Here is a 57671-nt window from a genome sequence, read left to right on the forward strand (position 1 = left end):
CGACGGTGTCAATGACGCACCGGCCCTGAAGGCCGCCGACATCGGTATTGCCATGGGTGTGGCAGGTACAGAAGTGACGAAGGAAGCTGCCCGCATGGTGCTGGCCGATGACAACTTTGCCACCATCGTGCGAGCGGTGCGCGAAGGGCGGGGTGTGCTGGACAACATCCGCAAATTCCTGCGCTACCTACTGTCGTCGAACATCGCAGAAGTGCTGACAGTCTTTCTGGGTGTGGTCGGTGCCGGGGTCATCGGCCTGACGGCTACGGCGACCAGCACGGGCGGGGCCGTAGTGCTGCCGCTGCTGGCCACGCAAATCCTGTGGATCAATCTGATCACCGACACCGGGCCGGCGCTGGCCATGGGTGTGGACCCCATCAGCGAGGACGTGATGGCCCGCAACCCAAGGCCGCGCAGCCAGCGTGTAATCGACGCCCGCATGGGCTTGGGTGCGGCCGAGCTTGGAGTCGTGATGGCGGTGCTGTCCCTGCTGGCTCTGGACCTGTTCCTGCCCGGCGGCGTGTTCGAGCCGATACCGGCCTGGGTAGGGACCGGCCCGCACAGCGTGGAACTCGCTCGCACGGCGGCCTTCACGGTGCTGGTGCTGACCCAGCTTTTCAACTGCTTCAATGCCCGCTCCGAAACTGCATCTGCGTTCAGCGCCGCGTTCTCCAACCGCTGGTTGTGGGGCGCTATTACCTTGTCGGCCTTGCTGCAGGTCGCGGTCGTGCATTTACCGTTTCTCAATCTCGCCTTCGGCACCGTGCCGCTGTCCGCTGGCCAGTGGGGAGTGTGCGTAGTGTTGGCCAGCGGGGTATTGTGGTTCGGTGAATTGCGAAAGCTAGGACGACGCCTCTGGGCTTAGCGGTCGAGCGCTGCGAGCAAGGTCGAACGCCGAGTTGCTGGGGCGCTGGGGACGTCTGCCACAAACTGTCGTCGGGCGTGGCCTCCCGAAAGCTAGCATGCATGAAGCTTTCAGTAATTCCAAGCGACAAGCTATTCGCGTTGCAACAATGCTAGAAAGAGCGAGGTTTAAGATTCCGCGACATATATAAGAGAGTAGTAACCGTCCTCGTCCGGCTGGACGTATTCCAATGAGTATCCGACGGATCGGAAGCAAGCTAAGCACCGCTTGTTGTCCTCTTCTATTCCGGCAAACCATTTATTGATCTGGCTCATTTCAGGCGATTCCATCGTCCTTTAGATGAGCGCTTTTCCGTATCCCCTTCCGCGCAATAACGGATCGACTAAAAGAGCAATGTTCCCGGTTAAATCTTCTTCAATTTCAACCATGACAACGCCGACAGGCTTACCTTCCTTTAACGCCGCCCATACCCGGTAGTTTTCATTCTCATCCGCAAAACGAAACCAATCGTCAAAAGGCATCATCCGTTCAAGACGCCTTTTCACCTCTGCATCTTCAAACCAGGTATGCAGCCATTCAATATCTTTTTTTTGAAACGTGCGAAGTTGTTCTGTATTGCTCATTGCCTTGTACATGTTCGATTATTAATTAGCTTTCCCTTTCTAGCACTCTTTAAAGATAGAGACTGGGCGTGCAAAAGTCTTGCGCACAGCGCTCATTGCGTTTCAAGTAACCGTCTCAGATCGGCGTTAGTAACAGCGAACACATCAAACACACCCAGGGCGCGCAAGCCCGGTAAGGCATCCCGAATGTCGCGCTCGGCGCTCTGGCGCTGCGCAGCGTCAGCCCCTGGATCACACCAAATCCTGGCGTTGGCCATGAAGGCCGCGACCGTTCCCTTGCGGATGACCACGCCACCACGTTCAAGCTGATCCTGATCGTCTGACAGGATGTCTTCGGCTCGCATTACTATCTCCTTGAAATTAACAGTCCCTCCATCATAGACACGCATATCCGGCCTAGGTACGGTATAAAAGACATTTAATAGTCGTTCAAGGCCAATCATGGCTATTTCTTTGATTTCGCCAACCCTGGCTAATTCCAACGAAGGGCCACCTCTACTGGCCGTAGCGCGGTCGTCAGGTTCGGTGCGCGTGACGCACAGCCACCGCCATGCGCGCGGGCAACTACTGGGTGCAGCACACGGACTACTATCGGTCGATACTGGCCGTAGCCGGTGGGTGGTGCCAGCCACGCACGCCGTCTGGATCCCACCTGATGTTCCGCATAGCATACGTTCGCATGGGCCTTTTTCAGGTTGGAGTTTGTACCTCGCCGTCTCTGCCTGCGCCGAGCTTCCTGAGAAACCCTGCATCCTCGCCGTATCGGGCCTGCTGCGCGAGGCGGTGATGCGAGCGGCGTCATGGCCGGGCCAGACTTTTAGCGCTGCCCAAACCCGGTTGGTCGCCGTCATTCTCGACGAAATTCGCACCTTGCCCCAAGTGCCCCTTGGCTTGCCCATGCCACAAGACGCTCGACTGCTGAAGATTGCTGAAGCGCTGTCGGATAGTCCCCATGACAGCCGCCACATGAAGGAATGGGCGCAGTGGGCAGGCGTCGCGCCGCGCACGCTGACACGGCGATTCGTCGCAGAGACGGGATTCAGCTTTACTGAATGGCGTCAGCGTGTGCGGCTGCTGAAGGCGTTGGAAATGCTGGCGGTCGGCAGGTCCGTGACAGCGATCGCGCTAGAACTGGGCTACGACAACGTCAGCGCCTTCATTGCCTTATTTAAACGGGTTTTTGGTGTGACACCTGGACGGTATAACGGCTTAATGCGTTGATCGAGGCTTGCTTAAGAGACGTGACAGCGATGCACCCATGGGCTCTGACCCTTATGATCTATTTAATTGGTCACGTTATCTCATCGATGGAGCCCACCGGAGATAAGGAGCCACAAAAAGAGCAGCCCTAAGGCTGCTCTTTTAAAACATCTGGCGCGCCCGACAGGAATCGAACCTGTATCTAGAGCTTCGGAGACTCTCATTCTATCCATTGAACTACGGGCGCAGGGTCGCTATTGTACCGTGTTTACAGAAAAGCATCGGGCGGTATCGTGTCGCGGCTGCGCTAACTCTGGCATCCGGAGCGCGGCTGTATACGCCCAAACATGCATCGATGCGGTACAGTCGCTATAATGCCTCATTCGGGGAATACTGAAACTTTGGATGCAGGCGACACCTGCGGCGTTTCTACCCGATCGTACGCCACATTCAACGTTCAGGCCTTGATGCCCCTCAAACAGGAACACGCAGGATTCGATTATGAATAATACGGAAGAGCACGTCGAAGAAACGCAATCTGAAGGCCTCATTAAAACGCCCAAACAGCTTATTGTTACCGTCATTCTGGCGTTCATCATACCGATTGCAGTAATCATTCTGCTGACACACCTCGTTGCTTCGACATCACGCGGCGGCGCAGGTTCCGACTCGCTAAGTGAAGAGGCCATTGCCAACCGCATCAAACCCGTGGCTGACTTTAGCCTGGTTGACGCCAACGCACCCAAAGAGTTCAAAACCGGTCAGCAAGTGTTCGAGTCCACCTGTACAGCCTGTCATACAGCCGGCGTAGCTGGCGCTCCCAAGTTGGGCGACAAAGAAGCCTGGGCACCCTTCATCAAAAAAGGGTACGAAGACCTTATCCATGCAGCCATTCATGGCATAAACGCCATGCCACCCAAGGGCGGCAACCCTTCGCTGGATGACTTCGAAGTCGAGCGCGCCGTTGTATACATGGTAAACAAGTCTGGCGCTTCGTTTGACGAGCCCAAAGAACCAGCGCCTGCTGGTGACAAGGCCGAAGAAAAAGCACCCGCAGCAGCCGCTGCTGCACCCGCGCCCGCAGCGCAGAAAACTGAAGCTAAAGCCGCAGCGCCTGCCGTCGCAGCCGCGCCTGCTAAGGAAACAGCTGCCGTTGATCCTGCCGGTGAAAAGCTGTACAAATCAGTGTGTTTTGCCTGTCACGACACGGGTGTTGCCGGTGCTCCTAAATTTGGCGATAAAGACGCTTGGTCCAAGTATCTTGATACTGGCGTAGACACCATGGTGGCCAATGCTATCAAGGGCGTAGGCGCCATGCCTCCGCGCGGTGGTTCACAAGCCACCGACGAACAAATGACCGCTGCCGTCCACTATATTGTTCACGCTGTCGACCCAAGCAAGCTTGCCGCCGCAGCTGCCCCTGCTGAAAAGCCTGCTGCGGAAAAGCCTGAAGCGAAAGCTGAAGCACCTGCCGCTGCAGCGGCACCCACCAAAGAAACTGCCGCCGTCGACCCTGCCGGTGAAAAGCTGTACAAATCGGTCTGCTTTGCCTGTCACGACACTGGCGTTGCAGGGGCCCCCAAGTTTGGCGACAAAGCCGTCTGGGCCAAGTACATTGAAACCGGCGTAGACACCATGGTAGCCAAGGCCATCAGCGGCGTGGGTGCTATGCCTCCACGTGGTGGCTCACAAGCCACCGACGAACAAATGTCCGCTGCCGTTCACTATATGGCTCAAGCTGCGCAGTAAACGCTTCGGCGGCTTACCACTACCTGCAATGCTGGCCTTGTAGTACCACCAAAGGCCCACACCACGACACACGGCGGCTCCTGTAGCCGCCGTTTAACTTTATCGTTATGCTCACAGACACTTTGACCGCTCCAGAGGCTGCTACCTTGCAGTTCGAAAAAGACACTTATTTTGGTTTTGAAGTTCCATTCATGCGCTATCTCGGCCTTCAGCCCGAGCATATAGAGCCGGGCTATGCCCGCGCACGGCTGCCCTTGAATGCAAACTTGACCAACAGCCGGGGCGATGTACATGGCGGCACCATGATGAGCGTGCTCGACTTCATTCTAAGTGCGGCCGCACGTTCACACGACCCACTCAGTTATGGAGTGGTGACTATCGACATGTCGACCCATTTTCTGAATGTGGCACGCACTGACCTCGTGTTCGAGGCGCGCCCATTGCGTCGCGGACGCAGTATTGTTTTCTGCGAAGGCAGCGTCAAAGACGCCAACGACGTAGAAGTATGTACTGCCCGAGCCGTCTTCAAGCTGGTCGCGCTCAATAAAGACTAAGGCTTTCTGCATCCAGAGCGCTTACGCCCTCTGGTTGCAGCGCCGCTCCAGATACCTTATCTGCCGAGCTGCAGCAACATTAGCGAGACCCTTGGGCTTGGTCTAACGCAGCATACGCTGCGCACGCAGCCCAGTGTCTTTAGCGTTCGCGCCCTAGCAAAGTCTGTATTTCTTCTGGCGGCAAACCAAGCCAGCCGCTCAACACCTGCTCTGTATGCTCGCCCAACAGCGGCGCGGCGTGACGGTACTCGACTGGGCTTTCAGAAAGCTTTAGCGGGCTGGCGCCAACTGGTGCCTTGCCAGCCAGCGGGTGTGGCAGATGGCGCAGCATTTCTCGCGCCTTTACCTGAGGGTTGTTGTAAACCTGCTCAATGGTATTGATTGGGCCAGCTGGCACTCCCGCGCGTTCCAGCGCCTCAAGCCAATAATCACGCGCCTGCAACTTCATGGCTTCGGTCAGCAGTGGAACCAGTGTTTCGCGATTGATCACTCGGTTAGAGTTGGTCGAAAATCGTACATCGTCGGCCAGGCCTGCGCGGCCAATGACCCCGCAATAAGCCCTGAACTGCGTGTCGTTGCCCACAGCCACGATCAAGTGCCCGTCAGCGGCCGCAAATACTTGATAAGGCACCAGGTTCTGATGGGCATTGCCTGCACGCTGTGGCGATACCCCTGAAGTCAGGTAGTTCAGGTTCTGGTTGGCCAGCATAGCCACCTGACAGTCGAGCAAGGCCATATCGACGTGTTGCCCCAAACCACTACGCCCGCGCTCATGCAACGCAGCCATAATGCCCACAGTGGCGTACATGCCGGTCATAAGGTCAGCCACAGCCACACCAGCCTTTTGAGGGCCACCGCCGGGCAGGTCATCGCGCTCACCGGTAATACTCATTAGCCCGCCCATGCCCTGGATCATAAAATCGTACCCGGGCCGGCTGGCATACGGGCCGGTTTGCCCAAAGCCCGTAATAGAACAATAGATAAGCGCGGGGTTGATGGCCTTAATGCTTTCGTAATCCAGACCGTATTTTTTCAGGCCTCCGACCTTGAAATTTTCAACCAGAATGTCGCACTGCAACGCAAGCTGGCGCACCAGCTCTGCACCTCGGGGGCTGGCGATGTCGAGCGCGACAGACAGCTTATTGCGATTGGCACAAGAATAGTAAGCCGCCTCTGAGGTATCGACACCTTGCGGGTCTTTCAGGTACGGGGGGCCCCACCCTCTGGTGTCGTCACCACTGCCGGGGCGCTCAATCTTGATGACCTCGGCGCCCAGATCTGCCAGATTCTGGGTACACCAGGGGCCAGCAAGAACGCGGGTGAGATCGAGTACTTTGATGCCAGTTAACGGGGCGGGGCGTGGAGACGACATAAATATATAGAAGTGAATAAAAGCTGCTATTTTGCCTGATTAGATCGTGCGGTGCAGCATTACGCGATTTGAGACTAGGCTAACAATGCGTGCCTTTCAGGCCACAGATCCGCTAAACCCCGTAATTACTAGGGTAAACCCTTGTGAGTATCTAGGGTATACCCTATACTTGTAAAGGTCAGCACACAACATTCAGTTGTGGCGACATCTTGTAAATTGGTGAGGTCCATAATGTCGGTTTCAACTCTTAACAACAGCATGCGTCTCAGCGATTCCATGGAACGCGATCTCATGATCAGCATGCTTAGTAATGGCGAGTCGACCTCCATCACCTCATTGGCAAAATCCGTAGTGGCAGTCCTGAAAAGCGGCATAGTAACTGTGTGGGAATACACAATTGAAGTCAGCGAAGCCATGAACGAAGCCCGTGCCAAAGACGCCCGTTTTACCGGTTCACAATGGTAAAAGCGGCATGACCAAAGTCGCACCGCGCGCGACGCAACGCCCAACACGGGCTGCACGCTAGACATAAGCGCGGTTTATTTGGTCAAAAGATGGAAAGCTCCAAGCCTGCCTTTTAGGTAGGCTTTATTTATTGGTGCATCCATCTCACAAATAATTGTCACCTCCTGATGCCACGCGTCGGGCAGGAGCAGGCCAAGTTATCTCGGATGAGTGTCCGCACATACTGCGGACCAATCACTCTTTTGTCAGCAAGGCCTTAAGCATGCCGAGCCGCTCTTTGGGGCTCATGGCCTTGGCCTTGGGGTCTTCAGTAACCACTGGCCCGCCCAGGCCCATTTCTTCGATAAACCGTGAAGGTTCACGCATGACATCTTCGCGGGCGCGGCGGCGTTTTTTGCACCAGCTTAAATGGAGCGTGCGGCGCGCGCGCGTAATGCCCACATACATTAAACGCCGCTCTTCCTGGATGCGTTGCGCCAGTTCGTCTGCTGCGGTTTCCGGGTTTACGTCTTCATCGCGGCCCTGATGCGGCAACAAGCCCTCTTCAACCCCCGCCAGATACACATGCGGGTACTCCAGCCCTTTTGAGGCGTGCAGCGTCGACAGTTTGACCGCGTCAGGGTCGTCGTCATCACTGCGTTCGAGCATGGTGACCAGTGCAACATGCTGGGCCAGCTCGACCAACGTCAGCCCATCTTCGTCAGCCTTGCGCTTTAACCAACCTGTGAGCTCGAGCACATTTTGCCAGCGAGATTGAGCCGGCCGCTCTTCGAGAAGATCGTAAAGATGCCGTTCGTACTGAATTGCGCCCAGCAAGTCATCGATGACCAGGCCGGAGCTGTCTTCTCGCGCGCCATCAAGCCCGGCAATGGCACCAATCAGCGCATCGTCGCCCTGCAGCGGCGCATCAAGCAGGCTGGCCTGTGCAATCGGTGCAGAAATCATGTTTTTGCGCCCGGCACGCGTCTGCAATTGCTGAATGAACCTGGCAAATGTCTCTAGCGACTGAAGCTGCCTTGCCGGGAGCCTGTCGGTATGCATAATTTCGAACACGGCAGCAAACAGCGACATCTGGCGCTCAGCAGCAAATAGGCCCAGAGCCTGCAATGTGGTCTGGCCAATGCCGCGACGCGGCGTAGTTGCCGCCCGAATAAAAGCCGGGTCATCATCATCATTGGCGATAAGGCGAATATAGGCCAGAATATCGCGGATTTCCGTTTTATCGAAGAAGCTCTGCCCGCCCGAAATGGTGTAGGGTATGCGCAGGGTGCGCAAAGTCTGCTCTAAAATACGTGCCTGGTGGTTACTGCGGTACAAAATAGCAAAGTCACGCCACTCCGCCTGCTTTTCAAAACGCGCAGCCGAAATTCGCATGGCAATAGACTCTGCCTCTGCCTGCTCGTTATCCATGGGCGTTACCTGAATAGGCTCACCCACACCCAGATCCGACCACAGCTTTTTGCCAAATAAATTTGGGTTCTTGCTGATCACCTGGTTGGCTGCCGACAAAATGCGCTGCACGGAGCGGTAGTTCTGCTCTAGCTTAATCACCTTCAGTGAGGGATAGTCAGTCGTAAGGTTAGCCAGGTTTTCAACCGTTGCGCCACGCCATGCGTAAATGGCCTGGTCGTCATCCCCCACTGCGGTAAACATGGCTCGCTGACCAGTCAGCGAGCGTACCAGCCGATACTGACAGACGTTTGTGTCCTGATACTCGTCGAGCAGCATGTAGTGCACCCGCGCCTGCCAGCGCAGGCGAACTTCTTCATCGGTCTCGAGCAACATTGCCGGCAGGCGGATCAAATCATCAAAGTCCACCGATTGGTAGGCCGCAAGCGTTGCACTGTAGCTGCGATACACTTTGGCCGCCTCTGCCTCGCTAGGTGAATTCGCACTACGCTCGGCGGCATCAGGCTCCATAAGCGCGTTCTTCCACAGCGAAATATTCTGCTGCACTGCCCGCAACCGAGCCTTGTCGGTGGTGGCAAGTAACTCCTGGATAATCGCCAGCCCGTCATTGGCGTCCAAAATCGAGAACGACGGCTTCAAATTGACATTCCGGGCTTCTTCACGCAAAAACCGCAAGCCCAGCGAGTGAAATGTACTCACTGTCAAACCCTTGGTCATTTTGGTGTCCACGAGCTGACGCACTCGCTCGCCCATCTCGCGCGCCGCTTTGTTGGTAAACGTGAGTGCAACCACCTGTCTGGCCTGATACCCGCACTCACGCAACAAATAGGCAATTTTTTGCGTTATAACGCGCGTCTTGCCACTGCCCGCCCCGGCCAGCACCAGACAGGGGCCGTCAAGATACAGCACGGCCTCGCGCTGCATGCTGTTCATGTCGGACGCTACCGTAGAACCGCGCGCAGCAGTCATATCGGCGCCACTCATATTTCGAGCGGGTCGACTTCGAGGTGATAACGCACCCGAAAGCCACGCGCAAACGCTGGCAGCACCGAACACCAGGCAGAAAGAAATTCTTGAAGAGCGCGACGGTGCGCGCTTTCAACCAGTAACTGGGCACGCTCAATGTGCGCAACGCGCACAACCCGTAACGGCACGGGGTCATAAACAGTGATGGCTGAGGCAGTAGAAAAACGCGCCGCATCTTGGTCTGGCAAGGAACGCGCCCCTTCCAGAAAGGCAAGTGCATCAGCCAGTGCCTTGCCTTCAGCGGTTAGCAAGGCCTGGTAAGCATAGGGGGGAAGCCCTACTGCCTTGCGCTCCTCAAGGCCATGACGGGCAAACCCGACATAATCATGACGTTGCAAGGCCTGGTAGACCGACTGCTCTGGGTAGTCAGTCTGGATGATGACCTCACCGCCCTTGGTGTGGCGCCCCGCCCTGCCCGCCACCTGCATAAGCTGGGAAAACAGACGTTCAGGCGCACGGAAATCTTGGGCAAACAGCATGGCATCGGCGTTAAGCACCCCCACCAGCCCAAGACGAGAGAAGTCATGCCCTTTTGCCACCATCTGCGTGCCCACCATCACATCGATCTCGCCTGCGTGCACCTTGTCAAAAAGCGCCTGCGCACTGCCCTTCAGGCGTGTGCTGTCAGCATCAATGCGGGCGATGCGCGCCTCTGGAAACAGCTCCACCAAATGCTCTTCGACCCGCTGTGTGCCGCGGCCCATGGGTTTGAGATCTTGATCACCGCAATCAGGGCACGCCACGGGTACACGCGCTTGATAACCACAATGATGGCATTGCAAAAAGTTACGTCGGGCACCACCACGGTGCAGTACGGTATACGCCGTGCAACGCGGGCACTGACTGACCCAGCCGCAGGACGCACAATTAAGCACCGGTGCGTAACCCCGACGGTTAAGGAATATGAGAACTTGTTCGCCCGCTTCGAGACGCAACCCTACTGCCTCGATCAATTGAGGAGAAAAGCCTTCACGCATGGCCAGGCGGCGGGTATCGACGAGCCGGACGGCAGGCAGGCCGACATCGCGCGCGCGCTCTGCCAGCGTGCAGCGCAGATAATGCCCGGTTTCGGCATGGTTCCAGCTTTCAAGCGATGGCGTCGCCGACCCCAGCACCACCGGTATGCCAAGATCATTGCCACGCCATACTGAAAGGTCGCGCGCCGAGTATCGCAAGCCCTCTTGCTGCTTGTAGGAGGTGTCGTGTTCCTCATCAACGATGATGAGCCCAAGCTCGGGCATAGGGGCAAATATAGCCATCCGGGTTCCGAGGAGCACCCTGGCCTCACCGCGTTGCACCCTGACCCAGGCCCGCAAACGTTCGCCGTCAGCCAGCCCACTGTGCATGACCGCAAGCGCATCGTCCCCGCCCAACCCCGCCAGACGCATGCGCAGCGATTGCTCGAGCTGTGGAGTAAGGTTGATTTCGGGCACCAGAAACAACACCTGCTTTCCACGCGCCAGCACATGCTGGGCCACGTGCATGTAAACCTCTGTTTTGCCGCTGCCGGTCACGCCGTACAGCAGCACAGTTTTATGGCCCTGCAGCGCAGCAATTTGTGCGACGGCATCAGACTGGTTGGCATTGAGCGGCGGCGGCACATCTGGCTGAACAGAATCTTTGCCTTTCCCGCCGGCACGCTTGTCCATGCGAGCCACAGGGCCGCCTGCCGATCGCTTGCCCTGATAGGCTCCTATGCGCCGCAAGGGGGCTGGCAGTGTCGGGAGCATGACCTCGCCCAGCGGGCGCTGGTAATACTGGGCAGCGAAAGACGCCAGCCGCAGCCAGTCAACAGGAAAAGGGGGAAGATCGTCCAGCACCTGGTCAACATCACGAACCATTGAAGCGTCGAGTGCAGGCTGATCTGGCGTATCGACAACCACACCGACCAGCTTGCGTTGGCCAAATGGAACAATAACGCGTGTGCCGATCTGAACAGGGCTTGAAGCCTTGTAGTCAAACAAGCCCTGCAGCGGAACATCGAGAGCTACACGTACCCAGCAACCCGACGCGCCATCTGTACCGGATCCGGGATGCCGCAGACTGGACGAAGAGATATCGGGCATGAAAACTTGAAGTAAATTCTGGATCGAGATTGAAAAAGCGCGTGGCTATGCGGTTCTTGAGAACAACCTAACAGCCTGTGGATAACTTTGGGGACAAGCCGGCCGACAACCCTGGAAAAGTCAATGATCAATATTGTAAAAAGCCGCAAAAATAATTAAAAACAAGCTTTATATCAATTAAAACAAGGCATTAGACAACACTGCAAGAAAGCAAATGAGGTTTAGTCTTTAATTGTGCACAGCAGTGAAAACTGTGCACAACCAGAGATTGAGAGCAGTGTTAATCAGGGATATCCAGCATTTTCAGGCGCTATGTGTGTGCCGACCGCGGCTATAGGTATGAACTTCATCAACCAGCGCTGACACTGCCTCTGGCGGGGTAAAACGCGAAATACCATGCCCAAAATTGAACACATGACCTCCTGCGCCCACATCACCGAAATCATCAATAACGCGACGCACCTGGGTGCGAATGGCTGCTTCCCCCCCAAACATGGACATGGGATCAAGGTTGCCCTGCAGCGCCACTGAGTCACCCGTACGACGACGGATCTTGGCCAGGCTGGCTGTCCAGTCAAGACCGACCGCATCACAGCCCGTACTGACGATGTCTTCGATCCATTGCGCACCGCCCTTGGTAAAGAGAATGACTGGCACCCGCCGGCCTTCATTTTCGCGAATCAGGCCCTGGATAACCTTGTTGCTATAGGCCAGTGAAAACTCTTGGAAGAGGCCATCGGCCAGTACGCCACCCCAACTGTCAAAGATCATGACAGCCTGCGCACCCGCCTGGATCTGGGCATTGAGATACTGCAGTGTGGCCTGAGCGTTGATTTCAAGGATTTTATGCAGAAGATCAGGCCGTGCATACAGCATGGTTTTGATAAGCTGATATTCTTTGGTGCCCTCGCCTTCAACCATGTAGCAGGCCACTGTCCAGGGGCTGCCGGCAAAGCCGATAAGCGGAACTTTGCCGTCCAGCTCTTTGCGGATGAGGCTAACTGCGTCAAACACGTAGCGCAGCGAGTTAAGATCAGGCACCTTCAACTTGCGCACATCGTCTTCGGTGCGCACAGGATGAGCAAACTTGGGTCCTTCGCCCGCAACAAAGTCTAACCCCAACCCCATGGCATGGGGAATGGTCAAGATATCGGAAAAAAGAATGGCGGCATCGAGATCAAACCGCTGCAGTGGCTGCAAGGTAACCTCGCAGGCGTATTCGCGATTCTGGGCCAGTGCCATAAATGACCCGGCCCGCGCACGCGTTTCGTTGTATTCGGGCAAATAGCGGCCTGCCTGGCGCATTAGCCAGACAGGCGTGTAGGGAACAGGCTCGCGCAGCAAGGCGCGCAGCAGGACGTCATTTTTAAGGGCTGGAGCAGTCACGTCTATCCTTATTAGCAAGACTAGTGATTTTACCGCCATGGGCGGGAAACGGCTTTGGTCCGTTACGAAAAGGCCGGGCATCAATGTCGTACTTGCGCATCAATGCCCAAAATGCCCGACGATGCTTCTGGACCGCGCGGGCCGCCATGGCGATGTTACCCGAGTGTCGGCTAAGCGCTGCGGCGATGTAAACTTTTTCAAAGCGCTCGATCACACGCGACTTGGCCTTGCGAAACGATTCTTTGGTTACCGAACAATAAGAAGCCGATGCACGGGCAAATGCATCAAGCTCAGCCCCGCCAAAGTGGTCTTCGCCTGCATCAGAATGGCCAGACGCCATACCCTGCCCAGCCCCGTTCGCGGTGGACGCAACCATATAGCTTAACGGATATTCGCGAACTGCGGAAACCGACTGGCCCATAGGCATAACCGGACGCCGGGCTTCAAGCAAACGCTCAACACGCACGCGTAGTTCTTCGAAGCAGTCAGACTGTTGTACAAAGTCGTTGGCACCCAGGCTGCATAAGTCATTAAGCGCCGCTGCGCGCAACCCACGCGCCATAATTACGACCGGTGTACGCAAAGAATTGCCCAGACCCGAAAGCATGGTGCGCGCCCACGCCAGATTGGTTTCAGTAACCGGGATAAGGCAGGCATCATAGCGATGCAGCCTTATGCGGCACGACTGAAGCAGACTAAGAGAGCTAGGATCCGCCGTATCAACACTGTCGCACAAACGATGTATGTGCACACGGCCACCGGCCTGCGGCCCTAGCCAAGAGTTGAACCAGCTGTCGGTGCACAGCGTGCCAAATACGGCACAATCAAGACGTTCACGCATATTATTTCCTCGTAATGAATGAAGGCGTCAAGATTACGCATAGGTGAGAATGAGAACAATTCGCAAAAACAACATATCGGAAAATACGCGTGTCTCGAGTAGCACGGAAAATAGTGTCAGCAACAATCAAGTCAATGGCTACAGGCATGCGTCTCGCTAGGTAGCCGGGCGCGGGATATGCCCTTGCGCTGCATCTTGCTCATACCGTGGCCCTTGCTGCGGCAATAATAAATGACGTGCGCAAGCCCAAAACGGGCAAAGGCATAGTGCCCGCCTTTGCCCAAAGCCCAACTACAAGCCTGCTACTGATTGCCTGCTGCTAACGGCTCGCTATTCACCACTTGCTGCCAATTGACTGTTGACTGTTGGGCCTTGGGCCTTGGGCTCTGGGCTCTGGGTTCTGGTTCCTGGGTCGTGGCTATAAACCTTACTCTCTCAGGGCCTAAAGGGTGCCTGGGTAGATACCTCCATCGAGCACCAGGTTCTGACCGGTAATGAATCCGGCCTGCCCACTACACAGATAAGCGCATGCGTCACCAAACTCCGGCGGCTGGCCGTATCGCCGGGCCGGGATGCCATCGAGCCTGGCCTTTAAAACCTCGTCGACGGTTTTGCCAGCCTTCTCAGCCTTAGTGGCGGCGGTCTGCCGCAGCCGGTCGGTTTCGAACGGACCCGGAAGCAGATTATTGATGGTGACATTGTGCTGTATGACTTGTCGCGCCAAACCCGCCACGAATCCGGTCAGCCCTGCGCGGGCGCCATTTGACAGCCCGAGGATATCAATAGGCATTTTGACGGCGGCTGAGGTAATGTTGATGATGCGGCCATGCCGCCGCTCTATCATCGTATCGATAACCGCCTGAATTAGTGCAATAGGCGTGTACATGTTGGCATTGAGCGCAGCCATCCAGTCATCCTGGCTCCAATCCCGAAAGTCGCCGGGCTGGGGGCCGCCGCTATTGGTCACAAGAATATCGGGCATGCCACATGCGGCCAGAGCCGCAGCACGCCCCTCGGGGGTGGTAATGTCAGCCGCCACAGCGGTCACGCTTGAGCCTGTGGCTTCACGTATAGCCTTGGCTGCCTCTTCGAGTACGTTGGCGTGCCGGGCCACGATCGTAACGGCTGCACCTTCGCGCGCCAGAGACATGGCACAGGCATAACCCAGCCCTTTGCTCGCACCGCAAACCAGCGCCGTCTTTCCTGCAAGCTGTAAATCCATTTCTTACTCCTTGTTCGAGGCGCACACACATTGCTTGCACCGATAGCCGATGATATCTCAGACTGGTTGCTGTCTCTTGGTAGACAGCTTCAGTCCCGGGAGCCTTACAACAACGCTGGACGCCCGCAGGGCGTCTTCGATATTCACAGCCAAGGGGTAGATGGCGTGAAGAGGCGCTCAACACTCACAGCCAGCCGTGCACAGCATGGGGATGTCTTCGAAACTCACGGCCATAGGTGCCTGGCGCGGGGATACTTCGACACTCACGGACGTCGGTGCGCAGCGGGGGGGATAGCTTCGACACTCACGGCCAGCGGTGCGCAGCCGGGGGATATCTTCGACACTCACTGCCAGCGGTGCGCAGCGTGAGGCCCTCGACGCCATGACAGGCATTTCCAAAAAGGCGGGATGCGCAAGGCCAGATCACCCAGTCTTCACGGCGAACATCACTAAGCTGACACCACCTGGCATGAGCAACACATTGACCAGCACAAGTACCCCTGTATCATCAACACAGCGACCAGAACAAGTACCCTGGCAACATCAACACACTGACCTGAACAAGTACATTCAACAAGGCCTTAGAAGTGCAAAATAAAAAAGGCCAGCTCATACACGAGCCAGCCTTTTTCTTTTACTGCAATGACGGCCAGGCCGCCATGCTTTACATACGCATCAATGCCTGCGTTTGCCGATGTCACGAAAACGACGAGCAGCGGCGGCCTGAGCTGCCAGCATGGCAAGTTCAGCCTCGACCACAGCGATGTCAGTTTTGTCTTTGGCATTACGCAACGCTTCTTCGGCCTTTTTACGGGCGTCAAGCGCCTTGGCTTCGTCAAGATCTTCAGCCCGGATGGCCGTGTCGGACAACACGGTAACCGTACCTGGCTGAATCTCAAGTATGCCGCCAGCGACAAAAATACTGAGCTCGGAGCCGTCGGCAAGAACGACCTTAACCGTACCAGGCCGAATGCGCGAGATAAGCGGCGTGTGACCGGGCAAAATACCCAGTTCGCCGGACTCGCCAGGCAGCGTGACGAATTTTGCCTCACCGGCGAAAATCGATTCTTCTGCGCTGACTACGTCAACATGCAAGGTGGCCATGTGTAATCCTTATCAGAGGGCTTTGGCTTTCTCGAGCGCTTCGTCGATCGAGCCAACCATGTAGAACGCCTGCTCGGGTACAGCATCGCACTCGCCATCGACGATCATTTTGAAGCCACGCAGGGTTTCGGTCAGTGGTACGTACTTGCCGGGAGCACCGGTAAATACTTCTGCCACGTGGAAAGGCTGCGACAGAAAGCGCTGAATCTTACGTGCGCGAGCAACGGCCTGTTTGTCTTCAGGTGAAAGCTCGTCCATGCCGAGAATAGCGATAATGTCGCGCAGTTCTTTGTAACGCTGCAGCGTTTGCTGTACGCCACGGGCAACCGCGTAATGCTCTTCACCCACAACTTGCGGATCAAGCTGGCGGCTGGTGGAGTCGAGCGGATCAACGGCGGGATAAATACCCAGCGCAGCGATATCGCGCGACAACACAACTGTGGAGTCAAGGTGCAAGAAGGTGGTGGCAGGCGATGGGTCGGTCAAGTCATCGGCAGGCACATACACGGCCTGAATTGACGTAATAGAGCCCGTTTTAGTCGAGGTAATACGCTCTTGCAGCTTGCCCATTTCTTCAGCCAGCGTAGGCTGATAACCCACAGCCGAAGGCATACGGCCAAGCAGTGCAGACACTTCAGTACCAGCCAGTGTGTAGCGGTAGATGTTATCGACAAAGAACAGAATGTCACGGCCTTCGTCACGAAACTTCTCAGCCATAGTCAGACCGGACAACGCAACGCGCAGACGGTTACCGGGAGGCTCGTTCATCTGACCGAACACCATGGCCACTTTGGACTCTTTCAGGTTATCCATTTGGATAACGCCGGCTTCAGCCATTTCGTGGTAGAAGTCGTTACCTTCGCGAGTACGCTCACCCACACCGGCAAACACGGACAAGCCGCTGTGCGCCTTGGCGATGTTATTGATGAGCTCAAGCATGTTAACGGTTTTGCCCACACCGGCGCCGCCGAACAGGCCAACCTTACCGCCTTTGGCAAACGGGCAGACCAGGTCAATAACCTTGATGCCGGTTTCAAGCAGCTCTACCGAAGGAGCCAGCTCGTCAAACTTGGGAGCGTTCTGGTGAATAGAGCGTCTTTCGTCGCTAAGAATGGGGCCGCGTTCGTCGATAGGACGACCCAGTACGTCCATGATGCGACCCAGCGTGCCTTCACCAACTGGCACCGAGATGGCGGCGCCCGTGTTGGCAACTTCCATGCCACGGCGCAGACCATCGGACGAGCCCATGGCAATGGTACGGACAACGCCGTCACCCAGCTGCTGCTGTACTTCGAAGGTAAGCCCTTTTTCTGCAAAACTGGAACTTTCATCTACTAGCGTAAGCGCGTCGTAGACTTTTGGAATGGTGTCGCGGGGGAACTGAATATCCACCACGGCGCCGATGCACTGAACGATGGTACCGTTGCTCATGATTAGTCCTTGCTATATAACTTTGACGGGATGCCTTTCTGTTATTGCTTAAACAGCGGCAGCTCCCCCCACGATTTCTGAAATTTCTTTAGTAATGGCTGCCTGGCGGGTTTTGTTGTAAACCAGCTCAAGTTCGCTGATAACCGTTTTGGCGTTATCGGATGCGGCCTTCATGGCAACCATGCGTGCAGACTGTTCCGAAGCCATGTTTTCTGCCACGGCCTGGTAAACCAACCCTTCTACATAGCGCAGCAACAAGTCGTCGATGACAGACTTGGAGTCAGGCTCATAGATGTAGTCCCAACCGTGGGATGACTTAATCTGCGCTGCATTGTCGGACTCTTCGCCTGCCTGGAACGGATCACTTAGACCGTCAGGCAGCGGCAGCAGGCGCATGAAAGTAGGCTCCTGACGCATGGTATTGACGAAACGATTGGTCGCCAAATACACGGCGTCGATCTTGCCATCTTCGAAGTCGTCAAGCTGCACCTTGATGGCACCAATAAGGCGGTCGAGGTTAGGCGCATCGCCCAGCTGAACTTCCTGAGAAACCAGATTGGCACCAATACGTGTCAGTAAGCTGACACCCTTGCTGCCCAAACCCGTAGCCTGAACCGCGATGCCCTTCTCTTGAAACTCTGAGAGACGAGACAGAACCAGGCGCAGAAGGTTGGTATTAAGGCCACCGCACAGACCCTTATCTGTCGTGACGACCACTACCCCAACCGCGCGCACAGCACTGGGCTCTACCATGTATGGATGCGAGTAATCAGGATGCGCCTGCATCAAATGAGAGGCGATCTCACGCACTTTGGTGGCATAGGGACGGCCTGCGCGCATCCGTTCTTGCGCCTTGCGCATTTTGGACGCCGCTACCATCTCCATGGCTTTGGTGATCTTGCGCGTGTTGTGCACGCTCTTGATCTTGGTTCGAATTTCCTTAATTCCGGCCATTGCTCTTCCCTGATAGGGCGTTATCGTGGGACAAACACTGCCTGCCCCACACTACGTTAGGGTATTGAAGCCTAGGCTTCTTTACCCTGGTCGGTGAATTAATAAGCACCGTGCTTTTTGAATTCTTGAACGGCAGCAACCATTTCGGCTTCGTCATCCTTGGACAGTTCTTTGGTGTCCTGGATACGTTGAACCATGGCTTCATGCTTGGACTTCAGGAAATCACGCAATGCCTTTTCGAACGGAAGAATCTGTTCGACTTCGAGATCGTCCAGGTAGCCTTTGTTGACCGCAAACAGCGAGACAGCCTGTTCCCAAACCGTGTTCGGGTGATATTGGGGCTGCTTGAGCAGCTCAACCACACGCTTGCCGCGTTCTAGCTGACGACGTGTTGCTTCGTCAAGATCAGAGGCAAACTGCGAAAACGCTGCCAGTTCGCGATACTGCGCCAAGTCGGTACGAATACCGCCCGAAAGCTTCTTGATGACCTTGGTTTGCGCTGAGCCACCCACACGCGACACCGAAATACCGGCGTTAATGGCGGGACGGATACCAGCGTTAAACAGGTCAGTTTCCAGGAAGATCTGGCCGTCAGTAATGGAAATGACGTTGGTCGGAACAAAGGCGGAAACGTCACCAGCCTGGGTTTCGATAATAGGCAACGCGGTCAACGAACCGGTTTTGCCTTTGACCGCACCCTTGGTGAAGTTTTCGACGTACTCTTCGTTAACACGAGCAGCACGCTCAAGCAGACGCGAGTGCAGATAGAAAACGTCACCGGGGTATGCTTCACGGCCTGGCGGGCGGCGCAGCAGCAACGACACTTGGCGATAAGCCCAAGCTTGTTTGGTCAGGTCATCATAAACGATGAGGGCATCTTCACCGCGGTCACGGAAGTACTCGCCCATGGTGCAGCCCGAGTAAGCAGCCAGGTACTGCATGGCGGCCGATTCAGCGGCTGGTGCAGCCACGATAATGGTGTACTCAAGTGCGCCGTGTTCTTCGAGCTTGCGAACCACGTTACTGATCGTGGAAGCTTTCTGCCCAATAGCCACATACACGCACGTTACGTTTTGGCCACGCTGAGCGATGATGGTATCGATCGCGACAGCGGTTTTACCAGTTTGGCGGTCACCAATGATCAGCTCGCGCTGGCCACGGCCGATTGGCACCATGGCGTCAATAGCCTTGATACCAGTTTGCAGCGGTTGCGATACCGATTTACGAGCGATAACGCCCGGCGCAACTTTTTCGATAATATCTTTGGCGGCGGCATTAATGGGGCCTTTGCCGTCGATAGGTTGACCGAGCGCATCAACCACGCGGCCACACAGCTCAGGGCCCACTGGCACTTCAAGAATTCGACCAGTAGTTTTTACCGGGTCGCCTTCCGACACACCTGTGTAATCGCCCAAAATAACGGCACCGACCGAATCGCGCTCAAGGTTGAGTGCCAGGCCGTATACGTTGTTGGGGAACTCGAGCATTTCGCCCTGCATCACATCGGACAGACCGTGAATGCGAGTAATACCGTCGGACACGGAAACGACCGTGCCCTGTGTGCGAACGTCTGTGGACGCGCCCAGGCCTTCAATGCGGCTCTTGAGCAGTTCGCTAATCTCTGACGGGTTAAGTTGCATGTTCAGACTCCTGGAATCCTGTTGATCTGGCCGCGTCAGGCGACCAGTGCATCGCGCATGCCGGTCAACCGGGCCTGCACGGAAGTGTCAAGTACTTGGTCTCCGACCACTACACGGACGCCGCCTATGAGAGCGCGATCAACGGTAACGGACGGTTTGAGCTTGAGGCCGAACTTCTTTTCTAACCCGGTCACAAGGTCGCGAACCTGCTCATCAGAGAGCTCGAACGCACTTGTGATCTGGGCCAGCGCCGAACCTTCACGCTGATTTTTAAGCGTTTCGAACTCTTGGGCAATTTCGGGGAGCAGCAAGACACGCTTGTTGTCGACCAGCAGCTCGATGAAATTTTTCGCCCAGGGCGTCAACGGTGTTTTGATCAGGCTCGAAAACAGCTCGATACGTTGAGCCGCATTGAGCCGTGGATCGGTAAGTGCCTCACGCACGTCGCCAAGGCTTGCCACTGCGGCAAGCTCGGACACCAGACTGGACCAAGACTCCAGGTTTGCCTGGTCGTCGAGTGCCGCCGCGAACAGCGCTTCGGCGTACGGTCTGGCGATTGTGGATAGTTCAGCCATGGCTTGCCCCGTAATTAGAGTTGAGCCTTAAGCTGATCCAACAGCTTGGCGTGGGCCTGCGCATCTACTTCGCGCTCGAGAATCTGCCCTGCACCCTTGACGGCCAGCATGGCTACGTCATTGCGCAGTGATTCACGGATACGCTGTACCTCTTGATCGGCGTCTTGCCGAGCCTGAGCCACGATGCGAGCCTTTTCAGCCTCGGCTTCGCGGCGGGCCTGGTCAATAAGCGCAGCCGCCTGTTTCTCGGCTTCGACCATGCGGCCATGGTTTTCCGTTTTTGCAGATGCCTCGATCAGGCTGATGCGCGCCTGGGCCTGGGCCAGATCGGCCTTACCCTTGTCGGCGGCCGCAAGGCCATCGGCAATTTTCTGACGGCGGTCGTCCATTGCTTTCGTCAGGGGTGGCCATACGAATTTCATCGTAAACCAACCCAAAACGAAAAACACGATCATCTGAAAAAAGAGAGTCGCGTTTAAATTCACGGTCGTTTCCCTTTAAACCACTTGTGCCAGACGGCCTATGCCGCATGACACCTGATGTTCAAGCCGCAAACCCGCCCCTGGGCGGCCTTGCGGCGGCTAGGCCCGACAGATCGCGGGCCGCAAATGCTTAGCCGACGAACGGGTTGGCGAAAGCGAACAGCATGGCAATACCTACGCCGATCAGGAATGCAGCGTCGATCAGGCCGGCAAGCAAGAACATCTTGGTTTGCAAGGCATTCATCAACTCGGGCTGACGAGCCGAAGCTTCGAGGTATTTACCTCCCATCAGGGCAATACCAATGCAAGCACCGAAAGCGCCCAGACCAATAATAATACCGCAAGCTAGAGCAACGAAAGCAACGTTGGTCATGACAACTCCTAGGTTAATAACTATGTAATCAAAATACTAAAACTGGAAAACTGCTTTGCAAGAAATTCTTGCACCCTCGACCGGACGAGCGCGCAGCCCGCCCCAGCCGAAACCGATTTAATGGCCTTCGTGAGCCTGCCCCACATATACCAGGGTAAGCATCATGAAAATAAAGGCCTGCAACAGCACGATAAGGATGTGGAAGATAGCCCACGCCGTACCCGCCAAAATGTGACCTACACCCAAGCCGATGCTTGCACCATTAAACCCGGTCCATGCGCCACCCATGAGGGCGACCAGCATAAAGATAAGCTCGCCGGCAAACATGTTGCCAAACAACCGCATGCCGAGCGATACCGTCTTGGCGGCGTACTCGATGAGGTTTAGCAACAGGTTGAACGGCGCGAGCACCACCCCTGCCAGGCCCGGAGCGTGGAAGGGTGCAATAAACAATTCTTTTACGAAACCACCAGGGCTCTTGATCTTGATGCCGTAATAAAACATGAGCAGCAGGACACCCAGCGCCATACCTATTGGCACGTTGAGATCGGCCGTAGGCAAAATACGATGGTAATAAAGGGGGTCGCCATGCTCGGCGCCCAGCCCGGTAATTTTGAAGATCCAGGGCAGAAGATCGACGGGAATCAGGTCGAGCGCGTTCATGAGGATAATCCACACGAATACGGTCAGAGCCAGAGGCGACATGAACCGACGCGAAACCTCATTGGGAACAATGCTTTTTGACTCGTTTTCAACCATGTCGACCAACATTTCGACACCCATCTGAAAACGACCAGGAACCCCGGTAGTGGCCCGGCTTGCAGCACGCCACAAAACGAAAACAACGACAAGCCCCATAAGCAGGGCCCAGAACAGGGAGTCGTAGTTGACGACATCAAAGTTGGCTATAACAGTCTGCTTTTCGCCTATGTTATTCAGGTGAACTAGGTGATGCTGAATGTACGCGGACTGTGGCGAAATGTCACTAGCAGCCATCTGAATGAACCTTTATCCTGTTAATAAGACAGAGCACAGCGCCCTGATTTTTATTACTTTAAAAAAACTATGGCAACCGGCCAGAAACCAGTAACAACACATAGCCCTTCAATACAAACAGCAAGCCCAACAGCAATGCTGGCCAAACCACCCACTCAGAACCCAGCCAGGCCGTCAGAACAAGCACGATTGTTGCCGTACCCAACTTGAACGCCTCGCCCACGAAAAACGTGAATGGGCTGTTTTGGACGGGCCCCCACAGGCCAACCAGTAAGCGCAATGCAAAAAGGGCATTGGGTACCAGGTATGCACCGCCACCAATTAGCGCCGAGACTGCCGCAGCACGCCCTGACACCAGCCAGCTTCCCAGCACAACCACGCCCAGCATGATGGCCTGGGCAATTATTACCCGGACAATACCTTTGCTTGAACGCCGATGAATGGCCGCGCGGTCGTGCTCTGTGAGCACCAACCTGGTGTAACCCTCTTCCTCTGTTGCGCTAGGCTCGTCGCCGCCCTCAGTATTTTTAAAACCCATGGCTGTTAACGACAAACCTTTTAATTACCGCAATCCGCAAAACCCCGAGAGTATAGCGTTGATTCAATGGCTTAAGCAAACTGTCAGGCGGACCAGTTACATTAAACCTGATCGAGGTGTTGCTGATCCGCCGCACTGACGTGGGCTATTTGTGTTGAAAATCAGGCTTGCGCTTCTCGACAAAAGCGCTCATGCCTTCTTTTTGATCTTCGGTTGAAAACAGCGCATGGAAATTACGGCGCTCGAACATGAGCGTATCGTTGAGCGAACCTTCGTACGCCATGTTTACGCATTCTTTCGCCATGATGACCGAAGGTAGCGACATGGACGCGATGACAGTTGCGGCCTCAATGGCCTCATCAAGCACCCTGTCTGTCGGTACGACGCGTGAAACCAGGCCTGCACGCTCAGCCTCTTCGGCATCCATCATACGTGCTGTAAGTATTAAGTCCATCGCCTTGGCCTTGCTGATGGCGCGCGGCAACCGTTGAGTGCCACCATAGCCCGGAATGACCCCCAGCTTGATTTCGGGCTGACCGAATTTCGCATTATCGGCGGCAATAATAAAGTCGCACGTCATGGCCAGCTCGCAGCCGCCGCCCAGTGCATAGCCTGCAACCGCAGCAATAATGGGCTTGCGTATACGCTTGATGGCTTCCCAGTCACCGCCCAGGTAATCAGCCTTGTACACGTCCATATACGACCAGCCCTGCATGGCACCGATATCGGCGCCTGCTGCAAAGGCTTTCTCACTTCCGGCAAGCACCATGGCGCCAATGTTATCGTCAGCATCAAAGGCACGCATGGCATCGGCGAGTTGAGTTATCAATTCGTTGTTTAGCGCATTGAGTGCCTTGGGCCTGTCTATGGTCAGAATGGCAACCCGTCCGCGCACTTCTGTTTTCATCATTGGCGTTGTCATGCCGTCTCCTTGAAAAGTTAATTAATATAGAGCCATGAAAAACGAATATGTACTTTATACCGTAACGCCTTGCGACCTGGCAGGTCATCGGCTCGATATCAGCCTAACTATCCAGAACCCTGACCCTGGTGGTCAGTTGCTGGCAATGCCCGCCTGGATACCCGGCAGTTATCTTATTCGAGATTTTTCCAGACAGGTAGAAACCATTCGCGCGCATAGCGCGGGCCAAACCGTTGCCATCAGCAAATCATCGACACACGCCTGGCAATGCGCGCCGTGCGACGGGCCTCTGACTATCGACTATACAATTTACGCATGGGATCTCTCTGTGCGCAGCGCACATGTCGACGAAACCCACGCCTTCTTCAATGGCACCAGCGTTTACCTGTCGGTAAAGGGTCAGGAGCAGCTGCCCTGTCATGTACGCCTCTGCCCGCCCCCGCGAACCCAGGCACGTAGTTGGCGCGTATATACCAGCTTGCCAGAAGCGACCGGCCACCCGCAGGCCGCGCGCAGGTACGGTTTTGGCATGTATGTCGCGCCCAACTACGACGCACTGGTCGATCACCCTGTAGAAATGGGTTTACCGCAGGTAGCGCGTTTTCGCGCTCATGGCGCGCAGCACGAATTAGTGTTTACAGGGGTTGCGCCCAACCTCGACCTTAAGCGCATCGTTGCCGACGTAAAGCGCATATGCGCCACCCAGATCACGTTTTTTGAGCCTGAAAGCAACAAGGTGCCCTTTCTCGACAGTTCAGACCGGTATGTGTTCATGACCATGGTCACTGACGACGGCTATGGCGGGCTTGAGCATCGCGCTTCCACCGCGCTCATGGCAGGGCGTCGTGACCTGCCCGTGGTGGGCCGCGCAGACGCCGGGGCAGGCTACCAGACCTTTTTGGGGCTGGTGAGCCATGAATATTTTCATACATGGAACATAAAGCGCATCAAGCCAGCGGCGTTTGCGCCATACCGTTTCGACAGGCCCAACCACACCAGCCTGCTTTGGGTCTTTGAAGGCTTTACCTCTTATTACGACGACCTTATGCTTTTGCGCTCTGGCGTCGTCACTGAAACTGACTACCTGCGCATGCTGGGCAAGGCGATTACATCTGTGCACGGCACTCCCGGCCGCACCAAGCAAAGTGTGGCAGAAAGCTCTTTTGACACCTGGACACGCTTTTACAAGCAAGACGAGAACTCGCCCAATGCGCTGGTCAGTTACTACACCAAGGGTTCGCTGATTGCGCTGGGGCTAGACCTGCTCATCCGCAACGAAACTGACGGCCAGCGATCGCTCGATGATGTCATGCAGCTGATGTGGACACGCTTTGGTCGTGATTTTTACCAGAACGGATCCGAGCAGGGTGTGCCCGAGGACGCCATGCCGCAGATCATTCTGGAAGCGACGGGTGTCGATGTGTCGTCATTCATTGAACAGTATGTTATGGGCCGCGAAGACGTGCCCCTGCACACACTGTTCGCCACACAGAACATTGCAATGAACTGGGCCCCCATCTCAGCCCTGCCTACCCTGGATCTTCGCGTACGGGCCGAACACGGCGAGACACGAATCAGCACAGTTCTGGAAAATGGCGCCGCACATGCTGCAGGCCTTTCGGCGGGCGACAGCCTGGTGGCCATCAATGGACTGCGTGTGTCTGACCCCTTGTCGCTGGACCGACTGCTGGCCGCATACCGCCCTGGCGACAAGGTAAAGGTGCATGTGTTTCGCCGTGACGAGCTGCGCGTATTTACTGCGGTATTGGGCGAGCCCGTCGCGACGCAATGCACGCTGGAGCGAATGGAAGAACTGCCGGCGTCTTGACGGCTACACGCCCTCGCAGTTGACGCGCCCCGACACGACTGGAGCGCCTATAGCGGCGTCGGTGTTGTGGCGGTGTTGTGGCGGTGTTGTGCCAGCGCCAAGCAACTACTGGATAAATTGATGGCCGGCAGCTTCGGTGCGCGCCTGTATGGCCTTGGCGGCTGTCACACCGTCGGCCAAGGCCGTCACGACGCAAGGGTGCAGGCGTTGAGCCACCTCGCCAATGGCGTACACGCCAGGCACGCTGGTCTGGGCGGTTTCCATGTCGGTAGCAATAAACCCTCGCGCGCTGCGACGCAGGTTTAGCGCACCGGCAAATTGCATGCAGGGCTCCCAACCATAAAACACCATGATCAGGTCATAGGGCTTGTCATTGACGCGCCGCGCGGCCGGGCTGACCTGGTAGGGCCCGACATTGACCGAACCACCTGGAAACTGCCGGACAAACTGGTGCTGCGCCCTGACGGTGCGAGCGTACAGATCTACCGTAGCGCCATGCTCCATGGCATACAGGGCGTTTTCAAATGCATTGTCGCCGCCGCCCAGCACCGCCACGCGCTTGCCCTGAAACGCTTGCGAAACAATATGTGTGCCGGGGCCCACCAGAATGCCTTGCGCCTCGACACCGTCACAATGGGGCAGCGTACGGGCACGCACACCCGTTGCCAGCACCAGATGACGGGCAAGCAATGGGGCTGATCGGCCGGCCACATAAAGCTCATAACCGTCAGCGACAGACACAGCGCGTTCCGCCGCGCAAGATAGCAACGAGGGAACCTTAGCCTGCTCAAGGCTTAGCGCAAGGTTGTCGGCCACTTGCGGGCCAGTAAAACCTGGCAGTGATGCGTTCCAGTTGTCAGGGAAAGAGTGGCTGAGGCAAAGGCCGCCAATGGCAGTGCCACGCTCGATCACCACCGGCGTTAGACCCAATCGCGCCAGCCACACCGCGCAAGACACGCCAGCCGGACCTCCTCCGACTATGGCCGCATCGTAGATAGTATTCTCTGCGTCCATGTAAATTCCAACATACAATTAAGCCTATTCTACAAGGCTGATCTCATGCCCACACGACGTATCTATTTTTCACAGCTGGCACTCGACGCACATATCGGCATTCTTGAGCACGAATTGCGCGCCACCCAGCCGTTGCACATTGATGCCGAATTCGACGTCGATGTCACCCAAGAGGTGCACGACCAGAATATTCAAACAGTGCTCGACTACCGACTGCTGCGCAACGCCATCGTCGATGAGTGCACTCGCGCGCACGTCAACCTGCTCGAAACCTTAAGCGAACGTGTGGTCAGTCGCATACTGACAGAGTTCCCAACTGTACAGCACGTTAAAATCCGCATCAGCAAACCGCTTGCATTTTCAGACTGTGCGTCTGTAGGCATCGAGCTGCAAAGAGCCCGCTAAACCGCCACCCACATGATCATGCACGCCCATACCACTACCAGCGCCCCCGCGCACCCCACCAGCCGCAGCGAACAAAAACGGCGTACCGACCAGAACAAGCTAGCCAAACGCCTGCTTCGAGAAACAGGCCGTGCCATTTCTGACTTCGGCATGATCGAAGAAGGCGACAAGGTTATGGTTTGCCTGTCAGGGGGCAAAGACTCTTACACCCTGCTCGACATGCTGCTGACGCTCAAGGCGCGGGCACCCATAAATTTTGACATTGTGGCGGTCAACCTCGATCAGAAACAGCCCGGCTTTCCTGAACACGTATTACCCCAATACCTGACCTCGCTGGGTGTGCCGTTTCATATAGAAAACCAGGATACCTATTCGGTTGTTACTCGCGTTATTCCCGAAGGCAAAACCATGTGCTCGCTGTGCTCGCGGCTACGGCGTGGCATCTTGTATCGCGTTGCCAGTGAGCTGGGCGCCACCAAAATCGCCCTGGGCCACCATCGCGATGACATCCTGGCTACCTTCTTCCTGAATTTGTTCTACGGTGGCCGCATGAAGGCCATGCCGCCCAAGCTTATGTCAGACAACGGCGAGCATATCGTCATTCGCCCGCTGGCCTATGTGCCCGAGAAAGACATTATTGCCTACGCGGCTGAAAAGCAGTTTCCCATCATTCCCTGCAACCTCTGTGGAACGCAAGAAAACCTCAAGCGCGTAGAAGTCAGCCGCCTCATTGCCGAGTGGGACAAGAAGTTTCCCGGGCGTTCATGGAATATATTCGGCGCCCTGACGCGTGTTGTCCCCAGCCATCTGATGGACCGCGATCTTTTCGACTTCGCGGGCATCATGGCTAACGGTATCGCCGATGAAGACGGCGACAAGGCATTTGATCCCGAGCGGTTTGATGAGACACCGGCAGTCACAGCGACAGAGGACGACAGCACGGAAGGTGCACAAGTACCGCGTCGCGTCATCACAATTACTGACCTTCGCAACTGACAAAAATCTGCTGTGGATGTTACCCTTTTAATAGAAAAGCACGCCTACACGTGCTTTTTTTCGTTTCTCTTTACTTCAATGTCCACAGGAGACGCCCTGGTGAACCCAAACGCGGCCTACCCCACCTTAAGTCGGCGCCTGCTCACGGCCCTGCTGGTTCTGTCGTGCGCGCTGGCCTGTTTTATTGCCGGTAACAGCTACGCTCAAAGCACTACCACCACGGCTCCAGCCGAGGCAACGTCTTACACGGCGCTGGCTGATTTGCTCGCAAATGACAAGGCACGTGACCAGCTGGTCGATAAGTTGCGCGCGCTGGCTTCCGGAGATGCGTCTGTCAAGAGCGACCAGAACGCCGCCGATACTGAAAAGACGACAAACACCGAAGCGCCCACGCTATCGCAACGTCTGGCCGACTCGATCAACACCTTTTTGGGAGGGTTGGCAGACGATTTCTCGGAAACTGCCTCAGTAGCTGTCGGCCTGGCGACCGGCGCCCCCGTTGCTGACTCGGGGTTGCACAGATGGAGTGACGCACTGAAGGTGCTGGCTTTTGCATTTGCAACAGTGCTGATCAGTTATTTTATTTTGCGCATGCTCGCCAGATTTGGCTTCTCCTGGCTAAACGTGTGGATCAGGCGCGACGCCAAAACTGAACAGCAAGCCACCCCCACCGCAGACGGCACGCCGGCCTCACACCAACCTGCAAGCACTACTATTAGCGCCGAGAACGCAGCAGCGCCAACGATAGAAGAGGTTGCGCATGGCCCTGCCATTGACGAGCCTGCAGGACCAGGGCAGCATCGCTTCAAGCGCATTACGCTTAGCCGCAAGCTGATCGGCGTTGCCGCTGCACTGGCCATCGACATTGCCGCCACACTGCTCGCCGCACTCGCTGCCTATACAGTTACGCTGTCGCTGGCCGGAACGGGCAGCACCAGCCTCTTTGCATTTGAATTCATCAATGCGTTTGTCATGGTAGAAGCGGTCAAGGCGCTGTCTCGCGGCCTGTTCGCCACCCGCTATGACCAGTTGCGACTGCTGCCGCTTTCTCCCGAGGCAGCAAATTACTGGAACCTCTGGATTTCGCGGCTTATCACCGCCACCGGCTACGCCTTGCTTTTCATTGTTCCACTGGTGCAAACCCTCTTCCCCGACTCTGTTGCTCATATTGCGGGCCTGATCATCATGCTGGGGGTGTATGTGTATGCGGTAGGCGTTGTCTGGAAAAACCGCAAGACGGTACGCGCTGGTTTACTTCGCCACGCTGACCAAGCCAGCGCCGCCATTTTTGGCACCCTTACGCGCGTGCTGGCACGCGTGTGGCATATCGTGGCTATTCTCTATTTCACGGTTCTGCTCGTTGTGAGCCAGATTGCACAGCAAGAGGCACTAAAGTTCATGGGCAGGGCTACTTTGCAATCCGTCATCAGCATTGGTGCGGGTGTATTGCTGGCCGCAGCACTGACCAAGTTGCTTGAGCGCCATCTATCGATTCCGCATCGATGGCGCGATGCCGTCCCCTCGCTGGAGACGCGCATCAATGCATATGTGCCTGCCGTTCTGCGAGCGCTACGGTTGATGATTCTTATCATCGTGTCCCTTGTCGTGCTTGACGCCTGGCATGCTTTCGACCTGGCTGCATGGCTTGAGTCCAAGAACGGGCAAGCCGTAGTCACCCATCTGGTGCGTATCGCGCTGATCCTGGGGCTGGCAGCGCTAAGCTGGACTGTCGTGGCAAGCCTGATCGAACATCGTCTTACAGGCAGTGGAAGTAGCCAGCGCCTGGTCACCGAGCGTCAGAAAACCCTGTTGATGCTCTTTCGCAATGCCGCGGCCATTCTCATCGGCACCATGACGATACTGATTCTGCTATCGCAGATTGGCATTAATATCGGGCCGTTGATCGCCGGTGCAGGGGTCGCAGGCCTGGCCATTGGTTTTGGCGCGCAAAAACTGGTGCAGGACGTCATTACCGGCATCTTCATTCAGCTTGAAAACGGCATGAACCAGAACGATATCGTAGAAGTGGCAGGCCTGTTTGGTACCGTAGAAAAAATAACGATACGCTCGGTCGTGATACGCACACTGGACGGGGGCTATCATCTGATCCCGTTCTCAGTGATTGACCGCGTTTCCAACCACACGCGCGATTTCGGCTACCACTTGGGCGAATACAACATTGCGCACCGGGAAAGCGTAGACGAGGCTATTGCCCAGCTTGAGCTCGCCTTCCAAGACTTGATGAAAAACCCCACCTTGTCCAAAGAGGTTATGTCAAATATCGATATTCCGGGGGTAACCGCACTCAATGAACGAGGCTTTACCATCCGGGTGCTGATTAAAACAACCCCCGGCAATCAATGGGCTGTACAGCGCGCCTTCAACCGCTTGGTCAAAGAACGCTTTGATGCCGCTGGGATTGAGTTGCCTTATCCGCAAACCGTTCTGCATTTTGGGCGCGACAAAGACGGCTATGCCGCCCCTGCTGAGGTGCATGCGGTAGAAGCGTTAAGGTCGTCAGTCAGCAAGGAGCCGGCACCCGGGCAAACCATGCGGCCATTGGCACCCGACGCGACGTAAATTGACGTGGTATGTCTATGTGCACTCGGCATGTTTTCCGGGTGTACATAGGCTGTCGCGTTTGGCAGCGGGCTTTATATTGACCCACGTGTCGAATGGATGCGGTGAGAAATTCAGGCTCTAAGCCATGCTGGCGACAGAACCCGTCTTTATATATGGATCTGGCGTATTGCTTGGCTGTTTAAAGACCCAACCTAAGCGTCCATGCCTTCCCAATGCGGGCCGTCGACATTGATGTCGAAAAGCTCAAGCACACGGGCAACGGTGTGATCGACCATTTCTTCGAGTGTTTTGGGGTGATGATAAAACGCCGGAAGCGGCGGAAAAATAATACCGCCCATTTCGGTTACTGACGTCATATTGCGCAAATGCGCCAAATTAAGCGGTGTTTCACGCACCATCATGACCAGCCGCCTGCGCTCTTTTAATGTGACATCAGCTGCGCGGGTAATGAGATTATCAGAAAAGCCATGAGCCACTGCAGCCAGCGTGCGCATGGAGCACGGCACCACGACCATGCCTGCCGTGGCAAAACCACCGCTGGACAAGGCAGCGCCTATGTCGCGGAAGCTGTAAACCTTGTCGGCCAGATCGTAAACCTGTTTACGATCGAGGCCGAGCTCGTACTTAATGTTGAGTACACCTGGCGGCGAAACCACCAGATGTGATTCAACATCGGGCAAGGTGCGCAGCACCTGCAGCATGCGTACTGCATACACAGCGCCGGTGGCACCTGTTATGCCTATAACAATGCGACGCGCTGCAGTGCCGCGCGCTGGCGGTACTGCAGCATCGCCGGCACCAGACCCGCGACGATGATCATCAACCATACCTGCCCTACCCTAAGAAATACAGGGCGGGCAGGTGTTCCGGTTTTTGATCACGCAACGGCTCCGGCTTCTTTTAGTGCCGTAACCAGTTCGCCGTTTTCGTACATTTCGGCAATGATGTCAGAGCCGCCAATGAATTCGCCGTTGACATACAGTTGCGGAATAGTAGGCCAGTTGGCGAACTCTTTGATGCCTGCGCGCACTTCTTCGTCGTCAAGCACGTTGACCGTGACCAGCTTGCTGACGCCCGATGCCTGCAAAATCTGGATAGCGCGGCCGGAAAAACCACACTGGGGTGCCTGTGCCGTACCCTTCATGAACAGGACAACAGGGTTGCCTGTAACGGTTTCACGGATAAAGTCTTGAACGTCACTCATGATGATCTCGATTCCTGGAAAAATTCAATTATAAATACCACCGGTAACCCGTGGGATACCGGCAAGATCGGGCACACTGTCGACATCGGAAAACCCGGCATCGCGCAGCAAGCCACGCACCGCTTCTGCCTGATCCCAGCCGTGCTCTACAAACAGCGCACCGCCTTTTTTAAGCCACTTACCTGCGCCCGCACTAATTACTTTGAGCGCTGACAGGCCGTTTTTACCATCAGTAAGGGCCATGCCGGGCTCAAAACGCAAATCGCCCTGACTGAGGTGCGGATCAGACGCGTCAATATACGGCGGATTGGAAATAATAAGGTCAAAGCCATTATGCGCTGTGCCAGAAAGAGCATCGTACCAATTACCGGTCAAAAATTCGACCGAAGCACGTAAGGCCCGCGCATTGTCTTTTGCAACACGCAATGCTGCAGCACTGGCATCGGTGGCCGTAACACGAACGCCAGGGTGCTCGAGCGCCATAGAAATGGCAATGACACCGGTGCCTGTGCCCAGGTCAAGCACACGCGGGCCAGCGCTGCTACCGTCGGCTGCGGGGGAGGCATCTGCCTGCTGCCTGCGGCGACTGCCCAGCCACATCAACGCGGTTTCAACAAGAACCTCGGTTTCAGGCCGAGGGATAAGCACATCAGGTGTTACCTGAAATTCACGGCTAAGGAACTCGCGATAGCCAAGAATATAGGCCATAGGCTCGCCACGTAGCCGGCGACGCTCCAGTTCGCGATAGCGTTTTACGTGAGCGGGGTCTAGCTGATCGGTGTCATGCGCAATAAGCCATGAACGTGGCACTTGCAGCACATGCTGCCAAAGCATGCGCATTTCAAGCCGTGGCAGCCTGTCTTCCCGCAGCAAAACACGCAAGGTATCCATGGAGCTCGCCTTAATCCAGGGCCAGAGACGCCAGCAGCTCAGCCTGATGCTCGGCCAACAATGCGCCGGTAAGCTCGTCGAGATCACCTTCAATGATATTGTTGAGCTTATAAAGCGTCAGGTTGATGCGGTGGTCAGTGACACGGCCCTGTGGAAAATTGTAAGTACGGATGCGCTCAGAACGGTCGCCCGTGCCAACCAGGCTTTTGCGCTCAGCAGCTTCTTTGTCATGATGCTCTTGCTGCACCTTGTCTTTGAGCCGGGCAGCCAGCACTTGCATGGCCTTGTCTTTGTTACGGTGCTGCGAGCGGTCATCCTGACACTCTACCACCAGCCCCGTAGGCAAGTGGGTAATGCGAACCGCCGAATCTGTCTTGTTGATGTGCTGGCCACCCGCGCCACTGGCACGGAAGGTATCAATGCGAAGATCACTGCTGTTAATGACAATATCGCTTTGCGCATCGGCTTCTGGCAGCACGGCAACGGTGCAGGCCGAGGTGTGAATGCGGCCCTGAGTTTCAGTTTCAGGTACGCGTTGCACACGATGCGCACCCGACTCAAACTTAAGGCGGCCGTAAACGCCATCACCCTCGATACGGGCAATAACCTCTTTGTAACCGCCCACCTCAGCCTCATTGGCCGACATAATCTCTACACGCCAACCCTGGTGCTCAGCGTAGCGGCTATACATACGAAAGAGATCACCAGAAAACAGTGCGCTTTCATCGCCGCCTGTGCCTGCACGAATTTCAAGAAAAACGCTGCGGCTGTCATCAGGATCACGCGGAAGCAGTAAAACCTGAAGCTCTTCCTCAAGCTTTTCTATCTTGTCTTTGCCTATTTTGACTTCATCTTCGGCCATTTCCCGCATCTCGGGATCAGACATCATCTCTTGCGCGGCCTTAATATCCGCTTCGGCCGCCTCATAAGCATTGAAAACGTTGACTACAGGCTCAAGCTCGGCCCGCTCGCGAGTCATCTTGCGGTAGCGGTCCATGTCATGGGCGATTTCGGGTTCGGCAAGCAGGGCATCAACTTCGATTAACCGGTGAGCAAGCTGCTCCAACCGGTTTCGCATGGAAGGTTTCATAGAGAAGAGAGTAAATCAGTGATGTATGCGGATGCAGAATAGCATCAGCCAGGCGGCAAATGGAACAGGCTAGCGCCGCTAACGCCGGCGATCAACGCGGGGGAGCAAGCGCGGCAGCAGATTTAGCAGTTGCTTGCGTTCGTCATTTTCGGTGCGATTAAGCGCCGCCAGTGGGCCGTGCATGTATTTTTGCGTAAGGCCATGGGCCAGTTGCTCAATGACCAGCTCAGGCGCATCACCACGCGCCAGCATACGGCGGGCACGATCGAGTTCGTTTTCACGGACCTGATCGGCAGCCTGCTGAAAATCAATAATGGCCGGCACTACGGCACGTGTCTGCAGCCAATGCATAAAATGCTGAACACGTGTGTCGATAATAGCTTCGGCCTGGACAACTGCAGCCCGGCGTGCGTCAGTGCCGCTTTGCACCATGCGGCCCAGGTCATCGACCGAATAAAGGTATACGTCGGCCAGCCGACCAACTTCGGTTTCGATGTCGCGTGGCACGGCCAGGTCAACCATGACCATGGGCTTGTGGCGACGCGCACGGGTAACCCTCTCGACCATACCCAGACCGAGTATGGGCAAGGTACTGGCCGTACAGGATACGATAACGTCGTAATCGGCCAGTTTGTCAGGGATATCGGACAGCTTCATGGTTTTTGCCACGAAACGCGTGGCAAGGACTTCTGCTCTTTCGAGCGTGCGGTTGGCCACCGTCATGGACTTGGGCTGAACGGCCGCAAAATGTGTGGCACACAGCTCGATCATTTCGCCAGCGCCGATAAAAAGCACATTGGCCTGGGAAAGATCACCCAGCACACGCTCGGCCAGCTTGACCGCCGCAGCAGCCATAGACACAGACTGCGTGCCGATCGCCGTTTGAGATCGAACCTCTTTGGCGACCGAAAACGTGCGTTGAAAGAGCTGATGCAGCATGGTACCCAGCGCGCCTGCCTGCTCGGCCGCGCGCACGGCGTCTTTCATTTGCCCAAGTATCTGTGGCTCGCCCAGCACCATGGAGTCAAGCCCGCTGGCGACGCGAAAAGTATGCCGCACCGCTTCGTTTCGCCGGTACTGATACAGATGTGGCTGCAGACTGTTGGCTTCAAGGCTGTTGAAGTCAGCCAACCACGAAGGCAGGTGCTCTTGCACCTGCGGCTCGGCCGCACAGTAGATTTCAGTGCGATTACAGGTGGATAGTATGGCGGCCTCTTTGACCGACGAACCAAACGCCGACCGCAGACCGTCGAGGGCAGGCTTTAAGACGTCCATCGGAAACGACACGCGCTCCCGCACCGCTACCGGGGCAGAAACGTGATTCAGGCCGAAAGTTAATACGTCTACTGACATAAGTCTCTTGAATTAGCGCCAGGCGCACTTTGGGACACCACCCATTATAGTCCCCACAACGACTTTGCTAAACCTTTGTCGTTGTTTTGGCACGGTTTTTGCCTGCGCGAGATCAAACTTGATGCGAAAACCCGTCACTCTTTCCTACCCGCCTCAAGCACACTTTGAATTTTTCGTGTATTATTTCGCCTTTCACAGTGGCCTGGTAGCTCAGTCGGTAGAGCAGAGGATTGAAAATCCTTGTGTCGGTGGTTCGATTCCGCCCCAGGCCACCAGAAATATCAAACATCTACGCCAATTCTTCGGAGTTGGCGTTTTTGTTTTGGGGCGCGGGTACGCCGCTTTCCGGCAAGGGCGCCGCTAGGCAAGACGGATCGGCCACATCGACTCTCAATGAGCACACGCACTGACCTAATAATAAACCTCACAATCCTTCCGTCTAAACTCCGAATTTTACGGCATTAAATTCCGTTATTTACGTCGTAGCGCTCCTAGATTTACGGCCTTAAGTTCCGTAATTTACGGTGGGAACTCCACAATTTACGCTACACTTCCTCCATGAGCACGATACCCCTGTACTCGCGAGGTATTCAGTCGCGAATAGCCGAAGCCTTGCTGGACACGCCTGTAGTCCTGGTGGCTGGCCCTCGTCAAGCCGGAAAGACAACGCTTGTGCGCCAGATCGCAGAACAACGGCAACTGCAGTACGTGACGATGGATGATGAGCTGATGCGGCTATCGGCACAGCAGGATCCCGTCGGCATGATTCGCTCCCTGGATCGAGCAGTGATCGACGAAATCCAGCGCGCACCACAGTTGCTCCTGGCAATCAAGAAAAGTGTAGATGAAGACCGACGCCCCGGCCGTTTTCTGTTAACCGGCTCGGCCAACGTGATGGCACTTCCAGCCGTTGCCGACTCACTGGCAGGCCGGATGGAAACTGTATCGCTGTTACCTTTATCGCAGAGCGAAATCGAGTCGCACTCAGCAAACTGGATAGACAGTGCTTTTGCAGGGAATATTCTTTACACGACTCAACCTGCCATCGGTCGCGACCTCAACGAGCGCGTGCTGCGCGGCGGCTATCCGGAAGTGATTTCCAGAGCGACAAGCAGGCGCAGGTCGGCATGGTCACGTCAATATATCGACGCCCTCATCCAGAGAGACGTTCGGGACGTGGCAAGTATCGAAAAACTAGACCAGTTGCCACGATTCCTTCGAGCGCTGGCCCAAACAGCCGGGCAAATGTGCAACTACACGCAACTGGGTAGCCAGACAGGCCTGGATGGCAAGACAGCTTCCCGGTATGTCAGCATCTTTGAGCATATGTACCTGCTTAAGCGCGTTGACGTCTGGGCTCACAATAGACTTAGCCGGGTCGTAAAAACGCCAAAATTGCAATTCATCGATTCGGGTTTGCTGTCCACGCTGCTCGATCTGACTGCCGAAAAAATCCAGCGAGACCGCACGCGGTTCGGCAATGCATTGGAGACCTTCGTGTTCGGCGAACTACTCAAGCACACGACCACAGCCGAAGGCGACTATCGTCTGATGTATTACCGCGACGCTGACAAGTTCGAGGTTGATATCGTAATAGAGAACACCGTCGGCAATCTCGTATGCGTGGAGGTAAAGGCTGCCGCCTCCATCAGAGAGAGCGATTTGCGTGGCCTGAGAAAACTAGCCGATATCGCAGGGGATCAATTCAAACTCGGCGTGCTGCTTTACGACGGCACCAAGACCCTGCCACTTGGAGACGGGATCTGGGCCGCCCCCTTGTCTTCATTATGGGGAAGATTGGCGTAGCAAGTAGTTTGCTGGCCCCTACGGCATAAAGTACAGGCACCTTCAGCCTTCACGCCCGCCACGCCACGCCGCGCCGCCCATGCCCTTATAAAAGAAACGGCGATAAGAATAGCTTCTTATCGCCGCCCCTTGATGCCGGCCGCTTGAAAGCCAGCACGGCATCAACTCCTGCACATCTACAATCGGCTTTTACTGGCCGATTACCATCTTGCTGACAGAAGAGTTGCCCACTGCCGTAGCACTGATGGTGTTGCCGCTGATTACCGACCTTCCGGCAACCGCAGGCGCGCCCGCAACGCCAGAGATGCCCATTCCAGCGTTGCTCACCACTGCAGTGACTCTTCCGGTATTGGTCTGGCTGGAAGCTAACTGGGCACTGGCCGAAATCGCGCCTGTCGACAACGCGTTCAGGACGTTTTCTGCACTATTGCCGTAGGCCGTGCTGGACACGCGGTTACCAAGCAAGTTAGCCGTATAGCCTGCAACAGATGGCGCAGCCGCCGTCACGCCGACGGTTGGTCCGCTTGACAGGCCTGATACCGTGGCAGAGATAGCACCCCGGTTGACCTGCGTACTGGAGCTGGACAAATTGCCGTTCAGTACGCCGGCTCCGCCCGTAGCGTTCAGGGCATTGCCGGCATTATTGCCAAACGCCAGTGCCGATACCTTATTGGAACCCACTGTTGCTGTCCCTTCCAGTGAACCGCCGGCGCCAACGCCAACTAGCCCAGTCAGCGAGGTGCTTGCAGTTACGCCGGAGAACGCAGTTTGGCTATTGCTGATATTCGCGTTGGCTTTACTGCCTGTGCCCGAAACGATAGCCAACGTGTTGTTTGCCAGGTTTGCAATAGCTTGGCTTTGTAATGCATTGCCGTTTACCGTGGCCTGATCACTGATAGCGCTAGTTGACAAGATGCCGACCCCGGCGCTTTCGACGGTGGCTGTTGTTGTGCCAGCGACTTCTTGGGAATTGGCCAGCGATGCGTCGCCACTGATCGACGTGCCTGCGGTCAGCGTCAACGTGTTGAACGCTTCGTTCTGGGTGCCGATAGCCTGCAGCGTATTGTCGATGACATTTGACGTGCCGTTTATCACGCCGCCGGCTTCAATACCGACACTTCCCCTGGTGGTGGAGGTCAGACTAGCGACCGATCTCTGGCTATTGTATAGAGTTGCATCTGAAGCAGCCGCCAGATCCAGGCTTGTGCCTGCCGTCAACGCTGCGGTGTTCTGCACCGAGTTGCTGACTGCCACGGACTGCAGGGTATTGCCCAGGACATCGGCGGAGCCACCGACTGAGCCCAGTGCCACGATGCCGAGATTAGCGGCACTCAAAGGCGCAGCACCACCCACTGTCGAAGCAATCGTGCCGCTGGTATTCTGGTTGCTGTTCAGCAGACTACCTCCTCCCCCAGTCGACAAGGTAGTTCCGGCTGTATTGCTGTAGTCGTTGACAGCCTGATTCTGTCTGGCCGAAGCGCGTAGGGTGTTGCCGCTTACTGTGGCCACTCCAGTGATGCCGGCTGTCCTCATGCTAATGCCGACGCTAGGTGTTTTAACTGCGACGGCTGTAACTCCATACGCTTGCTGGATGGACTGGATGGACCCCCGACCGCTAGTCGTCGTCCCTGCGGCAAGCGCCAGGGTATTGACTGCGTCGTTACGGGTGCCTGTCGCCTGTAGCGTATTGCCGATGACATTGGCCTTGTCCTGCAGTTCGGCGCTGACATCGATACCCACCTTTCCTGTGGTGGTCGACGTCAGAGAGGACAGCCTCGACATCTGGTCATTGATCAAAGTCGATGCAGTAGCTGCTACGGCATTCAGGGACGTGCCCGCTGTCAATGCAACCGTATTGGCTGCCGAGTTGGCGACAGCCTGGGACGTCAATGTGTTGCCCAGCACGTCGCCTGCACCTGTTGCCCCAATGCCCAGCACTGTCGCGGTATTGCCCGCTGTGGAGGTGGTCGCCCCGGTGGAGACCTGGGTGTTGCTTAAAAGAGAGGATCCCGGCGGGGTTGTTAAGCCCATGGTCAGGGCGCCTGCTACGGTGTTGCTTGAGATGTTCGTGGCTTCGTTGTTGCTGGCCGACGCGCTGAGGGTGTTGCCGCTAAGCGTCAGGGCAGAACCCGGGATCGCGGTGTTGACTTTGCCGATTGCCAGCATACTTCCCGTTGTGATGGCAAGGGCATCGCTTTCACTGTTTTGCTCGTTATTGATTCGAGCCGTATAGTCTCCTGAGCCGGCGGTAGCCACCGTGCCGTTGGTGGCTACATTGACCTTGGCGCTGCTGCTGATGATGTTGTCAGCAATCAAACCGTTAGCGGAAGTGGCACCAGCCAGATTAGCCTGAATGGCGCCATTGGTCGTTGCGGTAACCGTACTGGCCCCGTCGCTGTACTGGCTATTATTTGTAAGAAATGCGGCTGTACCCGCTGTTGATGCGACGCTCGCATCGGCTTGCACCAGTGTCAGATTGGCGGCTGTGCTGCCCACTGCCGACGAGCCGATGCTGTTGCCGCTGATGGCTACCGGGCCCGTATGCGCGATTGCCCCACCGCCCGCGCCTACAACACTTATGGCGGTGTCATTGGTTGCTGCCACGGCAGTGCCTGTATTAGCTTGCGCATTGGCGATGGTGCCGCTGGCCTCATCAAGGTTGCCCGCGTTGAGCGACAGCGTATTGGCTACTGTATTTCCGTTGGCAGACGCCAACGAGTTATTGTTGCTCAGCGTAATCGCACCAGCCCCGCCCTTTCCGGCGACAGTAATATTACTGGTGGTAATCGAGGACGCAAGATTGGCGCCCTGGTTGCCCTGGGCACTCGCGATTCCGACGGTAGCACCGGTGGTGGACGCGGACAACGTGGTTGTTCCGGCACTGGCACCCGCTGAGGGGCTACCTGCGGCTGAGCCGGTTACACCAGTGGCCACATCCAGCGCCAGGCTGTTAACGGCGCTATTGCCGTCTGATGTTGCGTTGAAATTTTGTTTCGATACCGTGACATCGCCGTTGATGGCGTTGGTGCCAGTGCTTACCGTTACACCGCTGCCCGTGATGCTGGCGGTCGGTGCCGCAGTGCCAGAGCCGTCGGTATTATTTTGAAGGTTGGCAATGGCAAGGCTGCCATCAAATGCCATGCCAGTGCCCGTAGATTGGCTGCTGGCGTCATTAGCGCTATACGTGGCAACAGCTTGATTGCCCGCAAGGGTGATGGTCGATCCTGCAGCAAGGTTACCTGCGTCAGTGCTTGTTGCATCGACGTTTAATGAGGCGCCAGTAATCGCTGCGCCGGAACCGGTCCTGCCGCCCGCATTGGTTGCCTGTTGATAATTAGTAATCATGCCGTTGGCAGTGACGTCAATTTTCGGCAACGGTGTTGCTGCCTCGCGATTAACGCTCGCGCTGCCTGCTACAGCGGTGTCAAAGCCCTGCAGATTGGTTTGGGTAATCGATGCGTTTGCTTGATTAACCGACGTGGCGGCGTTTGCAGTATTGTTATTTAGTGTTGCTTCGTTAACTGGCGCCGAGAACACGACATTGACCAGTGGTGATCCGGAAATGGTGGTGGATACTAAACCTGTGGTGCCTACTGCTGCCTGGGCCGAGTTGATGGAAAAATCGGCAGACGTATCAAACGTATTGCTGGTGGCCGTGCTGGTGGATGTGTTGCTGGTGGCTACTGCGGATACTACGTTGCCAGGCGCGACAATTGTCGAGCTTCCTGAATTCTGGTCTGAAAACCCCGAACCCACAACCGTGCCCGTTGTGGATCCGCCTCTAAATTGCGACGTATTGATTGATTGCGACCCGGTTGCTGCAATGTTCAGACTAGCAGCGTCTACGATCGTTGGCGCAACTGTAAGCGTCGTGTTTGCACCAACGGCGACATTAACCAGGCCCATAATCAGGGCGAGTCCAGATGCACTGGCGGTGGAGCGCGCCAAGCGCGCGCGACTGGAAAATTTAGGCTGTTTCTTCATGTTAATCTCCATGAGGTTCTTCGTTTTTGGCTGCGGCGGTCCCGTCAAGTCATGCCGAAGCCAATTCAGTTAACTACTGCAGGCGTATAGAACCTTTCGACGGCGCCCTTGCGATACAGCCAGGCTGTACCGCAAGGGGCGGCGGTCGGCAGTTGTTTTGCCATATTTTTTATCTCTTTGCTGCGTATTACTGTTTGCCTGGGTTAAATCGGCGCGCACATACCCCCCTCCTTATTGTTTGATAAGCGCCGAACCTTTACGGCGTAATGCTAACCACTGCGAAAATCTGGTATCCCGCGCCGTCGCGCCGTATGGATGTGTCGGTTGCAGCGGGTTCCCATGTGGTCCGTACGCGCGATGGGTGTACACCGCGCACCGCCAGCGCATCGCGCAGGTTACGGACGCGCTGGCCAGTTAACTCCTGACGCTTGATTGGAGACCAGCTTTCAGTGTCCCGCGCAATAATCTGCACCTCGACCGTTTTATGTGCGGCGGCATCAGCTACGATGCGCTCAATGACCGAGCCCGACTGCTGGCTGATGCTCGGGTCGCCAAACTCATACGCGATTTGGTAGTTAGTGCCACCCAGGGCAGGGCCGGCATTTGTCGCTTTGCCCATAGGTGCGGGTGGGGCAGCAGGAGGCGCGATCGGACTCGCTTGAGGTGTTGCTGGTGGGGTTGCCGGCTTGCTCCCAACCCCTGGTTTCCCCGCTTCCAACGCTTTGTCCAGACAGCCCTGCGGGTCGACCTGGGTAACTGCTCCGATCAAGTCCAGCACACCTTGCTCCAGGGCGATACGAACACCCAGTTGCAGTGGCTCCATATTCTTCGCGCCCAAATTGATATCGAACAGATTGCTGCCGAAAAAACGGAAGGTATCGAAGCCGACTTCAAAGCCGACGATTTGTTTTTGCAGACTGACCGTATCGACCACGGTCAAGGTTTGCGTGTCGATGATGCGCAAGTCGACGCCGATGCTCATAGTAAATGTGCGCGCCTTGGGACCAACGCCGCCAATAAGAACCTGGCCACCGCCCGACTGAATGTTGTAGTTCAGCTCGGTAATGCCGCCAACGATGTAATAGTTGGAACGCAAAATAGTGCCACCAAAGTACGGTACCCAGGGAACCGACTCCTGCCCTTGCGGGGTCTGTAATGCATGGGTACCGCCATCGCCCAGCTGGCGTCTGTCTATATAAGCCAGTTCGAGCTCGGCGATACGGGTATCGAAGCGTTCCTGCAGTCGAATAGCCCCACCCATTTTGCCCAGTGCCGAATACACCATCAGGGCTCCGCCCTGCGTAATGGCGCTGCCGTCATTCTGGCTGTATTTGCCGGTATAGTCCTTGACGTCACCCACGGCGATGGAAAGGCGTGGCCTTCTTTGGGTCACGATTTCATTGGCCAGACACGTGAACGCACCATCAATGGGCGTGCGGTTGTTGCGAACTGAAGACCCCATCAAGACCGGCGCTTCATCGGGGGCCATTTTTTCCATGGTCATCATGGGCGCACAGCCCGTCAGGGTAAGTATCGCAAGCAAGCTGCAGGCAGTCATCCAACGCCGGAAGGTTCCGATGAGACCACGGCTGAAGGAAGAAGTTTTGCAGTTGACGGCAGGATTCATTGTGCTCATGCTTGTAATAGATGTAACTGACGCTGGGGATCTGGGTCGCATTTTCATGTGAACCTAGTTCAAGGCGACGCCGCCGGAACCAAAAGCGCATCCCGTGCTTCCCGATAGCGATGCCGTCTGGGATCCCGTGTTAGTTTGATTGACGTTCAATGCTTGTGAGCTTGTGCCACTGCCGGCGTGTATTTGCCCAGAGCTGGCATCACTGGGCGAACCTTTCACGCCAGCCGATACCGCACCTGTATTGGACTGATCCGTGCTGGCCCCGGCTGAACCGGGGCCGAAACTATCCATTGCACCTGTGCTGCTGGTGTTTCCGGTCGACGTCAGGTAATTGCCGCTGGTGTTGGTGGTAACTGGCGACGATACTGTTGAGCCTTGCGCGCTGTCAGCCATCGAGCCAGTGGCGTTAGCCGTAACCCCGCAGTTGTATTGCCGCTGGATGTTGGTGGTGTTGGTGATATAGTTGGTGGTCTGGAAGGAGTCGTAGTAGCCACCCTTCTTCCTTTCCATAATATCCAGCACACCCGCTTTGTTGGCCTTATCGGCCGAAGACTCGAACTGCCAGGGCAAACCTTCGAAGGCCCATACCTGTGCATGGACAACAGGTGCCGCTGCCGCGCACAGCAGGCCCAGACAACTTAAAACCAGAGACGACAGCCATACACGATGCTTATTCACTGAGGCCTGTCCTTTTGCTGCGGTGATCGAAAGTGTGAATGCTTGTTTTTTCATAATTAGGGCGTTTCACAATCCAAATTATGGATTGACAAATAAAGTTGCACTTAGAAAGCAGGATTTACCTATTGGCAGTCAATTTTTCCGGTAAAAAGACATGCATAAACGACCAACAAGTCTTGCAGGTTCGTTATGTGAATACGCATTAACGGTTACGCGGTAGCTATGCGCCCAAAAGAAAAAAGGCAGAATTTTTAGTTTTTGTCTCGAAACGTATACCGCAGTTGCAGGCCAGGCGATTAATAGGGGTCATATGAATATCGCACTCTGGTTTATTTTGATAGTATTGGTTGCAAATTATATCGATGAGTTATATGTCGAAACTGAGCAAGCCTGAGCAGTATAAGAAAAAGCGAACAAAAGTAACCCGAAGTAAGTAAATTTCAACAAAAAATGATGATGAGTCGATGAACACTAAACTGCATTTAATGGACTTGTTATTGGACGCCGTCTGTGTCGTTAATGAAAAAGGTATTTTTCTTTCTGTAGACGGGGCGTGCGAACGGATCTTTGGTTACAAGGAGCACGAACTAATTGGTCGTCAGATGCTCGACTTGGTTCACGAACCAGAGCGTCAACGAACCATCGAGGCCGTCGGGCGGCTGATGCAAGGACATCTGCAATTTAATTTTCAAAACCGTTATGTACGCAAAGACGGCAGTCTGGTTCACATAATGTGGTCTGCCCGGTGGTACCCCGATCAGGGGATAAGGGTTGCAGTCGCCCGTGAGATTGCCGAACACCCGAACGAAGAAAGCAAAACCGCAACGGCCGTACCGCCAACGGCCGCAAAGCGCTGGCAGCTCTCGGGCGCCCCTCCCACGCTGACCCCGCCTGGGCAGCAGCCGATCGCGTTGTCCTCCCAAGACTATTTAGTGCTGCAGGTTTTGGCATCAGGCGCAGGGGTAGTCAGCCGCAAGAGGATAGTTGCTGCGCTCGGTCAGGACTATTTTGAATACGATCAGCGCAGGATGGATTCGCAAATGCGCCGTTTGCGCCGTAAAGTAGAGCAAAGCAGCGGCATGAAGCTGCCCGTTGCAACCCTGCGCGGCGTAGGCTACCGGTTTTACGATCCTGTGGAGGTGCTTTTGTAAGCGTGGTCTTGCAGAGCCCTCTGATTAACAAGAGGCTTCAGACGGCAGGCAAACTCTCGCGTAAAACGGAGGTTTTGTTCATAATAAAGAATTGATCACTTAAGCACACTGCGGGCCCAGGCGACGATATCGCGGGTTGCCAACGCACCCGATTTTCTGGCCAGCTCGCGGCCATTGTGAAACAGCACCATTGTCGGAATACTGCGGATACCGAATCGTGCACCAAGAGCTTGTTCAGCCTCAGTGTCGACTTTGGCTAACCTCATGTGCGGCTCAAGTTGTTGCGCTGCCGCTGCATACTGGGGCGCCATAGTTTTGCATGGCCCACACCAGGGCGCCCAGAAATCGACCACCAGTGGCAGGTCGCCCTTCAGATGTTTGTCAAAATGAGTGCCGTCTAACGCCACCGGCTGACCCTGAAACAGTGGCTGCTGGCAACGCCCGCATGTGGGCGCATCACCCATACGCAGCGCCGGCACCCGGTTCACGGCATGACAGTGTGTACATACGACATGCAAAGATTCGCTCATACGTCGGCCCTCAAGGTCTAAAGTGACTAAGAATTTCCACATATACCAACAATGATCATTCTACCTGCCTTGGTGGCGGGATCGAATTCACGGAAAACAGACTATTAATTACATTGCCTGTAGCGAGTTGCAATCGAAGCATTAAAAGTGCAAAATTAGTGCATATTTAATGCAACAAGGAATGCGTTATGGAAACCATGCTGGGACCACCAACTTTCATTGAGCGATTCCGTGAACCCAACACCCCCTACCTATCGCCAACGCTCGTAGGTGAATTCTTCGGGTTTCGCATCCAAGAACTAGCCGAGCGCGCACACGTGCATCGAAATACGCCGACTGCACGCCCCCAATCCCCCCAATTGCAGAAATACATGCAAGAAATGCTAAGGGTTTTGGCAGCAGCAAGCGAAATGACCGGGGACACTGAGCGCGCAGCATTTCTGGTTCGCAACGAACCGTTAAAAGCTTTTGGCTACAAGACAGCCGATATCCTAGTACAGGAAGGACGCGCCGATGCTGTCATTGCATACCTGGAGTCTCTAGCCAGCGGTGCGGCAGGATGATCGTCTTCGACATTGGGTTGGAGCAAGCCGCAGTTTTCTACCGTGTTATTACTCCCACGTATGCGAGTACGCCGCTGTCCGGTGTGGGCGCAGCCAGACAAGGAGGTCGATTCAATCGGCCAGGACAAGAAGCGCTCTACCTATCGTCCAATGAAACCACTGCATTGGCCGAGTACCGACAGGATAACCCCTAGCTACGCCCCGGAACGATTTGCACGTTCTTCATCAGACAGTTGCGTGTGGCGGACTTGCGCGCCGGCTTTGATCCTGCGCATTGGCCATTGCTATGGGCGGATTACGCTGTTAATTGGCGAGCAGAATGGTTCGGAAATACCGTCGAGCCACCAACCTGGTATATGGCCGACGACGCGATAGAGGCCAGTTTGGACGGTATTCTTTTCCCATCACAAGCTCATCATGGCGGTACCAATCTAGTGATTTATCGCAGTTCTGAACGGCCGCCCTCAGAGCTGCAGGTATACGATCCCAACGGTGACCTGCTAAAGGTTGTGCCGTCTGTAAAGTAGCTAAGGTTTAGAAATTCTTGGCAGCGGCCACCGATTCGCTCAGTGCGCCGCCCGAGTTTGCTTCTACGATTAGGATTTTTTGTCTAGCGCCTCACACTTCTTGCTCATGTAAGGCAGAGCCCTCACTGAAGACTCACGAAAGACCAGCCAGTCGTGATTTCCATCGATAACCCGATACTCGATGTCGTCAGGTTGCACCTTGTGTAGCGTCCAGTAAAGCTTAGCGGCTGCGAGCACAATCCCGAACCGATCCTGATCCCCTGATTCGATCCACATGGGAACAGTAGTCTTGGCGTCATAATAGGACGACAGCCTTGCAGGATAGAGCGATTTCGTCCAAGCGGCTTCGTCAAAATTACCATCCTTGGAGAATTGCGGGGTGCGCCGCGATGCGGATGTAGCTGGAGGGAATGGATCATATAGGTGGCCTCCTCATAACCATCTGGCAGGTAGACATCCATTTTTATCTCGTGCCCCAGGGTCTGCGATTCGAACGACGCCTGAGCAATCTCACTTGCTTAGGACGGGGCTGCCAATAGCAGGGATGCGGCAGTCGCCGTCATCAGTTTTAAAACTGGTTTCATGTCTTCCTCTCAGGATTTTTCGGTGTGACTCTATAGATCAATACCGTTTTGGGGCTTTATTATTGCACCGGCAAACCGGCCACTGTTAAACAATTCGCTGCCCCCTCCCAAACGGAAGAAAACGCAGTAAACCTATTTATTAGCGGCACTCACTTGCAACGTAACCGTGTCCCTGTACACGGCGTCAACCTGATTACCAACCTTGATGTCTTTTAATTGAGCCGGATCCTCGACCACCATCTTGACCGTATGCTCCGCCCCTCGTAACGTAACTGTCTGGGTCTTAAGATTAACCTCAACGACGTCAGCGACCATATGAATGGTTCTCTCAATAACGCCTCCAGGCATCTGACCTGGCTCGGCACGCATTGTCTGCTCAGACTCATCACGTTCGCGAATACCCGTGTTTTTGACTTTACTGAGTTTTAACGCAACGGCCTGTGTAAAAGTTAGCGTTACCAGGTCACCAACCCGAATCTGATCAAAATTCCTGGCCTCCTCGCCTACGTGGAAAACCACATCATTGCCCTGTGGCCCAACCACAACGACAACGCGCTCCTTTTTGTCGACTGATTTAATGTTGCCTTGAAATTGAACAGCGTGCCCCACCACGGCCTCACCTGGCGCAGTTGCCTCGACAGTAACGCCTTGAGGGGCGTTTTGCGCATAGGCACCAAGGGGAGCAGCCAGCACTGCTGCAGCAACAAGAATAGAAAGACGGCTCGGTTTCATTTGATTACCCATGACCCAAAGAGAGAATAAAGCGATCTGGCGCTTGCTTCCACCAGGAGACAAAACCTAGTCGTGCGTTGCACTCCCACAACCCGCATTGAGCACAAAGGCGCGATCAACTGCAGCCGCGTGGCTCTCGCGAGCAAATTCATAACCTTCCCGACGGTATAGGCAGAATTGGTTTATTTACGAATTTAACCACCGGCGGCCATCGTATGAAATTGTCCTTAGGGGCAAAAAAGGCGGGTACGTGTCGTACGCAACCGAACGCCTACAGACCGGGCGTGCATCAGTCCAGATAAAGCGCTCCACAAGGCACTAGCCACCACAAGACTTGTTAAATAAAAAAGCCGAACATTATTGCTGGCAGGCGTCACCCTGTGAATAGCTCCCGATCTAATCCCCCCATAATCATTCACCTCCCAATACCCTATTGTTAAATCAAATATGGAAGCGTACTTTTAAATTGGAGACATATCTACGAACCGATGTAAAAGGAGAGTAGCGTGAATTATCGAAATGAAGGAAATATTGACCGCCGTACCTTTCTGAAAACAATCAGTGCCGCCGGAGGAGCGGTGGGTTTAAGTAGCGTTGCGGGTTTTACTTCGTTGGCACACGCAGCGCAAGCGCAGACTGCGGTCACACCAACTGCCGCAGCCCCCACTGGCGCAACAATTATTCATGGCAAAAGCGCTGAGATGATTGTGCACAACGGCAAACTCGGGGTGATGGAAACACCTCTCAATTTGCTACGCGAGCATCGATCCACGCCTGTGGATCTGATCTACAGTCGAAATCACTTTCCTATCGACGGGGCAGGTTCATGGATAGCCACAACCGATCCGGCAAGCCATGAAACCATCCAAAACTGGACCATTCTGGTGTCGGGCTTGGTGCAACGACCAAAAACGATCAAGGTCGCCGATCTGGAACAAATGGATCATGTAAAGCGCGTGGCAGTTATGCAGTGTGCCGGCAATGGTCGCTCATATTATTGGGACAAGGCAAAAACGCCTGGTTCAGGCTGGAAGCACGGCGGAATGGCCAACTTAACCTGGGAAGGCGTGCCTCTTAAGGCACTGCTCAAGAGTCTTGACCTTAGCCCGGCGGCCAGCGTTAAGTTCCTGACCGCCAATGGCAAGGACGAGCCCCCGGTTCCTGGTGGTGCTGACATGATCAAAAGTTTCCATCTGGAGGCACCACAAATGGACGACGCCATTCTGGCGGTTCGCCTGAATGGCAAGCCGATTCCCTCCATACACGGCGGGCCTGTACGCTTGATCATTCCTGGCTATTACGGGAATATGAATGTGAAGTGGCTCACCGACCTGCTACTCATGGACGAGCCCACCCCTAGCGCCATCATGCAGAAAACATATCGCATGCCGATTATGCCGGTGGAACCGGGCAAATTCACGACGCAAGACCTAACCCGTGAAAACAGTACACCCACGTACGGCTTCGCCATTATGAGTGTGGTCTTCGCACCCCTTTCCGGGCAAACGGCAAAAGCGGGCGACGTGGAGTTAAAGGGGGTCGCGTGGAACGATGGGCTGGCGTCTCTGGACGACATTCGCGTATCACTGGACCAGGGCAAAACGTGGCAAACCACCGACATCGATAACTCTGACGGCCCGTATGCATGGCATTACTGGAACACACACGTAAAGCTCGAACCGGGCAAGTATGAGGTTTGGGTGCGCGCTACCGACGCGTGGGGCCGCACGCAACCAATGAGCGGGCTTAGTACGTGGAACCCAGGTGGCTGGGACTGGCATGGGATCGACCGGGTACCTTTCGAGGTGGCGTAATGATGGCGCTGGCCTTTAGTCGCTTGTTGCCAGCGGCGGTACTGTTAGCAGCCAGTGCCACCGCTGCGGGTGCCGGGATCCGAATACCCAATGGGCCCGGATCCAATATTGTTTACTCCAAATGCCAGGCTTGTCACGATCTGCAGTACGTCAATGATGCCAAGGGGCTGCTTCCGACTCAATGGGAAGCGGTCGTTGCCAGCATGAAAGACTATGGGCTAGAGCTTAGTGACCAGGACAAGAGCAAGGTACTTGAATACCTTACGACCTACATGGGCCCAAACCCGCCACCCGCCGAGGTGGCCACACCGGTCGCCAAAGTTGATGGTGCGGCTGTCTGGCAACAGAATTGCGCTGCATGTCATGGTGCTCAAGGCAAGGGGCAAGCAGGTTACTTTCCGCCGCTTGCAGGCAATTCTGATCTTTTCAAGGATCAGGCGTTTCCGGTGCTTGTCGTACTGCATGGCATCAGCGGGCCACTAACAGCTAAAGGCCAGCAGTTCAATGGCAGCATGCCGGCTCTGGATCATTTGTCAGACGCAGAGATCGCAGCCGTCGTTAATTTTATTCGTGGAGCCTGGGGAAACGAAACCGAGACATCGAAGATTAAGCCGGTTATGCCCGAACTGGTAGCCCAGAAACGCGAACAGGCTTTATCACCGACACAAGTGAACGCGCTGCGGGGGCAGTGACCGTATATTCGAGGGTTAGGCCTCGTTGACAGGCCTTCCATTTCGCGTCAATCTTGATACATTCAATACCGTTATCAATGGGGTAAAGCCTGCAATGTAACGACGTCCCCAGCATAAGAAGTAACAAAAGGACGTTGTTGGCAGCATTACGCCGATTTGATTGCCCTGTGCTGTGCCCCCTGCAAACGGTATGCACGATCAAAATAAATCCAACCTCGGCTGGGGGCACTATGAAACTCGCGTTTGACGACCCTCTCTTTGAGACGTGGCTGCAACGTCCGTTGTTAAATATTCCCGAAGGCGGTGCCGAGATCGGTGAGATCCTGGCCGTTGCCGCGCGTATCCCTGAGGGTGATCGACACGCTTGGTACCAGGCGTGGACAGACATGGCCGATTCACTTTTTGATCAGGCCGAACAATGCCAACGCTACGGCCATCTGGTCAGCGCACGACAATTGTATTTACGGGCATTTACCTACTACCGCAATTCTTATCCTCTTTTATATGGAGCCCCGGTTGATCCCAGGGTCATCAGTGGATACCAGCGTGAAACAGCGGCATTTCGTTGTGCCGCAGCACTATTCACCCCAGCGTTGCAAAGCATGGAAATCCCTTTTGAAGGCACCACATTGCCGGCATGGTTTTATTCGGCGGGGCCGGGGCCTCGCCCCCTGCTGATCTGCGTAAACGGCTACGATGAAACCCTGCACACCATGCATTTTGCCCATGCTGTGGCGGCACAAAGGCGGGGATGGAATGTGCTGACGTTTGACGGCCCTGGCCAGGGCAGGGTTTTGATGGAGCAAGGCCTGCACCTGCGTGCTGACTGGGAAAAAGTGCTTGCTGCAGTCATCGATGAAATCATCACACGGCCTGAGGTGGATAACCGCCGAATCGCATTGGTGGGATGGAGTTTTGGTGGCCTGCTTGCCGCACGTGCGGCCGCCGCCGAGCCGCGCGTTTCAGCACTTATTGTGGACCCAGGCATGTGGGATTTACTGGAAGCCATACGGGCAATGCTGCGCAAGTTTGGCGCTGATGAGCTTGCCGACGCATTACCTGACGTTACCGACGATATGTTAGCGCCGGTGATGCACGTTATTAACGACAACCACTCACTGCGCTGGTCTGTCGTTCAACGGGGCTTCTGGGCCCATGGCGTCGATACGCTCGCGCAGTATATACAAGAGGCCGCCAAGTTTACTCTGTCGGATCGCGTGAAAGACATTCAGTGCCCGGTACTGGTCACACAGGCAGAATCAGACGCTATGGGCGCGTTTGCCCCAGTCTTTCTTGATGCCTTGCGCAGCAAAAAACACCTGGTGCCTTTTACTGCCGCGGATGGCGCAGACGGGCACTGCCAGACCAATGCCCGCTCCGTCTACCATCAACGCGCCTACGATTGGCTATCCAATATATTTGACGAGGCTGTGCGGTTCGGCTAAATAGCTGCAGAGATCACAGCGCTGAAGAGCGCTCTTCGGCACAGGCCGAGGCTCGATACGATGCCAGCAACTTCCCGCTGATACACCCGACGCAGTTCGTTCGGAGTGGCTGCATATTGCGTCCGCCTGCTATCATCCTGCGCACTGTCACGACAAGAGAAGCGCATCATGAAACTGCCATGGAAAGATTCACAACACGTCTATGGCCTCATTAGCCGGCAACTGCATTGGGCAATGGCACTGCTGTTCGCCTGGCAGTTTTTTGGCATGTTCATTAAGGTGACAGTCGGGCGTTCACCGCTGACTGCGTTTCTGGTCAGCACACATCGTCCCATAGGCTTGCTGCTGCTGGGGTTGTGCCTGCTGCGTGTTTTTTGGGCGCTGGCCAATGCGAAGCGGCGGCCAGCTTATGCTGCCACCCTGGCAGGAAGACTGGCCAGGCTAGGGCACATAACGCTATATGTCTTGATGCTGCTGATTCCGGCTCTTGCACTACTGCGTCAGTTTGGCTCGGGCAAAGCATTCTCCGTGTTTGGAGTCACCATCACTGAAGAAACAGGCATAGAGATTCCATGGATGACGGCGCCGGCTGACTTATTACATGGTCTGCTTGCCTGGGGCCTGCTGGCGGTGATTGCGGGCCATGTGTTAATGGTGGTGGTGCATCGTTATCGCCTCAAGGACAACACACTCGGCCGCATGCTTGGGCCAGAGCCGCTATCACAACGTTGATAGCGTGTAACGGTTGAGATGCATAGATCAGAGTGTTGCGCGCACGCCCCGGCAGCAAACCCCGCACGCGGGGCTTTACTGCTTTTGAGACGCTACACCGACTAGCGCGACGTTAAATCAGGGCCTGCCGAAGGCCCATCTTCAGACCGTGCTGGCGAACCATCTGGTGGGTAGTCAAGTGTTTCTCGCATGTCTGCCTTGTCTTGCCAGCGAAAGTCGGGAAACGGCAGTGTTCCTTCTTTGCGCCAACGTTCAACGTGCTCTTCGCTCGCTTGCCCACCCGACGGATCTGGCAGTTGGTCTTCGGTGTTGTAATGCACAACAGAAGGTACGGCTAGCTTGACCCCCGACGCCTCGATAAGCTGCATGATCCGCAAATAAATGTCTTCGCGCACGGCGACGAACTCGGTGTATTCCTTGGTCAGCACATAAGCGAATATCTCGATGTCTAAAGAATGCTCACCGAAACCGGCGAACCGCACCCTCAGTGGGTCTGCCGCAACTTTCGGGTGGCTTAGCAAAAGCCTTCGGATTTCCACCAAAAGAAAACGAAGTTGGTCTGGCGAGGCCTCATGACGAAGTTTCACAATGGAATTTAAAAATATGCTGTCACGCTTGGCGTAGTTTTCGATCTGCATGTTCGAAAATTCGCTGTTCGGAATAGTGAGCAACGTACGCGCCAATGTGCGTATGCGCGTTGAACGCATACCGATAAATTCGACCGTGCCCGTCTTGTCACCGAATCGACAGAAGTCACCCACCGCAATGGGTTTGTCAAAATACAGGGTAATACCTGAAATAAAGTTTTGCAGTGTTGATTGAGCGGCCAGCGCCACCGCCAAACCACCTATACCCAGGCCGGCAAGCACGCTTTGATAAGGAACTTGCAGTACCTCAGCCAGCAACAGTATGGCAAACACCACGACCACAACACGTGCTATGCCCGCAACAAACGACACAAGCGTCAAATGGTTGCTGGGTACGACATTACTTGCTCTGAAATAACTGACTGTCATTCCTATGCCGAGCAGAATCAACATCATGGAAGACAAGATGATGCATGTCCAGCTCATGGTTACCAGCGCAACCTGGATGAAGTCCGGAAAACTTAATACCCGGTCGGATAAGCGCAGAGCCACGCCCACAACCAGCAAACGAAATGACCACAGAAACATCCAGCGAACAACCGGCGCCTGTTCTGATGGACGCTGGAATCGCCCCAGCACCAACGTGTAGAACAACATATTGAGAACCTTGCCCAACACGTATGCAAAAATAAAAACAACGAGCAAGCCCACCCATTGCCAGGCTTCCATAGGCCCCAGTTGTCTTACCAGGCCCGTATATCCCTTGCTGACCAGGTCTCGTGCCTGAAAGTACAAACTCTCTTTTGGCGACTGCTGATAAGAGGCCTCGCCGGGAGGAAAATTATCCAGGGCGGCATAAACAGACCTGATCGTCTGCAGGGTTTCCGGCGTAAATTGCCAAACAACGCCGTTTTCGGTAGAAGTCGGCCCGATTGCAATGCGCCCCATGGGGTGCTCAAAATGCACATAAGCCACGTCTCGGCTAGGATCGTCTGGCACCTCTTGCCATGTCAGTGAACCAATTCGCTGCAAAGACCGGTTAATGTACCGGGCCAGCTTCGGCCCTTCGTATTCTTTTGCAAGCGCTGAAAGGTGCGACATATTCAACGTGGACATCGCCAGGTCTAATGACCCGCCTTCACTTGAAAAGGCTTGAACCAGCGTACGCATGGTGTCTCGGGGGGAGTGCAAGCCCTGCAGCCGGGCATTCTGCATTTTTGGGCGCGCCATTTCGAGGGCATGCCGTGTTTCTGCAAGCACGTGCAAGGGGGGAGGTGAAATAAACCACTGATCGCCTATCTTGTTAAAACGCAGGTTCAGCGCCACCTCGGTTCCGGCTTGTCGCAATGTAAAAGACACCTCAGAGCCCGCAGTCGGCTCGTGCATCCCCCACACACGAAAGGTCAACCGGTTTAATACAGCAAACAGTGCCTGCGTGTAGTCCAACTCACTGATAGCAAGGTTTGGTATCTGCGTAAAATCTATGAGCTGTGATGCCTCGCTCTGCAACTCCATGCGTCCGGGGCCGACTGCATTCATGATTGACAAGAAATGGTACATGGTTAAGGCAGGAATAGACCGATCAAGTTCTCGTCCGAGAAACTTGTTGTCATCGACGACCCTAATGCCGGTCATCCATTCGCCCGTGCCAAACCGCGCGGTATACGTCATATTATCGGCAGACATGACGGCGACAAATGGACCCTGTCGCCCCCCTTCCTTCCATACCCCCTGAAACTCACGGCCTTTGACCACCCCCTCCAGAGAGCCACCGTACAGCCGGTAGGTACCGGTGACCTGTTCACCCGTTTGCTTCAGCGTTACACGGGCAGCGCGGTTACGCCAGGTACTGTCCCATTCGCCGGTCCAATCGGCTTGCTGAGCAAAGACCGATGTGGATACAAAGCAAAAAAACAATGCCAGAAAGCCTCGAACGATTACGCTGCAGAAGTTATAGCGTGGCATCACTCTGCGCCGATTTCAGACCTTGCAACATTGCCGGCATTAAGAGGTCCGGACCGTGGCGGTGTCCTTCTACGCCATTTCTCTCGTCGCTACGTTGCCAGTTACTTAGAACTCGCCCAAGGACGTCACCGGCCGCGGCAGTGGACGCTGGGCTTGCCTCGCCGTTTTCATCGCCCTGACGATAGATGGTCTTGCCGCCCTTTACCGTCTCGGTGACCTCAACCTGATGCAAGGCTTCGGGATCGATAGCCGTAGGGTCTTCAGAGAGAATCACGAAATCTGCCAACTTGCTCGGTGCCAGCGAACCCTTCTGACCTTCCTCAAAGTGCTGATAGGCTGGCCATATTGTCATCGCCTTCAGCGCTGTATTTACATCAACGCGTTGATGGGGCCCAAGAATGTCACCAGAACGTGTCCGTCGAGTAACCGTGGCAGACAGCACCCGCATAGAGTCTGGAAACGCCACCGGCGCATCGTGATGCGAAGAGAATTTCATGCCGCGTTCGCGCACCCAGCCTGTAGGCGAGATGTTGTCCGCATCTTCAGGCCCTACCGTGCGATCGCGATGCCAGTCGCCCCAGTAAAACGTATGCATGGGAAACAATGAAGGAAACACGTCCAGCTCGTCCATAGTTGCCACCTGATCTTTACGCAGAAACTGCCCGTGAATCAGCACCGCACGACGATCTTTGGGCGGATGGCTCGCTTTTGCGGTCTTGATGGCGGCCAGCAAAAGATCAGAGGCCGCCTCGCCATTGGCGTGGGTGATGATTTGCGTATTGTTCTCAAACGCCCAATCGATGGCATCGAACACCTGATCTGGCGTCACAGCCGTGTAGCCGTGATAATCAGCCCGATAGCCTTCTGGCGGCGCATAATAGGGGCGATCACGATACGCCGTAAAACCTTGAGGTGAACCGTCTATCGTCAGTTTGGCCCCGCCCACTCTGAAACCATCAACGTACGTCTGGCTGGCGTTCTTGGCAATGAAATCGCGGTCTTGCATGACATCAACATAGGCCACCACGTCGATCGGAATGCGCCCTGCTGCGGCGGCACTTTTCATAAAGGGAACAATGGTAGATGTCGCCCTTCCTTCTTGCCCTGTGGTGTAGCCATATTGGCTGAGCAGTTTTGAGCCGGCTTCAAACAAACCTTCTGCCTGGCTTTCCGTCATGTGGCCAAACTGTTTGGCCAGCGCGGTAAAAAACGCGGCCTCTTCGAGCACGCCATTGGGCTGCTGTGAACCTTGCAAACGGCGAATAATGCCGCCTTCCGGGTTAGGCGTATGCTCGGTAAAACCAGCCGCTTCAAGCGCCTTGCTGTTCATGACGCCGATATGGCCAGACTGGTGAATGATCAAAACGGGCACATCGGTCGACACCGCGTCCAGATCTTCACGCGTAGGATGCTGCTGCTCAGCCAGCTGCGCGTTATCGTAGCCAAAGCCCAGAATCATGCCTACTTGTTCTTGCACGGCTGCATGCTCGTCGGACCAGGCCTTCAAGGTCGCCTTCAGGCTGGCCATGTCGTTAACCTTACCGTCAGGTGCAGACAGAAGGTTTGCCGAAATTGCCTGCAAGCCAATCATGAAGGCATGGCCATGGGCGTCAACAAACCCGGGTAATAAAGTGCGGCCTGCCAGGTCACGCAGTTGGGTCTCTGGGCCTTTGTACTGCTCAACGTCTTGCATGGAGCCTAGAGCAAGAATATTCTTACCCTGCACGGCAACGGCCTCGACACGGGGCTGTGTGTCATCCATGGTAAGAATCGGCCCGCCAGACCATATCTGGTCTGCGATGGGAGCGGCTGACGCCGCGTGCGCCAGGCTGAATACGCCAAGTAAAGTTGCCAGTCGACACGCTGTAATAAGCTTCATCAAGCCCCTTGCCCCCATTATGGTTTTTATGGATTCAGACTGTAACAGTCTAAAAACACGTACCGTAACATAGCCCGGCTAGAAATTGCGACCAAACATGCCTTATTCGGCGAAGCGCGGGGGCCGCTTCTCGATGAACGCGCGCACGGCCTCTTCATGATCAGGGCTTTGATGCGCGATGGCCTGGTAGGCCGCCGACGTTTCAAGCACGGATTCCAGTGAGCCGTGTTCGCCTTCGCGCAGCAGGCGCTTGGTCATGCGCAACGCGCCGCCGGGGTTGGCGGCGATCCTGCGGGCCAGTGTCAGCGCTTCTTCCAGCAAGTCTTCGGGTGCAACAACGCGCGATACCAGGCGGCAGGCTAGCGCCTGCTCGGCAGTCAACGCGTCGCCCGTAAAGGCCATTTCAGCAGCGACCGGGCGACCCACAATGCGGGGCAATAACCAGGCTCCACCATCACCCGGCACAATGCCCACACGTACAAAGCTTTCAGCAAACTTGGCGTTGCTTGCGGCGATACGGACATCACACATGCAGGCAAGGTCGAGCCCGGCACCTATCGCAGGCCCGTTGATGGCAGCAATAATGGGCACATCCAGGTTGTACAGCGCTCTGGGCAGTCGTTGAATGCCCTGGCGATATTCATTGCGAATCTCATCAACAGATGGTTTGTTGTCGGAGAAATAACGCTGCATGTCTTTAACGTTGCCACCTGAACTGAACACATTGCCGCTGGCTGTCAGCACAATGACGCGAACGGACTGGTCGCGCTCCACATCGTGGCAGAGCTGTACCAGCTCATCCACCGCCGTATTGCCCGTAAGCGCATTGCGGGTGGCGGGGTCGTTCATGGTCACGATCAGAATAGCGCCTTCGCGGCGTGTTTCCAGGAATTTGGTCATGGGTTCCTCAGCATACAGTCGATAAAAAAGATAGTGATTTCAGCAGTTGGGTAGTTGCGTAGTTGGGTAGTTGCGTAGTTCGGCAGTTCGGCAGTTCGGCAGTTCGGCAGTTCGGCAGTCGGGCGGTCGGGCAGTCGGGCAGCTCAGCGTGTCAGCGGCTCAGCGGCGGAGGATGGCGGCGCAGTGTACGCAGTGATCTCCCGGACGGCGTCCAGCGTAAGGCTGTCAGCACTTTCAAGCAGGCCGGCACCGATACGATCATGCCAGTATGACTCAGCGCCGGCCGTCTGACGCCAGTGATACAAGCG

Annotated in this window: 49 protein-coding genes, 2 tRNA genes and 3 pseudogenes (2 of these 54 only partly in view); 19 read left to right on the forward strand and 35 right to left on the reverse strand. The window is 55.5% G+C overall.

The window, feature by feature from the left end; genetic code table 11:
- Positions 1 to 865: the end of a cation-translocating P-type ATPase gene (locus tag FQ179_RS19605; RefSeq protein ID WP_149398996.1), read on the forward strand. 2039 nt of this gene lie to the left of the window's left edge; only the last 865 of its 2904 coding nucleotides appear in the window; its start codon lies off the left edge, out of view; its stop codon occupies positions 863 to 865.
- A 335-nt stretch (positions 866 to 1200) separates the two neighbouring features.
- Here FQ179_RS19605 and FQ179_RS22515 read toward each other — a convergent pair whose 3' ends face one another.
- Both FQ179_RS22515 and FQ179_RS19615 read right to left on the reverse strand, forming a co-directional pair.
- A complete protein-coding gene (locus FQ179_RS22515) occupies positions 1201 to 1488 on the reverse strand; it encodes a GNAT family N-acetyltransferase (protein WP_223146303.1) in 288 nt (95 codons plus the stop codon).
- Positions 1489 to 1580: 92 nt separating this feature from the next.
- Positions 1581 to 1832: a hypothetical protein gene (locus tag FQ179_RS19615; RefSeq protein ID WP_149398997.1), complete on the reverse strand. Its 252-nt coding sequence runs from the start codon at positions 1830 to 1832 to the stop codon at positions 1581 to 1583.
- A 97-nt stretch (positions 1833 to 1929) separates the two neighbouring features.
- On the opposite strand from FQ179_RS19615, the gene FQ179_RS19620 reads away from it, so the two are divergent.
- On the forward strand, positions 1930 to 2709 hold the full coding sequence (locus tag FQ179_RS19620) for a helix-turn-helix transcriptional regulator (RefSeq protein WP_149398998.1): 780 nt from the start codon (positions 1930 to 1932) through the stop codon (positions 2707 to 2709).
- A gap of 151 nt (positions 2710 to 2860) precedes the next feature.
- Here FQ179_RS19620 and FQ179_RS19625 read toward each other — a convergent pair.
- A tRNA-Arg gene (locus FQ179_RS19625) sits at positions 2861 to 2935 on the reverse strand.
- 254 nt (positions 2936 to 3189) lie between these two features.
- Between FQ179_RS19625 and FQ179_RS19630 the strand changes: the two are divergent.
- The 3 genes and pseudogenes from FQ179_RS19630 to FQ179_RS19635 all read left to right on the forward strand — a co-directional run.
- Positions 3190 to 4074 (forward strand): annotated as a pseudogene (locus FQ179_RS19630) (cytochrome c5 family protein); the annotation flags it as partial.
- Between the two features lie 141 nt (positions 4075 to 4215).
- Positions 4216 to 4437: pseudogene (locus FQ179_RS22820) on the forward strand (cytochrome c5 family protein); the annotation flags it as partial.
- Between the two features lie 107 nt (positions 4438 to 4544).
- Complete coding sequence (locus tag FQ179_RS19635; RefSeq protein ID WP_149398999.1) at positions 4545 to 4991, forward strand: PaaI family thioesterase; 447 nt, start codon at positions 4545 to 4547, stop codon at positions 4989 to 4991.
- Between the two features lie 139 nt (positions 4992 to 5130).
- Here the strand turns inward: FQ179_RS19635 and FQ179_RS19640 are convergent, their stop codons facing one another.
- Positions 5131 to 6363 carry a CaiB/BaiF CoA-transferase family protein gene (locus tag FQ179_RS19640; protein WP_149399000.1) on the reverse strand — a complete coding sequence of 411 codons (1233 nt, stop codon included), beginning with the start codon at positions 6361 to 6363 and terminating at the stop codon, positions 5131 to 5133.
- Positions 6364 to 6594: 231 nt separating this feature from the next.
- On the opposite strand from FQ179_RS19640, the gene FQ179_RS19645 reads away from it, so the two are divergent.
- Complete coding sequence (locus FQ179_RS19645) at positions 6595 to 6828, forward strand: hypothetical protein (protein ID WP_149399001.1); 234 nt, start codon at positions 6595 to 6597, stop codon at positions 6826 to 6828.
- Between the two features lie 234 nt (positions 6829 to 7062).
- On the opposite strand, the gene FQ179_RS19650 is transcribed toward FQ179_RS19645, so the two are convergent.
- From FQ179_RS19650 to FQ179_RS19720, 15 genes are all read right to left on the reverse strand, one after another.
- Complete coding sequence (locus FQ179_RS19650) at positions 7063 to 9207, reverse strand: UvrD-helicase domain-containing protein (RefSeq protein ID WP_255475076.1); 2145 nt, start codon at positions 9205 to 9207, stop codon at positions 7063 to 7065.
- Between the two features lie 11 nt (positions 9208 to 9218).
- Positions 9219 to 11321 carry a primosomal protein N' gene (locus FQ179_RS19655; RefSeq protein WP_370459919.1) on the reverse strand — a complete coding sequence of 701 codons (2103 nt, stop codon included), beginning with the start codon at positions 11319 to 11321 and terminating at the stop codon, positions 9219 to 9221.
- Positions 11322 to 11633: 312 nt separating this feature from the next.
- On the reverse strand, positions 11634 to 12755 hold the full coding sequence (hemE, locus tag FQ179_RS19660) for a uroporphyrinogen decarboxylase (protein ID WP_370459906.1): 1122 nt from the start codon (positions 12753 to 12755) through the stop codon (positions 11634 to 11636).
- Positions 12697 to 13557 carry a helix-turn-helix domain-containing protein gene (locus FQ179_RS19665; RefSeq protein ID WP_149399004.1) on the reverse strand — a complete coding sequence of 287 codons (861 nt, stop codon included), beginning with the start codon at positions 13555 to 13557 and terminating at the stop codon, positions 12697 to 12699. Before FQ179_RS19665 ends, hemE begins: the two co-directional genes overlap by 59 nt.
- A 442-nt stretch (positions 13558 to 13999) precedes the next feature.
- Positions 14000 to 14779 carry an SDR family oxidoreductase gene (locus FQ179_RS19670; protein ID WP_149399005.1) on the reverse strand — a complete coding sequence of 260 codons (780 nt, stop codon included), beginning with the start codon at positions 14777 to 14779 and terminating at the stop codon, positions 14000 to 14002.
- A gap of 675 nt (positions 14780 to 15454) precedes the next feature.
- Complete coding sequence (locus tag FQ179_RS19675; RefSeq protein ID WP_149399006.1) at positions 15455 to 15883, reverse strand: F0F1 ATP synthase subunit epsilon; 429 nt, start codon at positions 15881 to 15883, stop codon at positions 15455 to 15457.
- A 12-nt stretch (positions 15884 to 15895) separates the two neighbouring features.
- Complete coding sequence (gene atpD, locus FQ179_RS19680; protein WP_149399007.1) at positions 15896 to 17314, reverse strand: F0F1 ATP synthase subunit beta; 1419 nt, start codon at positions 17312 to 17314, stop codon at positions 15896 to 15898.
- Positions 17315 to 17362: 48 nt separating this feature from the next.
- Positions 17363 to 18268, reverse strand: a complete 906-nt coding sequence (gene atpG, locus FQ179_RS19685) for a F0F1 ATP synthase subunit gamma (protein WP_149399008.1) — start codon at positions 18266 to 18268, stop codon at positions 17363 to 17365.
- A 98-nt stretch (positions 18269 to 18366) separates the two neighbouring features.
- The gene (gene atpA, locus FQ179_RS19690; protein WP_149399009.1) at positions 18367 to 19908 is read right to left on the reverse strand and encodes a F0F1 ATP synthase subunit alpha; all 1542 of its coding nucleotides are present in this window, start codon (positions 19906 to 19908) and stop codon (positions 18367 to 18369) included.
- Positions 19909 to 19943: 35 nt separating this feature from the next.
- Complete coding sequence (locus tag FQ179_RS19695) at positions 19944 to 20483, reverse strand: F0F1 ATP synthase subunit delta (RefSeq protein WP_149399010.1); 540 nt, start codon at positions 20481 to 20483, stop codon at positions 19944 to 19946.
- Between the two features lie 14 nt (positions 20484 to 20497).
- Entirely contained in the window at positions 20498 to 20968 is a 471-nt protein-coding gene (locus FQ179_RS19700) for a F0F1 ATP synthase subunit B (RefSeq protein WP_149399011.1), read from the reverse strand.
- Between the two features lie 127 nt (positions 20969 to 21095).
- A complete protein-coding gene (atpE, locus tag FQ179_RS19705) occupies positions 21096 to 21338 on the reverse strand; it encodes a F0F1 ATP synthase subunit C (protein ID WP_003805001.1) in 243 nt (80 codons plus the stop codon).
- A 117-nt stretch (positions 21339 to 21455) separates the two neighbouring features.
- Positions 21456 to 22334 (reverse strand): F0F1 ATP synthase subunit A, encoded by an 879-nt coding sequence (gene atpB, locus FQ179_RS19710; RefSeq protein ID WP_149399012.1) that lies wholly within the window; start codon positions 22332 to 22334, stop codon positions 21456 to 21458.
- A gap of 67 nt (positions 22335 to 22401) precedes the next feature.
- Positions 22402 to 22872 (reverse strand): ATP synthase subunit I, encoded by a 471-nt coding sequence (locus tag FQ179_RS19715; RefSeq protein ID WP_149399013.1) that lies wholly within the window; start codon positions 22870 to 22872, stop codon positions 22402 to 22404.
- A 145-nt stretch (positions 22873 to 23017) separates the two neighbouring features.
- On the reverse strand, positions 23018 to 23794 hold the full coding sequence (locus FQ179_RS19720) for an enoyl-CoA hydratase (RefSeq protein ID WP_149399014.1): 777 nt from the start codon (positions 23792 to 23794) through the stop codon (positions 23018 to 23020).
- A gap of 34 nt (positions 23795 to 23828) precedes the next feature.
- On the opposite strand from FQ179_RS19720, the gene FQ179_RS19725 reads away from it, so the two are divergent.
- The gene (locus FQ179_RS19725) at positions 23829 to 25622 is read left to right on the forward strand and encodes a M61 family metallopeptidase (protein ID WP_149399015.1); all 1794 of its coding nucleotides are present in this window, start codon (positions 23829 to 23831) and stop codon (positions 25620 to 25622) included.
- Between the two features lie 105 nt (positions 25623 to 25727).
- Here FQ179_RS19725 and FQ179_RS19730 read toward each other — a convergent pair whose 3' ends face one another.
- Complete coding sequence (locus tag FQ179_RS19730) at positions 25728 to 26636, reverse strand: NAD(P)/FAD-dependent oxidoreductase (protein WP_149399016.1); 909 nt, start codon at positions 26634 to 26636, stop codon at positions 25728 to 25730.
- Between the two features lie 45 nt (positions 26637 to 26681).
- Between FQ179_RS19730 and folB the strand changes: the two genes are divergently transcribed.
- The 3 genes from folB to FQ179_RS19745 all read left to right on the forward strand — a co-directional run bounded on the left by folB (position 26682) and on the right by FQ179_RS19745 (position 30617).
- Entirely contained in the window at positions 26682 to 27041 is a 360-nt protein-coding gene (gene folB, locus FQ179_RS19735) for a dihydroneopterin aldolase (RefSeq protein WP_149399017.1), read from the forward strand.
- 18 nt (positions 27042 to 27059) lie between these two features.
- Positions 27060 to 28037 (forward strand): tRNA 2-thiocytidine(32) synthetase TtcA, encoded by a 978-nt coding sequence (ttcA, locus tag FQ179_RS19740; RefSeq protein WP_149399465.1) that lies wholly within the window; start codon positions 27060 to 27062, stop codon positions 28035 to 28037.
- Positions 28038 to 28136: 99 nt separating this feature from the next.
- The gene (locus FQ179_RS19745) at positions 28137 to 30617 is read left to right on the forward strand and encodes a mechanosensitive ion channel domain-containing protein (RefSeq protein WP_255475077.1); all 2481 of its coding nucleotides are present in this window, start codon (positions 28137 to 28139) and stop codon (positions 30615 to 30617) included.
- A 194-nt stretch (positions 30618 to 30811) separates the two neighbouring features.
- Here FQ179_RS19745 and FQ179_RS19750 read toward each other — a convergent pair whose 3' ends face one another.
- The 5 genes from FQ179_RS19750 to hemA form a co-directional block, all read right to left on the reverse strand.
- Positions 30812 to 31447, reverse strand: a complete 636-nt coding sequence (locus tag FQ179_RS19750; protein WP_149399019.1) for a UbiX family flavin prenyltransferase — start codon at positions 31445 to 31447, stop codon at positions 30812 to 30814.
- A gap of 50 nt (positions 31448 to 31497) precedes the next feature.
- On the reverse strand, positions 31498 to 31824 hold the full coding sequence (gene grxD, locus FQ179_RS19755) for a Grx4 family monothiol glutaredoxin (protein ID WP_149399020.1): 327 nt from the start codon (positions 31822 to 31824) through the stop codon (positions 31498 to 31500).
- Positions 31825 to 31848: 24 nt separating this feature from the next.
- Positions 31849 to 32715 carry a peptide chain release factor N(5)-glutamine methyltransferase gene (gene prmC, locus FQ179_RS19760; RefSeq protein ID WP_149399021.1) on the reverse strand — a complete coding sequence of 289 codons (867 nt, stop codon included), beginning with the start codon at positions 32713 to 32715 and terminating at the stop codon, positions 31849 to 31851.
- Positions 32716 to 32725: 10 nt separating this feature from the next.
- Positions 32726 to 33805 carry a peptide chain release factor 1 gene (gene prfA / locus FQ179_RS19765; protein ID WP_149399022.1) on the reverse strand — a complete coding sequence of 360 codons (1080 nt, stop codon included), beginning with the start codon at positions 33803 to 33805 and terminating at the stop codon, positions 32726 to 32728.
- A gap of 78 nt (positions 33806 to 33883) precedes the next feature.
- The gene (gene hemA, locus FQ179_RS19770) at positions 33884 to 35158 is read right to left on the reverse strand and encodes a glutamyl-tRNA reductase (RefSeq protein ID WP_149399023.1); all 1275 of its coding nucleotides are present in this window, start codon (positions 35156 to 35158) and stop codon (positions 33884 to 33886) included.
- Positions 35159 to 35357: 199 nt separating this feature from the next.
- Here hemA and FQ179_RS19775 point away from each other — a divergent pair.
- Positions 35358 to 35433 (forward strand) — tRNA-Phe (locus tag FQ179_RS19775).
- A gap of 283 nt (positions 35434 to 35716) precedes the next feature.
- Complete coding sequence (locus FQ179_RS19780) at positions 35717 to 36964, forward strand: ATP-binding protein (RefSeq protein WP_149399024.1); 1248 nt, start codon at positions 35717 to 35719, stop codon at positions 36962 to 36964.
- A gap of 189 nt (positions 36965 to 37153) precedes the next feature.
- Here the strand turns inward: FQ179_RS19780 and FQ179_RS19785 are convergent, their stop codons facing one another.
- From FQ179_RS19785 to FQ179_RS19795, 3 genes are all read right to left on the reverse strand, one after another.
- A complete protein-coding gene (locus tag FQ179_RS19785) occupies positions 37154 to 40948 on the reverse strand; it encodes an S-layer family protein (protein ID WP_149399025.1) in 3795 nt (1264 codons plus the stop codon).
- Between the two features lie 256 nt (positions 40949 to 41204).
- The gene (locus FQ179_RS19790) at positions 41205 to 42584 is read right to left on the reverse strand and encodes a CsgG/HfaB family protein (protein WP_223146304.1); all 1380 of its coding nucleotides are present in this window, start codon (positions 42582 to 42584) and stop codon (positions 41205 to 41207) included.
- A gap of 54 nt (positions 42585 to 42638) precedes the next feature.
- Complete coding sequence (locus FQ179_RS19795) at positions 42639 to 43262, reverse strand: hypothetical protein (RefSeq protein ID WP_149399026.1); 624 nt, start codon at positions 43260 to 43262, stop codon at positions 42639 to 42641.
- 464 nt (positions 43263 to 43726) lie between these two features.
- Here FQ179_RS19795 and FQ179_RS19800 point away from each other — a divergent pair, with 464 nt between their 5' ends.
- Entirely contained in the window at positions 43727 to 44413 is a 687-nt protein-coding gene (locus tag FQ179_RS19800; protein WP_149399028.1) for a PAS domain S-box protein, read from the forward strand.
- A gap of 95 nt (positions 44414 to 44508) precedes the next feature.
- On the opposite strand, the gene trxC is transcribed toward FQ179_RS19800, so the two are convergent.
- The gene (gene trxC, locus FQ179_RS19805) at positions 44509 to 44943 is read right to left on the reverse strand and encodes a thioredoxin TrxC (protein WP_149399030.1); all 435 of its coding nucleotides are present in this window, start codon (positions 44941 to 44943) and stop codon (positions 44509 to 44511) included.
- 188 nt (positions 44944 to 45131) lie between these two features.
- Here trxC and FQ179_RS19810 point away from each other — a divergent pair, with 188 nt between their 5' ends.
- Positions 45132 to 45506 (forward strand): antitoxin Xre/MbcA/ParS toxin-binding domain-containing protein, encoded by a 375-nt coding sequence (locus FQ179_RS19810; protein WP_255475078.1) that lies wholly within the window; start codon positions 45132 to 45134, stop codon positions 45504 to 45506.
- Positions 45503 to 46033: pseudogene (locus FQ179_RS19815) on the forward strand (RES family NAD+ phosphorylase). The gene FQ179_RS19810 and the pseudogene FQ179_RS19815 overlap by 4 nt, the downstream one beginning before the upstream one ends.
- 69 nt (positions 46034 to 46102) lie before the next feature.
- Here the strand turns inward: FQ179_RS19815 and FQ179_RS19820 are convergent.
- Both FQ179_RS19820 and FQ179_RS19825 read right to left on the reverse strand, forming a co-directional pair.
- Positions 46103 to 46309: a hypothetical protein gene (locus tag FQ179_RS19820; RefSeq protein ID WP_149399032.1), complete on the reverse strand. Its 207-nt coding sequence runs from the start codon at positions 46307 to 46309 to the stop codon at positions 46103 to 46105.
- 440 nt (positions 46310 to 46749) lie between these two features.
- Positions 46750 to 47349 carry a hypothetical protein gene (locus FQ179_RS19825; RefSeq protein ID WP_149399034.1) on the reverse strand — a complete coding sequence of 200 codons (600 nt, stop codon included), beginning with the start codon at positions 47347 to 47349 and terminating at the stop codon, positions 46750 to 46752.
- Between the two features lie 506 nt (positions 47350 to 47855).
- On the opposite strand from FQ179_RS19825, the gene FQ179_RS19830 reads away from it, so the two are divergent.
- The 4 genes from FQ179_RS19830 (at position 47856) to FQ179_RS19845 (ending at position 52032) form a co-directional block, all read left to right on the forward strand.
- Complete coding sequence (locus FQ179_RS19830) at positions 47856 to 49163, forward strand: molybdopterin-dependent oxidoreductase (protein ID WP_149399036.1); 1308 nt, start codon at positions 47856 to 47858, stop codon at positions 49161 to 49163.
- The gene (locus FQ179_RS19835; RefSeq protein ID WP_149399037.1) at positions 49163 to 49855 is read left to right on the forward strand and encodes a c-type cytochrome; all 693 of its coding nucleotides are present in this window, start codon (positions 49163 to 49165) and stop codon (positions 49853 to 49855) included. The genes FQ179_RS19830 and FQ179_RS19835 overlap by 1 nt, the downstream gene beginning before the upstream one ends.
- A 230-nt stretch (positions 49856 to 50085) precedes the next feature.
- Complete coding sequence (locus tag FQ179_RS19840; protein ID WP_149399039.1) at positions 50086 to 51300, forward strand: S9 family peptidase; 1215 nt, start codon at positions 50086 to 50088, stop codon at positions 51298 to 51300.
- Positions 51301 to 51468: 168 nt separating this feature from the next.
- Positions 51469 to 52032: a cytochrome b gene (locus FQ179_RS19845; RefSeq protein WP_149399041.1), complete on the forward strand. Its 564-nt coding sequence runs from the start codon at positions 51469 to 51471 to the stop codon at positions 52030 to 52032.
- A gap of 101 nt (positions 52033 to 52133) precedes the next feature.
- On the opposite strand, the gene FQ179_RS19850 is transcribed toward FQ179_RS19845, so the two are convergent.
- The 4 genes from FQ179_RS19850 to FQ179_RS19865 all read right to left on the reverse strand — a co-directional run.
- The gene (locus FQ179_RS19850) at positions 52134 to 54584 is read right to left on the reverse strand and encodes a mechanosensitive ion channel family protein (RefSeq protein WP_149399043.1); all 2451 of its coding nucleotides are present in this window, start codon (positions 54582 to 54584) and stop codon (positions 52134 to 52136) included.
- Entirely contained in the window at positions 54571 to 56463 is a 1893-nt protein-coding gene (locus FQ179_RS19855) for an amidohydrolase (RefSeq protein ID WP_149399045.1), read from the reverse strand. Before FQ179_RS19855 ends, FQ179_RS19850 begins: the two co-directional genes overlap by 14 nt.
- 102 nt (positions 56464 to 56565) lie before the next feature.
- On the reverse strand, positions 56566 to 57363 hold the full coding sequence (locus FQ179_RS19860; RefSeq protein WP_149399047.1) for a crotonase/enoyl-CoA hydratase family protein: 798 nt from the start codon (positions 57361 to 57363) through the stop codon (positions 56566 to 56568).
- 143 nt (positions 57364 to 57506) lie between these two features.
- Positions 57507 to 57671: the end of an acyl-CoA dehydrogenase gene (locus tag FQ179_RS19865; protein ID WP_149399049.1), read on the reverse strand. 870 nt of this gene lie beyond the right edge of the window; 165 of the gene's 1035 nt are visible here — the last part of the coding sequence; its start codon lies beyond the right edge, outside the window; the stop codon is at positions 57507 to 57509.

Origin of the sequence: Pusillimonas sp. ANT_WB101 (assembly GCF_008369125.1) — a bacterium.
GTDB lineage: Bacteria > Pseudomonadota > Gammaproteobacteria > Burkholderiales > Burkholderiaceae_B > Allopusillimonas.

What these genes read in the sequence shown, in the direction of transcription:
- FQ179_RS22515 (WP_223146303.1), bottom strand. Translation starts at nt 1,488, where the DNA reads ATGAGCAATACAGAACAACTTCGCACGTTTCAAAAAAAAGATATTGAA.
- FQ179_RS19615 (WP_149398997.1), bottom strand. Translation starts at nt 1,832, where the DNA reads ATGCGAGCCGAAGACATCCTGTCAGACGATCAGGATCAGCTTGAACGT.
- FQ179_RS19620 (WP_149398998.1), top strand. Translation starts at nt 1,930, where the DNA reads ATGGCTATTTCTTTGATTTCGCCAACCCTGGCTAATTCCAACGAAGGG.
- FQ179_RS19635 (WP_149398999.1), top strand. Translation starts at nt 4,545, where the DNA reads ATGCTCACAGACACTTTGACCGCTCCAGAGGCTGCTACCTTGCAGTTC.
- FQ179_RS19640 (WP_149399000.1), bottom strand. Translation starts at nt 6,363, where the DNA reads ATGTCGTCTCCACGCCCCGCCCCGTTAACTGGCATCAAAGTACTCGAT.
- FQ179_RS19645 (WP_149399001.1), top strand. Translation starts at nt 6,595, where the DNA reads ATGTCGGTTTCAACTCTTAACAACAGCATGCGTCTCAGCGATTCCATG.
- FQ179_RS19650 (WP_255475076.1), bottom strand. Translation starts at nt 9,207, where the DNA reads ATGACTGCTGCGCGCGGTTCTACGGTAGCGTCCGACATGAACAGCATG.
- hemE (WP_370459906.1), bottom strand. Translation starts at nt 12,755, where the DNA reads ATGGCGGTAAAATCACTAGTCTTGCTAATAAGGATAGACGTGACTGCT.
- FQ179_RS19665 (WP_149399004.1), bottom strand. Translation starts at nt 13,557, where the DNA reads ATGCGTGAACGTCTTGATTGTGCCGTATTTGGCACGCTGTGCACCGAC.
- FQ179_RS19670 (WP_149399005.1), bottom strand. Translation starts at nt 14,779, where the DNA reads ATGGATTTACAGCTTGCAGGAAAGACGGCGCTGGTTTGCGGTGCGAGC.
- FQ179_RS19675 (WP_149399006.1), bottom strand. Translation starts at nt 15,883, where the DNA reads ATGGCCACCTTGCATGTTGACGTAGTCAGCGCAGAAGAATCGATTTTC.
- atpD (WP_149399007.1), bottom strand. Translation starts at nt 17,314, where the DNA reads ATGAGCAACGGTACCATCGTTCAGTGCATCGGCGCCGTGGTGGATATT.
- atpG (WP_149399008.1), bottom strand. Translation starts at nt 18,268, where the DNA reads ATGGCCGGAATTAAGGAAATTCGAACCAAGATCAAGAGCGTGCACAAC.
- atpA (WP_149399009.1), bottom strand. Translation starts at nt 19,908, where the DNA reads ATGCAACTTAACCCGTCAGAGATTAGCGAACTGCTCAAGAGCCGCATT.
- FQ179_RS19695 (WP_149399010.1), bottom strand. Translation starts at nt 20,483, where the DNA reads ATGGCTGAACTATCCACAATCGCCAGACCGTACGCCGAAGCGCTGTTC.
- atpE (WP_003805001.1), bottom strand. Translation starts at nt 21,338, where the DNA reads ATGACCAACGTTGCTTTCGTTGCTCTAGCTTGCGGTATTATTATTGGT.
- atpB (WP_149399012.1), bottom strand. Translation starts at nt 22,334, where the DNA reads ATGGCTGCTAGTGACATTTCGCCACAGTCCGCGTACATTCAGCATCAC.
- FQ179_RS19715 (WP_149399013.1), bottom strand. Translation starts at nt 22,872, where the DNA reads ATGGGTTTTAAAAATACTGAGGGCGGCGACGAGCCTAGCGCAACAGAG.
- FQ179_RS19720 (WP_149399014.1), bottom strand. Translation starts at nt 23,794, where the DNA reads ATGACAACGCCAATGATGAAAACAGAAGTGCGCGGACGGGTTGCCATT.
- FQ179_RS19725 (WP_149399015.1), top strand. Translation starts at nt 23,829, where the DNA reads ATGAAAAACGAATATGTACTTTATACCGTAACGCCTTGCGACCTGGCA.
- FQ179_RS19730 (WP_149399016.1), bottom strand. Translation starts at nt 26,636, where the DNA reads ATGGACGCAGAGAATACTATCTACGATGCGGCCATAGTCGGAGGAGGT.
- folB (WP_149399017.1), top strand. Translation starts at nt 26,682, where the DNA reads ATGCCCACACGACGTATCTATTTTTCACAGCTGGCACTCGACGCACAT.
- ttcA (WP_149399465.1), top strand. Translation starts at nt 27,060, where the DNA reads ATGCACGCCCATACCACTACCAGCGCCCCCGCGCACCCCACCAGCCGC.
- FQ179_RS19750 (WP_149399019.1), bottom strand. Translation starts at nt 31,447, where the DNA reads ATGGTTGATGATCATCGTCGCGGGTCTGGTGCCGGCGATGCTGCAGTA.
- grxD (WP_149399020.1), bottom strand. Translation starts at nt 31,824, where the DNA reads ATGAGTGACGTTCAAGACTTTATCCGTGAAACCGTTACAGGCAACCCT.
- prmC (WP_149399021.1), bottom strand. Translation starts at nt 32,715, where the DNA reads ATGGATACCTTGCGTGTTTTGCTGCGGGAAGACAGGCTGCCACGGCTT.
- prfA (WP_149399022.1), bottom strand. Translation starts at nt 33,805, where the DNA reads ATGAAACCTTCCATGCGAAACCGGTTGGAGCAGCTTGCTCACCGGTTA.
- hemA (WP_149399023.1), bottom strand. Translation starts at nt 35,158, where the DNA reads ATGTCAGTAGACGTATTAACTTTCGGCCTGAATCACGTTTCTGCCCCG.
- FQ179_RS19780 (WP_149399024.1), top strand. Translation starts at nt 35,717, where the DNA reads ATGAGCACGATACCCCTGTACTCGCGAGGTATTCAGTCGCGAATAGCC.
- FQ179_RS19785 (WP_149399025.1), bottom strand. Translation starts at nt 40,948, where the DNA reads ATGAAGAAACAGCCTAAATTTTCCAGTCGCGCGCGCTTGGCGCGCTCC.
- FQ179_RS19790 (WP_223146304.1), bottom strand. Translation starts at nt 42,584, where the DNA reads ATGAGCACAATGAATCCTGCCGTCAACTGCAAAACTTCTTCCTTCAGC.
- FQ179_RS19800 (WP_149399028.1), top strand. Translation starts at nt 43,727, where the DNA reads ATGAACACTAAACTGCATTTAATGGACTTGTTATTGGACGCCGTCTGT.
- trxC (WP_149399030.1), bottom strand. Translation starts at nt 44,943, where the DNA reads ATGAGCGAATCTTTGCATGTCGTATGTACACACTGTCATGCCGTGAAC.
- FQ179_RS19810 (WP_255475078.1), top strand. Translation starts at nt 45,132, where the DNA reads ATGGAAACCATGCTGGGACCACCAACTTTCATTGAGCGATTCCGTGAA.
- FQ179_RS19820 (WP_149399032.1), bottom strand. Translation starts at nt 46,309, where the DNA reads ATGTGGATCGAATCAGGGGATCAGGATCGGTTCGGGATTGTGCTCGCA.
- FQ179_RS19825 (WP_149399034.1), bottom strand. Translation starts at nt 47,349, where the DNA reads ATGAAACCGAGCCGTCTTTCTATTCTTGTTGCTGCAGCAGTGCTGGCT.
- FQ179_RS19835 (WP_149399037.1), top strand. Translation starts at nt 49,163, where the DNA reads ATGATGGCGCTGGCCTTTAGTCGCTTGTTGCCAGCGGCGGTACTGTTA.
- FQ179_RS19840 (WP_149399039.1), top strand. Translation starts at nt 50,086, where the DNA reads ATGAAACTCGCGTTTGACGACCCTCTCTTTGAGACGTGGCTGCAACGT.
- FQ179_RS19845 (WP_149399041.1), top strand. Translation starts at nt 51,469, where the DNA reads ATGAAACTGCCATGGAAAGATTCACAACACGTCTATGGCCTCATTAGC.
- FQ179_RS19850 (WP_149399043.1), bottom strand. Translation starts at nt 54,584, where the DNA reads ATGCCACGCTATAACTTCTGCAGCGTAATCGTTCGAGGCTTTCTGGCA.
- FQ179_RS19855 (WP_149399045.1), bottom strand. Translation starts at nt 56,463, where the DNA reads ATGAAGCTTATTACAGCGTGTCGACTGGCAACTTTACTTGGCGTATTC.
- FQ179_RS19860 (WP_149399047.1), bottom strand. Translation starts at nt 57,363, where the DNA reads ATGACCAAATTCCTGGAAACACGCCGCGAAGGCGCTATTCTGATCGTG.